Annotated in this window: 57 protein-coding genes and 1 pseudogene (1 of these 58 cut by a window edge); 27 read left to right on the top strand and 31 right to left on the bottom strand. The window is 57.0% G+C overall.

Annotated elements, in window-relative coordinates; genetic code table 11:
• The 3 genes in view from G560_RS19390 to G560_RS19385 are tightly spaced (at most 16 nt apart) and all read right to left on the bottom strand, a layout consistent with a single transcriptional unit that may run on beyond the window.
• Positions 1-551, bottom strand: the beginning of a protein-coding gene (locus G560_RS19390; protein WP_022705037.1) for a hypothetical protein. Its footprint begins 559 nt before the window's first position; the window shows 551 of its 1110 coding nt (coding positions 1-551); the start codon lies at positions 549-551; its stop codon lies beyond the left edge, outside the window.
• A 16-nt stretch (positions 552-567) separates the two neighbouring features.
• Positions 568-3144, bottom strand: a complete 2577-nt coding sequence (locus tag G560_RS0114565; protein ID WP_022705036.1) for a DUF3131 domain-containing protein — start codon at positions 3142-3144, stop codon at positions 568-570.
• Positions 3144-6110: a glycosyltransferase gene (locus tag G560_RS19385; RefSeq protein ID WP_244870043.1), complete on the bottom strand. Its 2967-nt coding sequence runs from the start codon at positions 6108-6110 to the stop codon at positions 3144-3146. The genes G560_RS0114565 and G560_RS19385 overlap by 1 nt, the downstream gene beginning before the upstream one ends.
• 1039 nt (positions 6111-7149) lie before the next feature.
• Between G560_RS19385 and G560_RS19380 the strand changes: the two genes are divergently transcribed.
• Entirely contained in the window at positions 7150-7752 is a 603-nt protein-coding gene (locus G560_RS19380; RefSeq protein ID WP_022705034.1) for a hypothetical protein, read from the top strand.
• 81 nt (positions 7753-7833) lie between these two features.
• Here the strand turns inward: G560_RS19380 and G560_RS0114550 are convergent, their stop codons facing one another.
• From G560_RS0114550 to G560_RS0114525, 7 genes are all read right to left on the bottom strand, one after another.
• Positions 7834-8724: a VOC family protein gene (locus G560_RS0114550; protein WP_022705033.1), complete on the bottom strand. Its 891-nt coding sequence runs from the start codon at positions 8722-8724 to the stop codon at positions 7834-7836.
• Positions 8721-9449, bottom strand: coding sequence for a serine acetyltransferase (locus G560_RS0114545; RefSeq protein WP_022705032.1), 729 nt, complete (start codon positions 9447-9449; stop codon positions 8721-8723). Before G560_RS0114545 ends, G560_RS0114550 begins: the two co-directional genes overlap by 4 nt.
• Positions 9450-9458: 9 nt before the next feature.
• A complete protein-coding gene (locus G560_RS0114540) occupies positions 9459-10967 on the bottom strand; it encodes an aldehyde dehydrogenase family protein (RefSeq protein ID WP_022705031.1) in 1509 nt (502 codons plus the stop codon).
• A complete protein-coding gene (locus G560_RS21665; protein WP_269430443.1) occupies positions 10960-11655 on the bottom strand; it encodes an NAD(P)-dependent oxidoreductase in 696 nt (231 codons plus the stop codon). The genes G560_RS0114540 and G560_RS21665 overlap by 8 nt, the downstream gene beginning before the upstream one ends.
• Complete coding sequence (locus G560_RS21660; protein ID WP_269430444.1) at positions 11570-11761, bottom strand: hypothetical protein; 192 nt, start codon at positions 11759-11761, stop codon at positions 11570-11572. Before G560_RS21660 ends, G560_RS21665 begins: the two co-directional genes overlap by 86 nt.
• Positions 11762-11904: 143 nt before the next feature.
• Positions 11905-12525 (bottom strand): LysR substrate-binding domain-containing protein, encoded by a 621-nt coding sequence (locus G560_RS0114530; RefSeq protein WP_022705030.1) that lies wholly within the window; start codon positions 12523-12525, stop codon positions 11905-11907.
• A 24-nt stretch (positions 12526-12549) separates the two neighbouring features.
• The gene (locus G560_RS0114525) at positions 12550-12795 is read right to left on the bottom strand and encodes a helix-turn-helix domain-containing protein (protein WP_022705029.1); all 246 of its coding nucleotides are present in this window, start codon (positions 12793-12795) and stop codon (positions 12550-12552) included.
• 35 nt (positions 12796-12830) lie between these two features.
• Between G560_RS0114525 and G560_RS0114520 the strand changes: the two genes are divergently transcribed.
• Together G560_RS0114520 and G560_RS0114515 are read left to right on the top strand one after the other, a co-directional pair.
• Entirely contained in the window at positions 12831-13064 is a 234-nt protein-coding gene (locus tag G560_RS0114520; protein WP_162140872.1) for a hypothetical protein, read from the top strand.
• A 43-nt stretch (positions 13065-13107) separates the two neighbouring features.
• Positions 13108-13809, top strand: a complete 702-nt coding sequence (locus G560_RS0114515) for a Crp/Fnr family transcriptional regulator (RefSeq protein ID WP_022705027.1) — start codon at positions 13108-13110, stop codon at positions 13807-13809.
• Positions 13810-13821: 12 nt separating this feature from the next.
• Here the strand turns inward: G560_RS0114515 and G560_RS0114510 are convergent, their stop codons facing one another.
• The 8 genes from G560_RS0114510 to G560_RS0114475 all read right to left on the bottom strand — a co-directional run bounded on the left by G560_RS0114510 (position 13822) and on the right by G560_RS0114475 (position 22240).
• Entirely contained in the window at positions 13822-14100 is a 279-nt protein-coding gene (locus G560_RS0114510) for a cytochrome C oxidase subunit IV family protein (protein ID WP_022705026.1), read from the bottom strand.
• Positions 14101-14107: 7 nt separating this feature from the next.
• Positions 14108-14665: a cytochrome c oxidase subunit 3 family protein gene (locus G560_RS0114505; protein ID WP_022705025.1), complete on the bottom strand. Its 558-nt coding sequence runs from the start codon at positions 14663-14665 to the stop codon at positions 14108-14110.
• Positions 14662-16578 carry a nitric oxide reductase activation protein NorD gene (locus G560_RS0114500; RefSeq protein ID WP_028914126.1) on the bottom strand — a complete coding sequence of 639 codons (1917 nt, stop codon included), beginning with the start codon at positions 16576-16578 and terminating at the stop codon, positions 14662-14664. Before G560_RS0114500 ends, G560_RS0114505 begins: the two co-directional genes overlap by 4 nt.
• Before the next feature lie 7 nt (positions 16579-16585).
• Complete coding sequence (locus G560_RS0114495) at positions 16586-17392, bottom strand: CbbQ/NirQ/NorQ/GpvN family protein (protein ID WP_028914125.1); 807 nt, start codon at positions 17390-17392, stop codon at positions 16586-16588.
• Between the two features lie 5 nt (positions 17393-17397).
• A complete protein-coding gene (locus G560_RS0114490; protein WP_022705022.1) occupies positions 17398-18795 on the bottom strand; it encodes a cbb3-type cytochrome c oxidase subunit I in 1398 nt (465 codons plus the stop codon).
• Positions 18796-18806: 11 nt separating this feature from the next.
• Positions 18807-19259: a c-type cytochrome gene (locus G560_RS0114485; RefSeq protein ID WP_022705021.1), complete on the bottom strand. Its 453-nt coding sequence runs from the start codon at positions 19257-19259 to the stop codon at positions 18807-18809.
• 130 nt (positions 19260-19389) lie between these two features.
• Complete coding sequence (locus G560_RS19370; RefSeq protein ID WP_033419442.1) at positions 19390-20256, bottom strand: FAD:protein FMN transferase; 867 nt, start codon at positions 20254-20256, stop codon at positions 19390-19392.
• A gap of 16 nt (positions 20257-20272) precedes the next feature.
• The gene (locus tag G560_RS0114475; RefSeq protein ID WP_244870041.1) at positions 20273-22240 is read right to left on the bottom strand and encodes a NosR/NirI family protein; all 1968 of its coding nucleotides are present in this window, start codon (positions 22238-22240) and stop codon (positions 20273-20275) included.
• A 195-nt stretch (positions 22241-22435) separates the two neighbouring features.
• On the opposite strand from G560_RS0114475, the gene G560_RS0114470 reads away from it, so the two are divergent.
• From G560_RS0114470 to G560_RS0114425, 10 genes are all read left to right on the top strand, one after another.
• Entirely contained in the window at positions 22436-24193 is a 1758-nt protein-coding gene (locus tag G560_RS0114470; protein ID WP_022705018.1) for a nitrite reductase, read from the top strand.
• Between the two features lie 67 nt (positions 24194-24260).
• Positions 24261-25064 (top strand): uroporphyrinogen-III C-methyltransferase, encoded by an 804-nt coding sequence (gene cobA, locus G560_RS0114465; protein ID WP_022705017.1) that lies wholly within the window; start codon positions 24261-24263, stop codon positions 25062-25064.
• Positions 25057-25404, top strand: a complete 348-nt coding sequence (locus G560_RS0114460; protein ID WP_231575838.1) for a c-type cytochrome — start codon at positions 25057-25059, stop codon at positions 25402-25404. The genes cobA and G560_RS0114460 overlap by 8 nt, the downstream gene beginning before the upstream one ends.
• Entirely contained in the window at positions 25401-26561 is a 1161-nt protein-coding gene (locus G560_RS0114455; protein ID WP_022705015.1) for a cytochrome D1 domain-containing protein, read from the top strand. Before G560_RS0114460 ends, G560_RS0114455 begins: the two co-directional genes overlap by 4 nt.
• On the top strand, positions 26561-27547 hold the full coding sequence (gene ahbB, locus G560_RS0114450) for a siroheme decarboxylase subunit beta (RefSeq protein WP_022705014.1): 987 nt from the start codon (positions 26561-26563) through the stop codon (positions 27545-27547). The genes G560_RS0114455 and ahbB (G560_RS0114450) overlap by 1 nt, the downstream gene beginning before the upstream one ends.
• A complete protein-coding gene (locus G560_RS0114445) occupies positions 27547-28020 on the top strand; it encodes an Lrp/AsnC family transcriptional regulator (protein ID WP_022705013.1) in 474 nt (157 codons plus the stop codon). The genes ahbB (G560_RS0114450) and G560_RS0114445 overlap by 1 nt, the downstream gene beginning before the upstream one ends.
• The gene (gene ahbB / locus G560_RS0114440; protein WP_022705012.1) at positions 28017-28499 is read left to right on the top strand and encodes a siroheme decarboxylase subunit beta; all 483 of its coding nucleotides are present in this window, start codon (positions 28017-28019) and stop codon (positions 28497-28499) included. Before G560_RS0114445 ends, ahbB (G560_RS0114440) begins: the two co-directional genes overlap by 4 nt.
• Before the next feature lie 3 nt (positions 28500-28502).
• Positions 28503-29717: a heme d1 biosynthesis radical SAM protein NirJ gene (gene nirJ, locus G560_RS0114435; protein ID WP_022705011.1), complete on the top strand. Its 1215-nt coding sequence runs from the start codon at positions 28503-28505 to the stop codon at positions 29715-29717.
• On the top strand, positions 29692-31251 hold the full coding sequence (locus G560_RS0114430) for a nitrite reductase (RefSeq protein WP_022705010.1): 1560 nt from the start codon (positions 29692-29694) through the stop codon (positions 31249-31251). The genes nirJ and G560_RS0114430 overlap by 26 nt, the downstream gene beginning before the upstream one ends.
• Before the next feature lie 25 nt (positions 31252-31276).
• The gene (locus G560_RS0114425) at positions 31277-31462 is read left to right on the top strand and encodes a hypothetical protein (RefSeq protein WP_338053565.1); all 186 of its coding nucleotides are present in this window, start codon (positions 31277-31279) and stop codon (positions 31460-31462) included.
• A 51-nt stretch (positions 31463-31513) separates the two neighbouring features.
• Here G560_RS0114425 and G560_RS0114420 read toward each other — a convergent pair whose 3' ends face one another.
• The 6 genes from G560_RS0114420 to G560_RS0114395 form a co-directional block, all read right to left on the bottom strand.
• Entirely contained in the window at positions 31514-32083 is a 570-nt protein-coding gene (locus tag G560_RS0114420; protein WP_022705008.1) for a PqiC family protein, read from the bottom strand.
• Between the two features lies 1 nt (position 32084).
• Positions 32085-34169 (bottom strand): PqiB family protein, encoded by a 2085-nt coding sequence (locus tag G560_RS0114415; protein WP_022705007.1) that lies wholly within the window; start codon positions 34167-34169, stop codon positions 32085-32087.
• On the bottom strand, positions 34166-34801 hold the full coding sequence (locus G560_RS0114410) for a paraquat-inducible protein A (RefSeq protein ID WP_022705006.1): 636 nt from the start codon (positions 34799-34801) through the stop codon (positions 34166-34168). The genes G560_RS0114415 and G560_RS0114410 overlap by 4 nt, the downstream gene beginning before the upstream one ends.
• A complete protein-coding gene (locus G560_RS0114405; RefSeq protein ID WP_022705005.1) occupies positions 34768-35424 on the bottom strand; it encodes a paraquat-inducible protein A in 657 nt (218 codons plus the stop codon). The genes G560_RS0114410 and G560_RS0114405 overlap by 34 nt, the downstream gene beginning before the upstream one ends.
• A 167-nt stretch (positions 35425-35591) precedes the next feature.
• On the bottom strand, positions 35592-35849 hold the full coding sequence (locus G560_RS0114400; protein WP_022705004.1) for a DUF6522 family protein: 258 nt from the start codon (positions 35847-35849) through the stop codon (positions 35592-35594).
• A complete protein-coding gene (locus G560_RS0114395) occupies positions 35846-36079 on the bottom strand; it encodes a hexameric tyrosine-coordinated heme protein (RefSeq protein ID WP_028914123.1) in 234 nt (77 codons plus the stop codon). Before G560_RS0114395 ends, G560_RS0114400 begins: the two co-directional genes overlap by 4 nt.
• Before the next feature lie 348 nt (positions 36080-36427).
• Between G560_RS0114395 and G560_RS0114385 the strand changes: the two genes are divergently transcribed.
• The 4 genes from G560_RS0114385 to G560_RS0114370 all read left to right on the top strand — a co-directional run bounded on the left by G560_RS0114385 (position 36428) and on the right by G560_RS0114370 (position 40313).
• On the top strand, positions 36428-37624 hold the full coding sequence (locus G560_RS0114385; RefSeq protein WP_022705001.1) for an NnrS family protein: 1197 nt from the start codon (positions 36428-36430) through the stop codon (positions 37622-37624).
• 3 nt (positions 37625-37627) lie between these two features.
• On the top strand, positions 37628-38287 hold the full coding sequence (locus tag G560_RS0114380) for an NnrU family protein (protein ID WP_022705000.1): 660 nt from the start codon (positions 37628-37630) through the stop codon (positions 38285-38287).
• Positions 38280-38795, top strand: a complete 516-nt coding sequence (locus G560_RS0114375; protein ID WP_155947303.1) for a YbaN family protein — start codon at positions 38280-38282, stop codon at positions 38793-38795. Before G560_RS0114380 ends, G560_RS0114375 begins: the two co-directional genes overlap by 8 nt.
• Before the next feature lie 474 nt (positions 38796-39269).
• Positions 39270-40313, top strand: coding sequence for a tyrosine-type recombinase/integrase (locus G560_RS0114370; protein ID WP_022704998.1), 1044 nt, complete (start codon positions 39270-39272; stop codon positions 40311-40313).
• 21 nt (positions 40314-40334) lie between these two features.
• Here the strand turns inward: G560_RS0114370 and G560_RS0114365 are convergent, their stop codons facing one another.
• A complete protein-coding gene (locus G560_RS0114365; protein WP_022704997.1) occupies positions 40335-41423 on the bottom strand; it encodes a ParB/RepB/Spo0J family partition protein in 1089 nt (362 codons plus the stop codon).
• Positions 41416-42804 carry an AAA family ATPase gene (locus G560_RS0114360; RefSeq protein ID WP_022704996.1) on the bottom strand — a complete coding sequence of 463 codons (1389 nt, stop codon included), beginning with the start codon at positions 42802-42804 and terminating at the stop codon, positions 41416-41418. The genes G560_RS0114365 and G560_RS0114360 overlap by 8 nt, the downstream gene beginning before the upstream one ends.
• 648 nt (positions 42805-43452) lie before the next feature.
• Here G560_RS0114360 and G560_RS0114350 point away from each other — a divergent pair.
• Positions 43453-44706, top strand: coding sequence for a replication initiation protein (locus tag G560_RS0114350; RefSeq protein WP_022704994.1), 1254 nt, complete (start codon positions 43453-43455; stop codon positions 44704-44706).
• A 361-nt stretch (positions 44707-45067) separates the two neighbouring features.
• On the opposite strand, the gene G560_RS0114340 is transcribed toward G560_RS0114350, so the two are convergent.
• The 3 genes from G560_RS0114340 to G560_RS0114325 form a co-directional block, all read right to left on the bottom strand.
• Positions 45068-45925: a hypothetical protein gene (locus tag G560_RS0114340; RefSeq protein WP_022704992.1), complete on the bottom strand. Its 858-nt coding sequence runs from the start codon at positions 45923-45925 to the stop codon at positions 45068-45070.
• Between the two features lie 490 nt (positions 45926-46415).
• On the bottom strand, positions 46416-47210 hold the full coding sequence (locus tag G560_RS0114330) for a PRC-barrel domain-containing protein (protein ID WP_022704990.1): 795 nt from the start codon (positions 47208-47210) through the stop codon (positions 46416-46418).
• Between the two features lie 259 nt (positions 47211-47469).
• Positions 47470-47766, bottom strand: a complete 297-nt coding sequence (locus G560_RS0114325; protein WP_022704989.1) for a PRC-barrel domain-containing protein — start codon at positions 47764-47766, stop codon at positions 47470-47472.
• 229 nt (positions 47767-47995) lie between these two features.
• Here G560_RS0114325 and G560_RS19365 point away from each other — a divergent pair, with 229 nt between their 5' ends.
• From G560_RS19365 to G560_RS21230, 7 genes are all read left to right on the top strand, one after another.
• Positions 47996-48739: an endonuclease/exonuclease/phosphatase family protein gene (locus G560_RS19365; protein WP_162140871.1), complete on the top strand. Its 744-nt coding sequence runs from the start codon at positions 47996-47998 to the stop codon at positions 48737-48739.
• Positions 48740-48748: 9 nt separating this feature from the next.
• Positions 48749-50293, top strand: coding sequence for a phospholipase D family protein (locus tag G560_RS0114315; protein WP_022704987.1), 1545 nt, complete (start codon positions 48749-48751; stop codon positions 50291-50293).
• A gap of 148 nt (positions 50294-50441) precedes the next feature.
• Entirely contained in the window at positions 50442-51545 is a 1104-nt protein-coding gene (locus G560_RS0114310) for an alkene reductase (RefSeq protein ID WP_028914120.1), read from the top strand.
• A 45-nt stretch (positions 51546-51590) separates the two neighbouring features.
• A complete protein-coding gene (locus tag G560_RS21070) occupies positions 51591-51767 on the top strand; it encodes a hypothetical protein (RefSeq protein ID WP_022704985.1) in 177 nt (58 codons plus the stop codon).
• A 115-nt stretch (positions 51768-51882) separates the two neighbouring features.
• Entirely contained in the window at positions 51883-52080 is a 198-nt protein-coding gene (locus G560_RS19360) for a hypothetical protein (RefSeq protein WP_022704984.1), read from the top strand.
• Between the two features lie 3 nt (positions 52081-52083).
• Entirely contained in the window at positions 52084-52542 is a 459-nt protein-coding gene (locus G560_RS0114295; RefSeq protein ID WP_022704983.1) for a baeRF12 domain-containing protein, read from the top strand.
• A 56-nt stretch (positions 52543-52598) separates the two neighbouring features.
• Positions 52599-52757, top strand: coding sequence for a hypothetical protein (locus G560_RS21230; RefSeq protein ID WP_022704982.1), 159 nt, complete (start codon positions 52599-52601; stop codon positions 52755-52757).
• Positions 52758-52831: 74 nt separating this feature from the next.
• Here G560_RS21230 and G560_RS0114285 read toward each other — a convergent pair whose 3' ends face one another.
• Positions 52832-53308 carry a hemerythrin domain-containing protein gene (locus G560_RS0114285; protein WP_022704981.1) on the bottom strand — a complete coding sequence of 159 codons (477 nt, stop codon included), beginning with the start codon at positions 53306-53308 and terminating at the stop codon, positions 52832-52834.
• A gap of 371 nt (positions 53309-53679) precedes the next feature.
• On the opposite strand from G560_RS0114285, the gene G560_RS21380 reads away from it, so the two are divergent.
• A complete protein-coding gene (locus G560_RS21380; protein WP_197082849.1) occupies positions 53680-54042 on the top strand; it encodes a hypothetical protein in 363 nt (120 codons plus the stop codon).
• A 288-nt stretch (positions 54043-54330) separates the two neighbouring features.
• Here the strand turns inward: G560_RS21380 and G560_RS21780 are convergent.
• Positions 54331-54684: pseudogene (locus tag G560_RS21780) on the bottom strand (IS3 family transposase); the annotation flags it as partial.
• A gap of 692 nt (positions 54685-55376) precedes the next feature.
• Between G560_RS21780 and G560_RS20380 the strand changes: the two are divergent.
• A partial coding sequence (locus G560_RS20380) for a hypothetical protein (RefSeq protein ID WP_211215448.1) occupies positions 55377-55819 on the top strand: 443 nt, incomplete at its 3' end.

The following is a 55819-nucleotide window of genomic DNA, read 5'->3' as shown; positions in this document are numbered from 1 at the left end:
GCCAAATCAAATTCGGCCCCTTTCGGGCGCGGGCTTAGGGTTTCTGGCAGGTCCGACAGGCCCACATCATGCAGACCCAAGAACGCGCGCATGGCCGGCAAAGGGCCGGGGCGTGCCAGCAGGCGGCGATAGGCCCAAGCGGATTGTGTAAGGTCACCACGCGCATCGCAAGCCCCCCCCGCACCGCAAAGATAGGCCGCGATCTGTTCACGGCGAAGGCGCGTGCCTTGTGCCCAAAGCATTGCTTCGACCTCTATCAAGGCCAATCGTTCCCCTGCACCTGGCCCAAGCTGGCGACAATGTTCATCCAAAGTGGCCAAAGCGGCTGCAGCGCGGGCAAGTTGCGGGGCAAGGGTGCTTTCAGCCTTTTGCCAATGGCTGGGGTCAATCAACAGGCGTTGGTCGGGGGCCTTAAACGGCGTGCCGAAATCATCGTCACTTGGGCCAGGCAGGAACCATAGATCTTCGTCGGGGGTCTGCACCTCATACGGCGAGGCATAAAGATCATCCGGATCGATGCTGTCTTGTTTTATGATGGGTTGGCGTGCCATGTCCGCAGAATAGAGGCTATTTCCTGGCGCGACCAGCCCCGAGCCTGTAGGCAATGCTTTGCAAGATTATCCCATTGGTATTTATGTCGGTGTAGTCGGTGCTTGCGATGCCCGTATCAACAAAGATGCAGGACGCGAAACCAACCTTGTCACGGGCTTTTTCGCGGACTGTTCGCAGCAGCAATTCTGCAAACGGATGGTCAAAAATCATGGCCCAAAGGTAAGCGGATTTGCAGCTGATTGCCATAAAGCTATCGGCAACGGCTGTCGCGGTAATCTTGTCTTTTTCGACGATGCTGACCTTCCATGGGGCCGCGCCTTCACCCACCTGATACCCTTGATACACAAACCACGGCGACCGGTTCAGGGGCGTTTCCGAAGGGCAAAGAATGCGCCCTGAGGTGCGGTATTCGGAAGCCATTGCGGTGAACAAAACCTCAGAAAGATAGGTGACAGAGGGGCTGAAGCCATTGTCCAACGCATCAAGCAAAAGCGGCTCTGTTCCAACCGGTCCCAATAGTTGTAGACGCTCAAGAAACTGGATTTTCTGATCTGTCGAGGTGATATCGGTAAAACCGGCATAAGGGCTTTTCGCATCAAAGCCCCAGCGTTTTAGGCCCATTGCCGAATAATGCGCATATTGCGAAAAGTCGGCGGCCACCAAATTTTTGCCAGAAATTGCATGCAGGCGCCCGTCTAATATAACATCTTTGATGGCCCAGCCATTGACCACTTTCTGAACCAAACCTGCATCAATCGCGGGGTGGTTGGCCAGATTAGCCAAAGAGGCCAGCAGGCGGCATGTATCGGACGCATTGAAATTGCGGGTCGTGCTGCCGGTTGCGACGTTGATCTCTTCGGGTGGAAGGTTGAGGCCCTTGATATTCCGGCCCGAGATGCGCTTGAGAATGCGTTTGGTTTGGTTTTGAAAGCTGTCTTGCGACAAAAGACCAAGATCAACGCCCGCGATCAGGGCATTGAGATGGCTGCCAATATCCCACATCGTTACCCGATCATATCGGCTGCCGGTACTGGCGGAAAAATCATTGGATGCGGTACAAAGCCCTGTGTTTTTATTGGTCAGCTTTTCGAAATAACCCCATGCGGCGCGTGCATCTTGCATAAGGGCGTCGTGGTCGGTGTCGGGCGCGTGTGTATGGCGAAGCACGGCAGGCGCTCCAGCCTCGGTTTGGCGGTAAAGCGGCAGCAACGTGTCGGGGGGGACGGACAGGTCGATCAGGCATTTCAGATCGACGATCTCGGTGACCGCATCATCGCGAAACCCGTTCAATGCGCGAAGGATCGCCATGCGGTTTGCGGGGCTGGTCAGGGCGAGAGAATGCAGCACAACCAAACTGTCGGATAAGGGGTTCAGGGCATTGGGCAAGGCGGCAATGGCGGCTGTATCGGTCACTTCAAAGGCTAGGGGCTGATGGTAGCGGCCTTTTGCATCCATGCCCTGCCATGCCGACTGTTCGGTGCGCAATATGATTTCTTGCCCGGGCGACTGGCGTAAGGGGTCTGGAAATGGCGTATTGCGGAGTGTTGAAAATGACGCCCAGACGGGTGGTTCAAGCTGTACTTTACGCCCCAGTGCCTTGCCGGTTGAAGGGACAAGAGGCATCCAAAAGGCCAGTCCGTCCAGCGTGACGCGCTTGGGCAATGGCGGCGCGCTGACACTAAAGCCGATATTGTGCTGCGCCAGCAGGGATTTCATCAATTCGACCCCTGTTTGAAACGCGAGGTCGGGTCCTGTTGCATCCAAAATATGCAAGGCAATGTGGCGCGCAAAGCTGTTGCCATCTCGGATCATGATATCGCGCGGCAGCACGGGGCCGCCTTGGCCTGTGATATCCATTTGGCGCAGCACAGTCGTTTCAGCATCAAGGGATTGGATCGCCGAAGCAGCCTTTAGGCTGCCAAAGTTTTGGGCTGAGACGCTGAAAATGCCTGTATTTTGAGTAACGCTTTGCGAAAACCGAGTGATATCCGTTTCTGCAAAGTTCAGTTTTTGGCCTCCAATTAGGTGCAGTATTCCGTTTTCGGATTGGCGGTTGCTGGTGGCTTGGCGATCATCGCGGGGCAGGGCCAAGACGGTACGGACCCCCGCCGCGCGCAAACCCGTAAGAAGTTGGGGATTTGGGGTTGAGTGGCAGCTGACAGTGCTAATGGAGCGGGGCAAAGCATCAACCACATCAAGCCCAAGCGTTTCGCAAAGCTGGGCGATTGCAAGGCTTGCCAGCCTTGCCTGAAAGTAGGGGCGATGCTGTTCAAGGTCGGGGATTAGGGGCGCGAGTTCCATAATGCCGGGATTGCCCAGAAAGAAGCGTTGCAATAGCTGCGCTACGGGACTGTCTGGCATTAAGGCTGTTGTATGGTTGGCCGAAGGGTCAATCGCGCAGGCAAAGGGAATGTTGCGTTTTGCCAAGACGGTCATGGCTGTGGCCAAGCCGTCCAAATCGGTTTCAGAAGTGATATCGGTCAAAACGATGATCCGCGGCGGGATATTTTTGGGGGAAAGGCTGGCGGCCTGCAATCGGCTGGCAGAGACACCTAGGGCTGCCCCGATTTTAAGGAACGATCGCCGCTTCATCAGCTTGCCCTGCGTCGATGAACCGCCATGCCAAAGCGCCGCAGTTTGTCCCAGCGTGCCAAGCGGCCTGTTAGCGAGGCAAACACCGCGCGACAAACGGAAATATAAAGGATCTGACGGAAAAAGAGGTTCTGGAACGGCACGACCCAAAGCAAGGTCAGTTTCTCGCGCCGGTCAAACCGGAAGGCCGCAAGCGTTGTAACCAAATCTACGAGCGGCAAAATGACATAGCCCATAACAATCGCTGTTGTCAGACCCGAGAAATCGGGCATAGCGCCAGAAATTTGTGCGATGATGACATTGGCCAAAATGGCCAGGATCATCAGATCAACAAGGGGTGCCAGCAACGGTAAGGCAAAGCCGAAAAAGGCGAGGTCCAAGACCGAGATCAGGCGAAGGGACCGCTTTTCCGCGAAGGCATAGCGATGCTTCCACAGGGATTGCAGAATGCCAACATTCCAGCGCAAGCGTTGTTTTAGCAGGGAACGGACATCGGAGGGTGCCTCGGTATAGGCCGTCGCCTCGTCGGCATAGGCGACTTGATACCCGCCCCGCAGCATCCACATTGTCAGGTCGGTATCTTCGGTCAGGGTTTCATTCGACAACAGGCCAAGGTCGCGAACCGCCTCGACCCGCCACGCGCCCAAAGCACCGGGAACGACGACGATGCCATTGATATATTCTTGCGCGCGGCGGCCGATATTTTGCATTGTAAAATATTCAAGCGCTTGCAGTTTGGTTAGTAAATTGCGCTTGTTCCCAACGAGTATTGTCCCAGCCACGGCCCCAATGCGGGGGTTGGCAAAAGGCGCCACCAGATGCCGAATGGCGTCAGCGCAGATTTGCGTATCGGCATCAATACAAACCGCAATTTCCGTGTCTATCCGTTCATAGGCAGTGTTAAGGGCCTGCCACTTGCCTTGGTTCGCTTGTGTCAAAATGGTGACTTGGGGATGCCCTTGATAGGCCGCTTGCAGAACACCAAGCGTATCATCGGTTGACCCATCATCGACAACAATGACGCGCAAATCGGGGTAGTTCGCGGCCAGCGCTTTTTGGACGCAATTCTCAATGACCAAGGATTCATTATAGGCCGGAATAACCACGGTCACGCTTGGCAGGCTGCGCATGTGGGTCGGCGATTGCGGCACGCGTTTATGGGCCAGCACCAGATAGGTTATCGCCCGCGCAACACCTGCCAGAATAAAGACCCAAAAGAGCACGAAAAGGGCCTGCAAGACTGTGGTTATGGCCCCGAACGAGACCGAACTGAACGCAGCACCTGTTTTTCCTGCAACGGGCATCAACGCTTCGGACGTGCTGCCCAACAGATCCGCCAGTGAGACGATTTGATACCCTTCGGACCTTAGCGTAGCGATCAAGAGCGGGATGGCGGCGACCGTATGCATACCTTCGGCGCGCCCGTCATGTAGCAACATGATGTTGCCGTGCCCGTTTCTTAGCCCGTTCATGGCGTAATCAACGATGCCTTGTGCGGACAGACCGGACCAATCGGGCGGCACAATACTGCTGCCTGCAACGACATATCCTTGGTCTGCAAGCATCGGGAAAAGCGAAGCCTCTTGGGCCGTCATAGGGCCGGACCCGCGAATATAGGGCGGGCGAAAGAGCCTGACGTTTCGGCCGGTTTGCCCCTCGATCAGTTTCTGCGTGGCGTTAAGTTCGAGGTTGATTTGCCAAGGCTGAACGCGTTCCAAATGTGGGTGCAAGAAGGTGTGTGAGCCGATTAGATGGCCTTCATCGACCATTCTGCGCAAAAGGTCTGGGGATTTCAGGGCCGCACTTCCGACGATAAAAAACGTTGCTGGAACCTCGGCGTCTTGTAGCGCATCCAGTACGGCGGTTGTCGCGGTTTCATTTGGTCCATCATCAAATGTGAGGGCAATTCGCAGATCTGACGTAGCGCCGTGGCGTTCCATAACCGTTGGACGTGGCATCCGAACAAGGGCTTGCGACGTGACCTTGCCTGTTTCAAGCGCTTGCCCAAGTTGGCGCAAACCCGTTTGGGCACCTTGTCGCCAACGATAGAATGGGCCAGCGCCTTCATAGGTGATAAAATCGTCAAGCTTGATCCGCTCAAGCGCCTCTATCGCCTCACGACTTTTGGGGTTGGCAACGTCTAGAACCTGCCAAGTGGCGGGGTCTTCCAAGCCAAGATTGGCGATGGCAATATTCGTGATCCCAGCGGTGGCCAAATCCAGCATTTGATTATGTGTCGATACGGCATCCAGCATCCATATCTGGTGACGCTTGCCATCGTCATCGACGAAACTACTGTAATTATTGAGCGATGGCTCCGCAAACTCTAGCGCAGCGTTTGCATCGGCTATTCTTTTGTAAGCCGTCGGAATAGCCAGCGTTTCAGGGAGGGCCTGCCCTGAAATCCAATCGACGGCATGACTGCCAAGCGCCATGACAAGTTTGGTATTGCCGACACTAGCAACAATGTCTTGCGCGACCGCCGCGAATTTATGGTCCGGCGCAAGGGCAGCAGGCTTGGACCCTGCCCAGACTGTGCGAAACATCTGGACGATGACGACATCAGATGCGGCAACGATTTTCTGGTTGTGCCAAAGCATCCCGTCTTCAGCGACCACAATGCAGGTGGCAAAACCGGCCTCGGAAAACCGGGCCTTCATTTCGTGCAAAAGGGAGGTAAGACCGCGTAGATCTACGCTGGCGCCAAAATCCATGCTGACGCACAGCCCTTGGGCTTTGCGCCGCTGCACGGCGGCAAGCATTTGATCGACCAGAGTCTTGCGGGCATCAGCATCCAGCAATCGTGTTAAAAAGTCGCCGAGATTGGCATTAAACGCAATCGCGATAGACGGCATGAGGACTGGGCGTTTGGATGGATCACGGAGGATGGGTTCGATAATCTGAACCATTTCGTCGTCAATCTTCAAAGGCTTGACGACGAAATCCTTGGCCGTGATTTCAAACATTTCGGGCACCAGAACGTTGACCCTGTGGCAATTGCGCGCGAACGAAAGATAGCCATTCAGGTCATCAGCCGGGAGCAGTGCAAAGACCGTTGTTCGTCCAGCATTTGCAGCGCTTGCGATTGCAGTTGCGGAAAAGTTGGGCTGTGCCGCGCACCCGTCGCTCTGGGGTGGGCCAACGGGTCTGTGATCGTTAAATTGACCGGATTGCCGTGCATAGGCCGCCCTTTGCACCTTTACGCGGTGTGTGTCAGGGGCGGCGGCATTTGCCGTTTGGCGGCCCACTGTTGCTACGGTATTGGTTTGCCCGTGGCTGTTCATACGGGGTGGCTCTAGAAGAGCTTGCACAAAGAGCACACACCAGATTGTCAGGGCAATCGCTGCCAACGCAAGCAGTCTGCCAAGCATCCGGGAACGCCCCCCGAGGGGGTCATGAAACACAGCATCCTTTTGCTGTGGCGTTGGGTCAATCAGGCGTTTCCTAGGCGTCATGAATCATAACGCGTTCGGTTTTTGATCATGGGGCAAAATACAATCTTGGATTGCATTTTGGTTCGGTGGTGTTGGCACGGCGAACATGGGTCCTCACTTTGAGGGCATGCCATCCATTGCAGTATCTAATAATAGTTATAAATCTTTATTAATTAAATCACTAAAACACGACAGACAGTTAGACCCACAATAATTTGGCAACCGACTCTGTACACAGCAATTGTCACTAAGTGTTGTGCTAAGCTATACGCATTTCAAGGAAAATTTTGGGAAACCGCAGGATGACGACGATTCTAGGTCTGCCTTAAAGATCAGCATATCTTGCGCGAGGCGTTATCAGCTGAGGTTCGATATTTCGAATGACTCTTGTGTGGAAACCTGTCTGTTGATGCAATTCAATCTAAAGGAGACTAGTATTTAAATTATAAGCTTGAAATATTATAAAAATTAAAATCCACGAGTGGTCTATGCCGTTCACTTTATAGTAACGGATTTGCCTGAAAACCCTTGGTGTGAACACTCAAGTAACACAACCAAGGGGATAATCGACATGCTCGCAGTATACGCCGGTTTCAGCTTTGCCTTGCTTTGTGCGGGTTCGGTCCTTGCAGGTGATAGGGTCGCAGATGTAAGGGCTGTTCCGCTGGCTGACAGCGCCATCGACGAACCCGTCCTTGCCAGCTTTAGAGAAGTGTCCTTCACGGCCTATCTGACCGGTTACAGCTATTGGGACAATACGCCCCCAGGATCTGCGGCAATTGCGCGCCCCGTTTTGCACGGCTCGGCCGCTGGAACCGGTACGTACCATGACCCCATCACCATTGCAGTTGGTTACCGCCTTGTTGGCGGGCGCGCGCAGCTTGACTATCCTGCCGGCACAAGGTTCTACATCCCAAGTTTGCGTCGTTATGCAATCGTGGAAGACATTTGTGGTGACGGGCCGCAACCACATCTGACAGGCTGCCATCGTGGTAAGAACGGCCTTCCTTGGTTGGATATCTATGTTGATGGGCAGCGCGCGGGCGCGGGTGCCGCAAATGCCTGCATGTATTCCATTACCGGTACACGCAAGATTATTATGAACCCGCGGCCAAACTATCGCGTCACCGTCGGCGCCCTAACGGAAAGCGGGTGTGGCGGCGCAAATAGCTAAGGCAAAGCGCGGCACCTCGTTGCCTTTTTGTAGGTCCATGACGCGTGCCTTTTTGGCGACTGGATTTGGTGGAGGCAACCTTTATGCAGTATCAGGATGAAAGAAACGAAGAACGGTATTTGCTGTCAGAGCAGGGTCGAGCAGGGTCAGGCAACCGCCGCGCTCGTTAAACTTTAGCCCTGACGAGAGCGCAAAGGTTCGAAACACCGTTGGGTCTGATAGGGTGAAATCCATACCGGCAATAAATGGCAATTTATCACAAGTGATAGAGAAGGGTAGGCTGCCGACAGTATCCGTAAATGTCTGCGGTTCGAGAATTCGCACTATGCCATTGGCGGTTTTGAAGGCCATGCCACCCGCAATATCCGCGCCACCGCCATAGAGACCGCCAAAACGAGATTTCAATACAGCATGGTGGCCGCCATGTGCGACGATAGTGATGCCGGCAATGCCGTTCACGGTATTGGGGTGTTGCAGCCACTCCGGCACATAGATCAGGTCTGGCCTATGTTGCTGGCACAAAAAGAATGAAAGCCGCAGAAAGGTCGGATCTGGCAGCAAGGCAAGCGTTGTTTTGGTCCGCCCAGTGCATCCATCTGGCAAAATGACATTGCGGCCAAATTCAAGATGACCCGCAACATAAAAACCAGCCTGCGCCGCACGGTCCGCGTCCCTTTGGGAATCTGTGCTGTGTAGGGCTGTCAGTGCCACGCCTTCGCGCTGTTGCAGGTGTTCATAGATATGTCGTCCAAAGTGGAAATTGCCTGCGGGGATTTCGTCGATCAAGCTGTCGTCATAAATGCCCATGATCTCCAGCAAACAGCCTTCGAACATCGCAAGGCTGGTACTGGTGCCCCAAGGATGTTTACCGATCGCGGTCATACTAAAACCGAGCGCGATAAGACGTTGGCGCAATTCGACGATATCATGGGTGGCCAGAAGCGGGTGGTCGATGCCAAAAACTGCATTCATTTTGTCAGGTCCGGTTTGGTAAAGCTGATGCGTGCCGGGCCACGTGCCTGCGCTTTGTGTCCGACGATCAGGCTGCCATCGGCGACATCTGCCACCACGATTGCACCTGCGCCGATATTGACCCCCACCCCGATTTTTATACCCCCCAGCAAAACCGCCCCAGCCCCGATCACTGCATCGCGCCCGACATGTGGGTACCGAAAGGGGCCCTTGTCGTTCAATGTGCTGCCCAATGTAACATTGTGCCAGATCGAAACATCCTCATCGATCACACTGGTTTCGCCCACCACGAACCCCAAACCGTGGTCCAACCACAGCCCTGCACCAATCCGCGCTGCCCGGTGAATGTCAGTGCCAAAGGCGCGCCCGCAACATGCTTTGATCGCGAGGGCAAGGTTTTGGTTCCCATCGAGCCAGAGCTTGTGCGCGATACGGTGCGCCATTATGGCTTGCACCCCGCGCGAAAACAGCAAGGTTGCAGGCGCCCCTCCGGGTTCAAAATTCCTGCGGGTGGTTTCAGCAATGTCATAGGTTGAAATCTCGACCAAGGCAGGATTGGCTGCGTAAACCGACGCGACGATCCGGCCAAGCGCCGCATTGCCTGTCACGCTGGAAAATAAGGCCCCCGCCAAGGTGTCAAAACTGTCAAACGGGGCAAACGCCATCAGCGCCCTGACATCCGGCGACGCGATCAATAGATCCTGCACATCGCGCACAAGCTGCATCCAACCCTCCTACGACACATACCCAAAGGCTATGCGCGGTGTGACCGCACTATCCAGCCAAATGCTCTTGGCGGCAGTGTATTCCAACAATGCATCTGTCCCGCTGGAACGCCCGAACCCCGAGTTGAGCGAGCCGCCAAACGGTGAGGATACATGAATAGCCTTGTAGCTGTTAATCCAAAACGTACCCGCGCGGACCTCATCCGCCATTCGGTGGGCGCGACCAACATCGGCGGTCCACACCGCACCGGCCAGTCCGAACCGGCTGTCATTTGCAAGTGCGATCGCTTCGGACTCATCCTCAAACGGGATGACCGTGACGACGGGGCCAAAAATTTCATGCTGCGCGCAGTTTGCAGAATTGTTTAACCCGTCCAAGATCGTTGGTCGCACAAAGTAGCCTTGACGCGGCGTTGTGTCACGCGACATGACGTTAGCCCCTGCTGCATTCGCCTGTGCAATCATTCCGGTCACATGGGCGAATTGCCTTGCGTTGCTGATCGGGCCAATTTCGGTTGCGTCATCCAACGGGTCTCCAAGGCGAATAGAGTTCATGCCTTTTGAAAGCATGTCCACAAGTGCGGCATGCGCCGATTTTTGAACCAACAGGCGTGACCCTGCCACACAGCTTTGCCCCGCGCCGGAAAAGATGGCCGCTTGCGCCCCAAGACAGGCATGTTCAAGTTTGGCATCATTGAAAACGATATTGGCCGATTTTCCACCCAACTCCAACACCACAGGCTTTAGCGCCGCGGCCGCTGACATTGCAACCTTGCGGCCCGTCTCGGGCGAGCCGACAAAGATCACCTTGCGCACGGCGGCATGTTCAATTGCCGCTTGCCCGGATGTCGGGCCAAGGCCGCATAAAACATTGACAAGGCCGCGAGGTAGGCCAGCATCCTCGGCCAGTTTCGCCAGCGCGACTGTGGTCAGCGGGGTCAGCTCGCTTGGTTTGATAACCACACAATTGCCGGTGGCAATTGCGGGTGCGATTTGCCAGCCCCCGGTAAAGATAGGCGCATTCCACGGGGTAATCTGAAATACTACGCCCAAGGGTTCACGCAACGTGTAGTTCAGATGGCCCGATGGCACAGGGATCACCTCGCCATGCAGTTTGTCGGCCCAGCCCGCGTAATAGGCGAACATTTCGGCCACCTTGGCCACTTCGATCCGGCAATCGCGGATCGGCTTGCCTGCGATGATTGCTTCGATTGTTGCAAGCGGGGCAGCATGGGCCAAAACGGCGCGTGAAATGGCCTGCATGATTTGGCCACGCGCGGCCCCTGACATGCCCTTGGCCCAAGCGGTTTGCGCGCTCTGGGCTGCGGCGCAGGCCCGTTGCGCCAGTACCGCGCCCGCATCCGGGTAGGTCAACGCCGGCAGTTCGGTAAAGGGATCAACGAGTATAATCTCTGCGCCGTCGCCGTCGCACAGTAGGCCATTCACCAAACTTTGGGGCCTTTCCCCCAAACCAACAGCCACCATCGCCGCGCGCAACATGTTGACGCGTTCAGACATCCTTTACCCCTTTTCCATCGTAATTTACAATTTCGTTAAAATCAGCGCTGTCGGCGATATGCCCAGAGCCATCCCGCCAAATCGCAGCAATATTGGCAAAGCCGTGCAGATCAACGCCCGACGATTTCGCCAGGTCTAATGCGAGGCCCACATCCTTGCGCATAAGACCCATTGTAAAACCGGAGTTGAATGCCCCATTCAAAACCCATTTCGGGAAATTGACCTCGCTTACACCGCTACGCCCTGACCCTGCATTGATGCCTTGCAGCAAGTCTTTGGGTGCCACACCGGCAGCTTCGCCCAATCGCAAAGCCTCAGCCACCAGCACAAGATTTGCCGCGCATAGCATGTTATTGACTATTTTGGCCGCATGTCCGGCACCTGATCCGCCGACAACGACAGTCTTGGCGTTCAAAACAGCCAAAACCGGACGAAGGGTGTTTATCGCATCAACTGCGCCCCCAAGCAGCATGGTCATGGTCATGGTTCCGGCATTCGCGGCTGCAGGGCCCCCGCTTACGGGCCCATCTACAAAAGAAAACCCATTGTCCTTTCCCAACCCCGCCATTTTCCGAGATGTCGCGGGGTCAGATGTTGAGGTGTCAAGGACGATGGTATCGGGTTGAATATGAGGGCAAATCTCTGCCATGGCGGCTTTGGGAAGTGACAGAATTATGATCTGTGACATGCCCGCAAGCGCAGATGCCGTTACCGCAGTTTCTGCGCACAAGCGCTTGTGCATTTGAATCAAAGCAAACGGGTGCGAACCCTGCGGCCACAAGTTGACGGACCATGCCGCCGCCCATGTTGCCGCATCCAATCAAACCTATTTGCATCGCTGGCTCCCATAAACTTTTGCCTGCTCGATAATATCACGCTCAAATGTCTAGAATGCTGTTACGTGGCAAAGATCGTTGCAATTGGCGCAACACCAAATTCAACGAAATGCGGCCATCTTTGACATTTGGCGCAGGAACAATTGCGCAGCAATGGGCAGTCGCCGGCCTTCCCTGCGGATCAATGACGCAACGCCGCCTGGAAAGGCGTCGGGTGCAATTGGATAGGCTGCGAACAGCCCATCCGACAATTCGGCCTCGACAACAAATCGCGGCAAGATGGTATAACCCATGTCATTGCGCACAAAGGCTTTGAGCGCAGCAATAGACCCGGCTTCAACAAGCGCGCGCATACGGATGCCCTGTTTGGCCTCAGTGGCCGCAATCATCGCGCCTATGCCAAACGACTTGGGTGGAACTGCGCAGGGCAGTTTTGCCAGCGTTTTCAGATCCAATGCGGTACTGTGGTCAAACCTGCCGCCTTTTCGAAACAGCGCAACAAGCGGCTGATGCGCCGACAGTTCGACACGCAAAAGCGGATCACTGGAAACGTTATAGGCTAGCCCGATATGAGCCTGTTCCGACGCGACGTGTTCGGTCGATCCAACCGTCAAGCCAAAGGAAATATCGGGATATTGGGTATTGAAGGCGCACATCGTCTGATCAAACAGATCACCAACAAACCCTTCGCCTACCGCAATCAGCACGGTTCCGCGCTTCATATTCCCAAGCGCATCAAACTCAGATTACAAGACTTCCAGACCCATAACCTGTTTTTGAAGGTAGTCCAAAAGAAGCGCCCCCGCCTCGGTTGGGCGCACGCCATGTCTGCCGCGTTCCAGCAATGTCATAGCGGTCGCCATCTCTAAGGCTGAAATATTCCGGCTGACGGTCGAGGGTTCCAAACCAAGCTGCTCTGCCGCCGCGCGGATCGCGCCAGTTTGGCTGGCAGCAATAAAACAGTCGGTTTGGCGTGGATCAAGGGCGTTCATGTGTTGAGATTGGCGCAACGAATGCCGCCAATGCAATGCGATTCGCGCGTCCGCTTGTGGGACGGTCGGACATGTCGCGCAAATCTGAATGCGGCAGGCTCACGGTGCTGCGCAATGGCGTGGCGGTGGATGGGGTTGTGGTCCGTGCTGAATTTAGTCAGGCCGAACCCTATTTTCCCGGTTTGTTTTGTCGGTTTAAACCAAGTAACCAGCCCAAATTCATCTGCCGCATTCACAGCAGATCGGATTCGCCCGATTGGCATCTTTGACCAGATATGCGACAAGATGTCGTAGCTTTGAGAAGGGCCGAACATGACACCGGAACATCGGACAATTGCGGCAAAATCCATTCTGTTGTCTGGAGCCTCGCCCGAGGCGCTGGAAGTTTTGCTGAAAAACTCTCGGTTAAGGCCGTTTGATCGCGGCGCTTGCATTTTTTTGCAGGGCGAAAAGGCAACGGCGATTTATATTGTGGTTGAAGGCTGGGTAAAGCTGTACCGCGTGGCGCCAAATGGGGCCGAGGCCGTGGTCGGTGTGTTCACCAAAGGCCGCAGTTTTGGTGAAGCGGTTGCCTTTCGCAGTGATGTTTATCCGGTCGCGGCAGAGGCGGTGACGGATTGCAAGGTCATCAGGATCGAGGCAGAGGCCTATTTGCGCCAGATTCGCGAGAACCCTGATTTTGCCGTGTCTATGTTGTCTGCAACGTTTGTCCATTTACAATCTTTGGTCAGCCAAGTGGAGGCTTTGAAGGCACAAACCGGGGCACAGCGCGTTGCCGAGTTTTTGTTGGAGCTGTCGTCCTGCGAAAGTGGCGAATGCGAGGTGACTCTGCCCTATGACAAAGTGCTGATCGCAGGTCGATTGGGAATGAAGCCAGAAAGCCTGAGCCGGGCTTTTGGCAAGTTGCGGGAGCATGGTGTGAAAATTCAGCAAAACCATGCATTGATTTCGGATATCGCCGCGCTGCGAGACTTTTCTTTGGAAGATCCAGCAACGTCTTGGAATAAGCTTTAAGTGGTTGGTCGCTTAGCCGGAAAAGGGCGTTGCGGCCACATACAAGCCCAACAAGGTTAGCATAAACAGTGCCAAGACAAGGCTGAAGCCACGCAAATAGGCCGGGGCTTGGGCCAGTTCGAGGTAGCGAGCGGCGATGATGCGCGCCTTTGCCCATGCCAATAGCAAGATGATTATACCTCCGAGCAAGGGAATTTGCGCGGGGAGCTGTAGTGTGACGTTAAAGGATACGGCAGTTGAGGCGGCGGAAAGTGCCAGCAGGATCAGCCATGCCCGTGTGATGGTTTGCATGTCGGATCTATCGCAGCAAGTAAATGACGGGGAATAGCAGTACCCAAACCAGATCAACCATGTGCCAAAAGGCGGCCCCAACTTGAAGGTTGCGGGGTGTCGGTCGCAGGGCGAGCAAAGCGAATATCACAAGACCCGCGATCACATGGGCGGCGTGAAACCCGGTCAACAGGTAATAGAACGTATAGAAGGGGTGGGTTTCGGGGCGAATGCCAAGGGCGGCTTTTTCGGCGTATTCGGTGAATTTAATCCCTAAAAACACCATGCCCAACCCGCCCGCCGCCAGCAGCGCCCAGCGGGTGGCGGCAATGCGGCCAGCATTGGCATAGCCCACAGCGCGGGCCGCAAGATAGCCCGAGGTGACGAGGACAACAGTGTTAATGCCCGCCGCACTGCGGTGCAATTGGTCTTGGGCCAAGGCAAAGCCCGCGGGATCGGTGACGCGGACGGCCATAAACGCCAAAAGCCCCGCGCCAAAGACCAACAGCTCGGACACGATCAGGATCCACATCATCAAATCGCCGGGCAATTGGTCAAACGGCTGGTCGGTTTGCGTCTGGGTCATGCGCCAACCAATTGGCGGTAAATTTCGGGTAAAGCCTGAGTCAGTTTATCAGGGTCCGAAATTACCGAAAACCCGCCGGGGCCGAACATGCGCGGGAACCACGCTTTGCCGTCACGATCGACGGTTATGCCATAGACGGCGTGGCCTGCGCGGCGCGCCTCTTGGATGGCCATACGGCTGTCTTCGATACCGTGGCGGCCCTCATAGTGGTCAAGATCGTTGGGTTTGCCATCGGTGATGACCAGCAAAAGCCGCCGTTTGCGGGCCTGACTTTCCAGACCTTTGGACACATGGCGAATGGCTGCACCAAGGCGGGTATAATGGCCAGGGACCAGTGATGCGATGCGGCGGATGACGGTTTCATCCATCGGTTCGGCAAAGCCTTTGCATTCCTGCACAAACACGCGGTTGCGTTTGAGCGACGAAAACGCGTGGATCGCGAAATCATCGCCGCAGGCGTTCAGGCCCCATGCAAGGGCGGCCAAGGCCTCGCGTTCCACACCGATCACGGTGCGGCCGTTATGGCCGTGTCCCGGAACCGCACTTTCGGTGGACCGTGACACATCCAGCAAAATGGACACCGCAAGGTTGCGTGCTTGCGGGCGGGTTTGGCGCCAGATGCGGTCATCGCCCTGACCGGTTGCATAAAAATCGACCCGCGCGCGCACAGCTCGGTCCGTATCAAGTTCATCGCCGTCAAGGTGGCCAGAGGTCGAAATTCGGCTGGGACGCAGAGCCTCGAACTGGCGCTTGACGGCGCGGATACGGGCCAGCGCGCGGGGGTCGTCCTGAAACGGGGAAAGGTCAGTGGGCGTGGCCTGCGACGACAAAATGCGTGTGTGAGCAGGCAGGTAAGACCCCGTGCGACAATCCCATTCAGGATAGGTAGAAATGCCGGAAAGCAATTCGCGATCGACATCTTCGGGCGACAAATCGAGATGCAGTTTCAGGCGGGTGGCGGGGGCCTTGGAAATTTGTCCAAGGCCAATTTCATCGGTATCGTCGGCGGCCTTTTTGGCGCTGTCATCATCATCATCCTCAACCCGGCGGTTCAGGTTGATGAATTCGGCCCAAGACAGGATTGCCTCGAATTTATGCAGGATAAAGCTGTCGTTGCGTTCGGCCTGATCGGCGCGTTTGCGTTTGGCGCGGTGGGTCTTTGCGCCTTCGGATTCTTCGGCCTGACCATCTGTGCTGCGGGTTTCAACTTGGGTTTCGGCCGAAAACGACACATGGCGCAGATCGGGCCACAAGGCGACGGGGCGAAACGGTTTGTAGCGGCGCGGAGATGTTGCGGGCAAATCAGGCAGGTGGGTATCATCGCCAAGCGCATGCCGGATACGGGCCTCGATGGCGCTCTCGGCGGCGGGCAGGGCGGGGCGGGGGCGCAAGGCAAGGGTTGCCGCACACAGATCGCGGTATAGGGCGGCAAAGCCGGGGGCATGCAACAGGGTGTTGCGGACCATAGTTTCGGCGGCGGCGATAGCGGCAAGATCAGCGCGCATCGGGTCATCGGTGCTGGGCATCTTTGTCAAATCGGCATGGGCGGCGCAGGCCGTCAGCCACAGGTAGAGGGCTGCGTTCGCCTCGCGCGCCGGAAATACCGCAAGGCTTTCGGGCAAACGCAGGCTTTCACCATCAAATGAGGCGCGGGGCGTGCGTTCTTCGGCGGTACCGAGTTTGCGCAGGAAGGACAGACGGTGGCGGGACATCTCCTCGCCCACCGCTTTGATCTCGATGGCGGGGTTGCCACCGAGACCCCGAAAAAGCACTGCCAACCGTCCGCCAACCTCACTCAGGTTGACACGGGCTCCGTCGTGGCTGCTTGGTGCATCCAGACGGCTGGCGAGTTCGTGCCACAGTTTGCCGATTGTTTCTTCGGGTTCCCATGGCTCGATTTCGATTTTTGTCATGCTGGCCTCACCCGAAAACAGCAGTGACAAGATCGAGGAGCCCGCGTTTGGTGTCGCGGTCGTCGGTCAGGGGTTCGATCATCGCGGCCAAAATGGCACGTTCAACCGGCATCCCCTGACGGATCAGGGTCGCGGCATAGACGACAAGGCGGGTTGAAACGCCTTCTTCAAGATCCTGCCCTTTGAGGTCGCGCAGCTTGTTGGCAAGCCGAACCAGCGGTTTCACCCGCGCCTCATCCAGACCGGATTCGCGTACCACGACCGGGATTTCATGTTCCGGTTTCGGGAAGGTGAATTCCATCGACACAAATCGCTGACGTGTCGAAGGTTTCAGGGTTTTCAGGATGTTCTGATAACCGGGGTTATAGGACGCCACGAGCATGAAGCCGGGGGTCGCCTCCAGCTCCTCGCCCGTGCGGTCGATGGGCAGGATACGCCGATCATCAGTCAGCGGGTGCAGTACGACGGTCACGTCTTTGCGCGCCTCGACCACTTCATCCAGATAGCAAATCGCCCCTTCGCGCACGGCGCGGGTCAAGGGGCCATCAACCCATAGGGTTTCGCCGCCTTTCAGCAAATAGCGGCCGATCAGGTCAGCGGCGGACAGGTCATCATGGCAAGCCACGGTATACAGCGGGCGGCCAAGTTTTGCGGCCATATGGGCGACAAAGCGGGTTTTGCCGCAGCCTGTGGGGCCTTTGAGCAAGACGGGCAGTTGGTTGTCATAGGCTGCCTGAAACACCGAAATTTCATCGGCTTGGGGCAGGTAGAAGGGGGCATTTGCCGCCCCCTTCAGGTTCAGGGATCCATCCATCTGCATCACTCCGCTACTACGTGGTCTGCGTCGCGTGTCAGACGGTCACGCTCAACCGGGCCAGGCTTCACGATTTCGCCACGTGGGACCAGGATGGAGTAGATGAACAGAAGAGCACCAAGCACAACCGCAACACCCGAGCCAAAGCGCATGGCATAGAAGATCCAAAGCTGGTCTTGTACCTCCATAAAGCCCATGCCCATCACGCGTTGCAGGTGGGTTTGCACCGTACCGGCAAAGGTCAGCGTAAAGGTCATGAACACCATGCCGCCCGACATCAGCCAGAACGAGGCCATGTTCAGCACTTGGTTATAGGGGTCACGCCCCAACAGCACCGGCATGGCATAGCTGATGATGGCAAGGTTGATGCAGACATAGGCACCGTAGAAAGCAAGGTGACCATGCGCTGCCGTGATTTGCGTGCCGTGGGTATAGTAGTTTACCCCGTGCAGCGTGTGCAAAAAGCCCCAAACACCTGCGCCAAAGAATGCCAGCACCGCACAGCCAAGCGCCCACAGCAAGGCGGCCTTGTTCGGGTGGTCACGACGGCCTTTCCAGACCATGATAAAGGCGAACGCCATCATCGCAAAGAACGGCACAATCTCAAGTGTCGAGAACACGGAACCGATCCACTGCCAGTAACCCGGGGTGCCGATCCACAAGAAGTGGTGGCCAGTGCCCAAGATGCCGGAAAACAGCGCTGTGGCGACGATGACGTAAAGCCACTTTTCAACGACCTCGCGGTCCACACCCGTCAGCTTCAGCATCAGGAAGGCCAGAATGGCGGCCAAAACCAATTCCCAAACACCTTCAACCCACAGGTGGATCACGAACCACCAGTACATCTTGTCAAGCGCAAGGTTTGCCGGGTTGACGAAGGCAAAGAGGAACAGCAGCGCCAGTAACCAAAGCCCGAGCAAAAGGATATTCGAGATTGCTGTTTTCTTGCCTGCCAGCACAGTCATGCTGATATTGTAAAGAAAGATGAGCGCTGCAACAACGATACCGGCCTTAACCCAGCGGGGTTGTTCCAAAAACTCGCGGCCTTCTTTTCCCAGAAAGAAGTTTCCTTCAAACAGGTTGAACGTATAGGTCACAACCACACCCGCTGTCCCCAGCACCAGAATAGCGAGCTGGAGATAGGCCAGTTTGGTTGAGTGGATCTCACGTTCGGATTCTTCGGGGATCAGGTAATAGGCAGCCCCGAAAAAGCCCAAAAGCAACCAGACAATAAGGCTGTTTGTGTGCAGCATCCGCAAGATATTGAAGGGCATGAGGTCGACAAGGAAATTGCCGTCCACATAGACATAGCCCATAAGCAGGCCAAGTGAGACTTGTACGGCAAACAAAGCCATTGCCACGACGAAATAGACCAGAGCGATCTTTTGAGTTTGATATTTCATGTCAGATCTCCTTAACCCGCATCATTGGGCGGCCAGCCCTGGGTGTTGATCGTATTGGTCCACTGCAAGAAATCGGACAATTCGCGGTATTCATCATCCGTAAGGTTGAAGTTCGGCATTTGACGGCGGCCTTCGATGCCTGTGGGCATGGCATCCATCCAGCCTTTCAACATGTCAAATCCGCCCTCGGCATCACCATTGACGCCCCAGCGGGTCATGACATTGCCCAGTTCCGGCGCGAAATACGCACCTTCGCCCAAAATCGTGTGGCAGTTGATGCAGCCGTGTTTTTCCCACAGGTGTTTGCCCGCCACCACCGAAGGTGTCAGCGTTTCCTTATTGGTGGATTCATTGACGATGTATCGGTGGCTGTCCCATGACAGGCCGACAAAGATAAGAATAAAGAACAGTGACCCGCCATAAAAGATATTGCGGGCCATGCTCTTGGTCATGACTTCGCGCATTGCGCATTCCCCTTTTCGGAGCTGTGCCCGACCAATGCGCGGGGCATGTTCGGGGCCGTTGATGGTAACTGATCTGTGAACGGCGGCGGCGGGCGGCGCCTTAACCAAAGTCAACTGCCAAGCGCATTGGTCAGGAAATATGTTCGAGCCGGGTGTTGGGGAAATGGGTCAGCGCTGCATCAATCGCCGCGCGGTCCATCAGGCAAAACGCGGTGGACAAAGCATCGGCAACGGCGGCGGATGGACCCGAGACCGCCACAGTCGCCCAAAGCGGCGCGCTGCCATTGGGGCTCAGAATATGCGGTGCATCGGCGCCAATAATTGTGCCACGCGGGGACGAGGTGGCAAGCGCACGGTTTTGCAGCGATGCCTCGGCCAGTAGTGTGCCATCAGGGCCTGCAATGCCTGCGCGCCACGGGTCGGTGCCGCTATGGCCAAGGGCCATCACCTCGCCCATATCGACCAAGACGTTTTGAAACCCTTTGCCATATAGGTATTCGGCGACGACATCAGCTGCAAAACCCTGCGCAACGCCGTTAAAGGTAAGCGCCATATCGGTTTCAAGTTTAATGTCTGTTTCGGACCATTGCACCCGTGGCCAGCCGATATTCTGGCGCGCGGCGGTCAGGTCGCCGCCTTGGGCGGTTGCCAGCCACACTGGCTGGATCGACGGATCAAACACGCCGCCCGTCGCCTTGTGCACGCGGTCACTGACCGCCATCATGTTTTGCAACGCGCGGGTCGGGTTGGCGATAAACCCCGTCTGGTTCAGGCGCGTCAAGGTTGAGGTGCGGTAAAGCGAAAAATCAGCCTCGATCTGTTCGATCAACGCCTCGATCTTTGGCCATAAAAGGGCCGCGCGTTTGTCGGGCAGGCCAGCAATCGCAATGCTTGCATCGGCCCCAAGGGCGCGGCCTGCCCATGTGGCGGGGTTGGCCGCAGCAGGGGTTGCGCACAAAGCGGCGGCGGTGATGGTCAGGAAACGGCGGCGGTTCATAAAATAGGCTCCTTGGTCATGCGGCATCCCCTGTCCGGCTTCGGCGTTTCAGGACGGGGCAGGTGTGGGGGTCGTTCATGATGATCTGGCAGCGCAGGCACAAAACGCATTCATTGGCATTGATACGGCCCAATGGATCAATCGCGCCAACCGTGCATTTGGTTTCGCACAGCCTGCATTCGCGGCCGCATTGGGGGCGGCGTTTCAGCCAGTCGAATACCTTAAGCTTGGCCGGAATCGCCATCCCTGCGCCCAAAGGGCAAAGGTAGCGGCAATAGAACCGCTCGATGAACAACCCTGCAAACAGGATGGCACCAACGAACACAAGAAACGGCCAAGCGCGGATCATGCGCAGGGAAATTGCGGTTTTGAACGGCTCGAACTCGGCCGCGATCAACGCGTCATGCATGGAATAGAACGACAGGGCGATGATACCGACAAAGGCGGTGTATTTGATCGCCCAAAGCCGTTCATGCAACGCCTGCGGCACGGCTATTTGGCGGATGCCAAGCGCTTGGGCTGCGGTGTTTGTCAGCTCTTGCAGCGCACCAAAGGGGCAAAGCCAGCCGCAATAAACCCCCCGCCCCCAAAACAAAAGACCAAGCGCGGTAAAGCTCCAAAGCAGGAAAATCACGGGGTCAATCAAAAAGGTTTCCCAGCGAAACCCGTTCAAAAGTGAGTGGAGAAAGGCCACAACCTGCACCACCGAAAGCTGGCCGTTCAGGCCCCAGCCCAGAACAAAAAGCGTTGTGGCAAGGAACGTGATCCGGCCGATACGCCACAGTTTTGGCCGCTTGGTAATCCATTCCTGCGCGAACAGGATCAGGGTTAGGACCGACAGCATCACAATCACGATGCCCGTTTCCACCTTTTTTGCCGCCCAGATGCTTTGCCATAGCGGCACGTCCAAAGGGGGCGGCGCAAGGCGATAAGCATCGGGCAAACGGTAATCAACGGGGATGGTCAGGGTAACTGGCGTGGTTGCCGTTGGACGGGTTGCCGTAACGGTAATCTGAAACGGCGCAAGCGGATCTATGGTGTTGGGCAGGCGAAACAGGCTGATTTCTTTTACATCCGGCGCGCCATCAATGCGCAAGCGTTTTACCATTTGATAGCTGTCAGCGCCCGGTTGGATGATGGTGTCGTTTTGGGTGATCGTAAGTCGGTCAAACACCCCCGTTTTGCGCCAATCGGTGCCGCGATGCGACCACAGCCCAGACGAGATGACCAGCAAAGCCGTCTCACCTGGACCAAGATTGCCGACTGCGGCGGTATAGGTTTGTTGGCCCAAAAGTGATTGGCCAATGCTGGGTGGATCAGCCAGACCAACCCACATCCGCAAAAAATCACCCTCGCCCGGTGTGATTGACGGGGTGGAACCGCTGAGGGCTGTGGCGGCGCTGGTCATGGAGACCCGCGTTTCGACCAAGGCACCCGTCGCAAGAAGGTCGGGCCATGTTTGCGGGGCAAAGCTGATCCGGTCAATGCCGCCCGCTGCGGTGATCAAGCCGCGACCAATGGCAAGGGTGCGCGCACTGCGCATGATGCCGTCACGGATCACCCCTGTGGATACGGTCGCGCGGGAAATAACATCGGGCAGGTCTTGGCGGGTTTGCACAGACGCGCCAAGGTCTTGGCCCGCAAAACCACTGACATAGTCCGCGATATCGCTGTCAGAAATCCCAAGAGTCAGCACAGGTTCATTATGCTGGACCAATTGCGCACCACGGATCACCGCGTCAGGTGACAAGGCTACCAGCACGTCCAAGGGGCGGCCCGAATACCCGACAGAGCCCGCAATTTCCCAAGTAGAGCCGATATAGCCAACAATGCGCCCATCGCCCCGAATGGTCCACCCCGGCACACCGCCATCTTGGCGGGCAATCTGAACCGGACCGCCAACACCCAAAAGTCGGGCAGCCAAGGCACTATCAGGTGCGGTCGGGCGCAACGATTCGGGGCCAAGCGGTTCTGCCAAAGCCAAGTGTCCAAAACTTGCCAAGAGCAGCCCAAAGGCAGCTAGGGAACCGAAGAAAAATCGCATGGAGACGCCTTTGCACCGTGATTGCGCGACCCTGCCAAAGCTGTCGCCGCATTGCCTTAACGAAAGTCAAGGAAGCAGGGCGGGTCGCACGGCATGTTCACATCAGCCTCACCAGCGGATACGGAGAAACAGCCGATGAAACACCAACGCTCGCACGCCACGCATGTTTTGCTGAGCAGTGCTGCACTGGCGCTGGCCCTGCTTGCAGGCCCTGCATTAGCGCAAGACAAACCCAAAGATCATACCGACGGACCTGCGGCTGCCTACGAGCCGTCGATGACCACGCTTGGCCAGATCAAAGTCGAAATTCCGGGCCGCAAAGAGGGCGACCCTGTGATGACGCAGGAAGAATTCCAGCGCGGCACCACGATTTACTTTGAACGCTGCGCCGGGTGCCACGGTGTGCTGCGCAAAGGGGCCACGGGCAAGCCGTTGACCACCGATATTACGCGTGAAAACGGCTATGATTATTTGCACAGCTTTATCACCTACGGCTCGCCGGCCGGTATGCCGAACTGGGGCACGTCGGGCGATATGACCGAGGATGACGTGGACCTGATGGCCCGCTATCTGCTGTTGGAACCACCGGTGCCGCCAGAATTTGGCATGCCGGAAATGCTGGCAAGCTGGAAAGTGATCGTCAAACCCGAGGATCGCCCAAAAGAAAAGATGAACGATATTGATATCGACAATCTCTTCTCGACCACGCTGCGCGATTCCGGTGAAATTGCCCTGATCGACGGCGCAACCTATGAAATCAAGACGATTATCAACACCGGCTATGCGGTGCATATCAGCCGCATTTCGGCCTCTGGTCGTTATCTGTTCGTGATTGGCCGTGATGCCCGGATCGTTATGATCGACCTGTGGATGGAAACCCCCGGCCCGGTTGCTGAAATCAAGATCGGCGCCGAAGCACGCTCGATCGAAACCTCAAAATTTGAGGGTTTTGAAGATAAGTATGCCATCGCAGGGGCCTACTGGCCGCCGCAATTTGTAATCATGGATGGCGACACGCTGGAGCCGAAAAAAATCGTCTCCACCCGTGGCAATATCTATGACGAACAGGTTTACCACCCCGAACCCCGCGTTGCCGCGATTCTGGCCAGCCACTTCAAACCGGAATTTATCGTCAACGTCAAAGAAACCGGCAAGATTCTGATGGTCGATTATACCGATCTGAAGAACCTGAAAACCACCGAAATCGAGGCAGAACGCTTCCTGCACGATGGTGGTTTGGACGGTTCGCACCGCTACTTTATCACGGCGGCAAACGCGCGCAACAAGCTGGTTGTGATCGACACCAAGGAATCCAAACTGGTGGCGATTACAGATACGGGCGGGGCGACACCCCACCCAGGCCGTGGCGCGAACTTTATCCACCCCGAATTCGGGCCGGTTTGGGCGACATCGCACCTTGGAGACGAGTCGGTTGCCTTGATCGGGACAGACCCGGAAGGGCACCCGGATCAGGCATGGCAGATTGTGGACAGCTTCAGCGCGCTTGGCGGTGGATCGTTGTTTATCAAGACGCACCCCAATTCGGACCACCTTTATGCTGACGCAACCTTGAACCCGGATGCCGAAACATCGGCCTCGGTCGCGGTGTTCAAGATCAGCGAAATGACAGCCGGTGCAGATCCCGAATTTGTCACGCTGCCAATCGGTGAATGGGCCGGCATTACAGACGGGCAGCCGCGCGTGGTGCAGCCAGAGTTCAACAAGGAAGGCACGGAAGTGTGGTTCTCGGTCTGGAATGCCAAAGACAAGGAAAGCGCGATTGTTATCGTTGATGACAAGACGCTGGAATTGAAGAAGGTCATTAAGGATCCAAGGCTGATCACCCCAACCGGCAAGTTCAACGTCTACAACACCCGTTCGGACGTTTACTAAGCCAACGGTTTCGGGGCCGCGCCTTTGCGGCCCCGACCACCCCCACCCCAAGCAGATGAGAGACGCCATGAAAGACACTTTACGCAAAGCGCTTGTCGGCAAAGTCTTTTTGATCGGGGCAGGGCCGGGGGATCCGGATTTGCTGACCGTCAAGGCGTTGCGTTTGATCCAGACCGCCGATGTGGTGGTGTTTGACCGCCTTGTCAGCCCCGAGATTATGGCGCTTATCCCCGCAGGCACCCGCTGCATTGATGTGGGCAAATTGCCCCAATGCCACAAGCTGACACAAGACGAGATTAACGCTTTGCTGGTCGATCTGGCAGGGCAAGGGATAACGGTGGCCCGCCTGAAGGGGGGCGATCCGTTAATTTTCGGGCGTGGGTCCGAAGAAGCGGCAGAGCTGCGCGAGGCCGGAATTGCCGTCGAATATGTGCCCGGCATTACTGCGGCACAGGGCGCTGCGGCCAGTACGGGTGTGCCACTGACCCATCGCGGGCTGGCCACGGGTGTGCGCTATGTCACCGGTCACCGTGCGCGGGATGCGTCGCTAGATCTGGACTGGGCCAGCCTTGCCAATGAACAGACCACCCTTGTTGTCTATATGGGCGTGGCCAATATCGCCGAAATTTCCAGCCGATTGATCGCACATGGCATGTCCGCCGACCTGCCGGTGCTGGCGATTGCCAGTGCGACCACCCCGCAGGAATTGCGCGTGATCGGGCAGCTGGATGACATCGTGCACAAAGCCGCGTGTTTGCCCAAACATGTGCCGGTGTTGTTCATCATCGGCCATGTCGTGTCGCTGTATGTCCCTGCGTTGCTGCAAGCCGCCTTGACCTGCCAAGGCGCGGGAATGGATGCTTATGCGTAATCTCGCGGTCATTGGCATGGCCCTGCTGGCCGCTCTGGGCACCGCTGTGGTGCTGGCCATTGCAATCGCCTTGCCTGCCACGGCCGAGGTCGCGGCAGAGCGCGCCAAAGCATTGGAACATATGGTCATCCAAGATTGCGGGTCGTGCCACGGCCTGACATTGAAGGGCGGTTTGGGCAAGCCGTTGACGGCCACAGCCCTTGACGGTGCTGCCCCCGAGGCGCTGTCCCAGATCATTCTTGACGGTGTTCCCGGTACCGCGATGCCACCTTGGCGCCCGCTGCTGACCGAAGAAGAGGCAGGCTGGATTGCCCATTACCTTTTGAAGGATAAGAAATGAAAACTCTTGCTTTGTGCCTGTCCTTGATGGCTGCGCCCCTGCTGACCGCACCCGCAATGGCGCAAACACCGTGCTGTGCAACGGGTGATCTGGGGGTGGTTGTCGAACGTGCCACGGGGTCGCTGCTGTTGGTGGATCGGTCGGACCATGCGGCAATCGGGCGGGTCGAAGGGCTTGGTGATCTGTCGCACGCATCGGTTACGTTCAGCCCCGATGAACGCTTTGCCTATGTCTTTGGCCGCGATGGCGGGCTGACAAAGGTGGATATGCTGACGCAGACCATTGCCGCGCGCATCATTCAGGCGGGCAATTCCATTGGCGGGGCAATCTCGGATGATGGCAAACTGATCGCGGTGTCGAACTATGAACCCGGCGGGGTCAAGGTGTTTGATGCCGACACCCTGGCGCTGGTTGGCGATATCCCCGGCACGTCGAAAACCATCGGATTGGTTGATGTGCCCGGCCGCCGTTTTGCCTGGTCCACATGGGACAGCGGCGAGGCGTTTATGGCCGATTTTTCGGGCGCGGACATGAAAGTGACCAAGCTGGGCGATGTGGGCAAGAACCCGTTTGATGCTGTGCTGACCGATGATGCCCATACCTATTTGATCGGGTTGTTTGGCGAAAAGGGCGTGACGGCGATTGACCTGTGGGATGACGTGCCTGCGCCTGTGCGGTTCTTGCAGGACTATGGCAAAACCGAGGATGACTTGCCGGTTTACAAGATGCCGCACCTGCAAGGCTGGGCCTTTACCGAAGGCCAGTTTGTACTGCCCGCCGTGGGCCAGCATGAACTGTTGTGGGTGAACCGCGAAACGCTGGAGGAGGTGGACCGCACCCCAACCCATGGCCAGCCCGTGTTCATTATTGCGCAGCCCGCGTCGCCCTTTGTCTGGGTGAACTTTGCCACGCCGTTGAATGACACCGTGCAAATCGTTGACAGCCGCAACCATCAAGTTGTGGCCACCCTGACCCCCGGCAAGGCCGTGTTGCACATGGAATTTGCGCCACGCGGGGCCGAGGTTTGGATTTCGTCGCGCGATGATGAAAAGATCCTGATCTATGACACGCATACCCGCGAAAAGATTGCCGAGATTCCGGCACAAAGCCCGTCAGGCATATTCTTTACGGCGCGCGCACACAGGACGGGGTTGTGATGACCCATCGGCTGGATAAGATCGATCAGCATTTACTGGATGATTTCCAGCGCGATTTTCCACTGGTGCCGCGCCCCTTTGCCCAGCTTGGGCAAGCGCTTGGCTTGACCGAAGCCGAGGTGATCTTGCGGCTGGCAGCGTTGCAAAGCCGGGGGCAGATTTCTAGGGTTGGGGGCACGGTACGGCCCAATACCGCGGGGGCATCGACCCTTGCCGCGATGGCCGTGCCCGAGGACCGAATTGACGAGGTCGCCCAGCTGGTCAACGCAGAAGCAGGCGTGAACCATTCCTATTTGCGCGAAAATGTTTGGAACCTTTGGTTCGTGGCGACTGCGCCAAACACCGATGCCTTGGCCGCGCAACTTGCGCGGTTAGAGGCGGCAACGGGGTTGCAGATTTTGGACCTGAGGTTGCTGCGTGCATTCAACATTGATCTGGGCTTTGCGTTGCAAGGTCCGCGTGCGCAAATGACCCCGCGCGCTGCCCCTGATATGACCGTTTTGCAACCAGATGACCGGCCAATTTTGCAGGCCTTGTCGTCGGGCTTGGCGCTGGATCCGCAAGCCTATTTACGGCTGGCCCAATCGCTTGGCCAAACCGAGGCGCAGGTGATCGCGCGGATCAAGGCGCTTGCCGCTGCCGAGATTTTAACCCGCATCGGAGTCATCGTGCGCCACCGCACGATTGGCTGGACATCGAATGCAATGGTGGTCTGGAATATCCCCGAGGCCCAGATCGAGGCGGCGGGTCTTGCCCTTGCAGCGTTGCCGGGGATCAGCCTGTGTTACCGCCGCGTGACGGTGCCGGGGGTTTGGCCCTATGCCCTCTATTCGATGATCCACGCCCGCAGCCGTGCCGAGGCGCTGACAGTGCTGGAAGCCGCCAAGGCCTTGCCCGAATTGGCAGGGCTGGAGCATTCCGTTCTATTTTCAACGCGCTGTTTTAAACAAACCAGCGCGCAATTGATGCAGGAAAGGGCCGCCTGATGCGCCGCACAACCTTGCCCGATGATGCCTTGGACGCGACAGACCGCGCGATTTTGAACGCACTACAAGACGGGTTTCCAATCTCAAAACACCCGTTTGCCGAGGCGGGTGCTGCGCTTGGCGTTACCGAGGATGACCTGATCGAGCGTATTCGGAATATGCGAGAAATAGGCGCCATTACCCGCTTTGGCCCGTTCTATGACGCGGCGGCGATGGGGGGGGCGTTCTGTTTGTGCGCGATGGCCGTGCCCCAGGCTGATTTTGACGCGACCGTGACTTTGGTCAATGCGCACGCCGAGGTCGCGCATAATTATGAACGGACACATCCGCTGAACATGTGGTTCGTGCTGGCCTGTGAAACCGAAAAAGGAATTGGCCGCGTGGCGGATGAGATAGAGGCAGAAACAGGTCTGGCCGTGCTGCGCTTTCCCAAGCTGCGCGAATTTTTTGTGGGATTTCGGGTGCAGGCATGACGATAGATGCCACAGAACGCCGTATTATTGCGGCCACCCAAAGCGGGTTGTCGTTGACCGCGTCACCCTATGCGATTGTTGCGGGGCAGCTGGGGTTGACCGAGGATGAGGTGATCGCGCGGATGGCCGATATGCAGGCCCGCGGTATCATTCGCCGCATTGCGCTTGCGCCCAATCACTATGCTTTGGGGATGCTTGCAAACGGGATGAGCGTTTGGGATGTGGATGATACGAAGGCCGAGACTTTGGGCGACAAAGTCGGCGCTTTGCCCTTTGTCTCGCACAGTTATTTGCGGCCACGCGCGCCGGGTTGGCCCTATTGCCTGTTTGCCATGATCCACGGCAACACCCGCGCCGAAGTTGAAGAAAAACGCAAGCTGATAGCCGAGATTTTGGGTGATGCCTGCCGTTCCAATGACATTTTATATTCCACGCGCATCCTGAAAAAGACCGGAATGCGGATTAGCGGAGGAAGCTGAGATATGTTTCGACTGACCCAATATATGCGCGAGTTGGTGACACCAACGCCTGTACGCAAACGCGTCAGTGCCGGCGGTGTGAAACCCGTTGTAATCTGGAACCTGACACGCACCTGCAACCTGAAATGCCGCCACTGCTATACCACCTCGGCCGATGTGCCCTTTCCGGGGGAGCTTTCGACCGAACAGGCGCTTGGCGTGTTGGATGACCTGAAAGCCTTTGGCATTCCCGCGCTGATCCTGTCGGGCGGCGAACCGTTAAGCCGGTTTGACTTTTTCACTCTGGCCGAACGGGCGAAGGCGCTGAACTTTCGGCATTTGTCGCTGTCAACCAATGGCACGCGGATTGCGGAAAACATCGACCGGATTGTTGATCTGGGCTTTGATTATGTCGGCATTTCCATTGACGGGATCGGTGCCACGAACGACTGGTTTCGCGGGGTCGAGGGCGCGTTTGACGAGGCGATGGCCGGTGTGCGCGCCTGCAAATCGCGCGGCGTCAAGGTTGGTTTGCGCTATACCATCACCGAACAAAACGGCCATCACTTGGGCGAAATGCTGGATCTATGCGAGGCCGAGGGGGTGGATAAATTCTACCTGTCGCATCTGGTTTATGCGGGACGGGGCGACAAGCATCGCGGCGAAGATACCGAACATTCCCATACCCGCCGCGCGATGGATGTGCTGATTGCCCGCGCTTGGGAGGCCATTCAAAACGGCAAGGATTTAGAAGTGGTGACGGGCAATAATGATGCCGATGCTGTCTATTTTCTGCAATGGGTGACAGAGTATTTCTCACCTGAACAAACCGCCCATGTGCGCGCGCATCTGGAATCTTGGGGGGGCAATTCGTCGGGCCTTGGCGTGGCCAATATTGACCCGCAAGGCAAGGTTCATCCCGATACCTATTGGTCCGACTACACTGTGGGGTCGGTGAAAACGGACAGGTTTTCATCCCTATGGACAGGGTCTGATGCGATGCTTGCCACCTTGCGCCAGCGCCCGCGGCCCTTGAAAGGTCGCTGTGGCGATTGTGCGTTCAAGGCGGTTTGCGGCGGCAATACCCGCATTCGCGCCTTGCAAGTGACGGGTGATCCCTGGGCCGAAGACCCCGCCTGCTATCTGTCGAATGCCGAGATTGGCATCGACGATGCCGCCCGCCTAACCGTGACCCCTTTCCGAGGCAAAAGCCATGATCCGGCCCATCGTTTTCTATAGCCTGCTTGCCACCAGCGCCCTGACTGGCCCCGCCCATGCGGGACCGGATGGCGCGATGATCTATGCAGATCAATGCGCATCGTGCCATGCCGAAACCCGTTTGGGCGGCACTGGCCCCGCGCTGATCCCTGAAAGCCTTGGGCGACTAAAGGGCGAGGGGCTGGAGGCGATTATTGCGGGCGGGCGTGTTGCCACGCAGATGCCCGCGTTCAAGGGTACTTTGAGCGCTGAAGATATCACCGCAGTGGCCGCGTTTATTGCGACGCCGCTGGCCGAGGCGCCAAGCTGGACTGTCACGGATATCGAATCCACCCGCAGTTTGGATACAGGTTACACCCCCGCCCCTGCGCCGGTTTTTACCGCCGATCCGATGAATATCACCTTGGTGGTGGAAACCGGCGATCATCATGTGTCAGTGCTGGATGGCGATACGTTCGCCGTCCTCGACCGCTTTAAAACCCCCTTTGCCGTACATGGCGGGCCAAAGTTCAGCCCCGATGGGCGCTATGTGTTCATCATGTCGCGTGATGGTTGGGTGCAGAAATATGACATCTGGTCGCTGCAACAGGTGGGCCGCGTGCGGGCCGGCCTCAATTCGCGCAACATCGCGATGAGCAATGATGGCAAATGGCTGGCCGTTGCCAATTACCTGCCGCGCACTCTGACCATCCTGTCCACCGACGATTTGCGCGTGGCCCGCGTGATGGATGTGGCAGGCCATGATGGCACCGAAAGTCGCGTGTCGGCGGTGTACCAAGCACCACAGCGCAGCAGTTTTGTGCTGGCCCTAAAGGATGTGCCCGAAATTTGGGAAGTGGCAACCGACCCCGATGCAGGCCCGTTCTATGACGGGTTCGTCCATAGCCATGAGACGGGTATGGAGGAAAAGCTGGTCTCGGAAAGCGGTCTGTTTGCCCGCCGCCGGATCAAAATCAACGCCCCTTTGGATGACTTCTTTTTCACCCCAGATTATCGCAACCTGATTGGCACCAACCGCGAAGGTGACAAAGGCGTGGTCGTGAACCTTGATGTTGGCCGCGAGATTGCCGAACTGCCGCTGCCCGGTATGCCGCATCTGGGGTCAGGGATTACATGGACCAGTCAGGGCCGCCGCGTGATGGCGACCCCGCATTTACAAGACGGTGTGCTGTCGGTCATAGACCTTGAAACCTTCAAGCTGATCAAAACCATTCAGATGGAAGGACCGGGATTTTTTCTGCGCAGCCATGAAAATTCCGGCTACGTCTGGGCCGATGTGTTCTTTGGCCCGAACAAGGGCAAGATGCATATCATCGACAAAGAAACCTTGGAAATCGTCCGCACGCTTGACCCTGCACCGGGGAAAACGGTGGCGCATACCGAATTTACCAAGGATGGCCACTATGCACTTGTGTCGATTTGGGAAAATAATGGCGCGGTGATCGTCTATGATGCCGCGACCTTTGAAGAGGTCAAACGCCTGCCCATGCGCAAACCTTCGGGAAAGTATAATGTCTGGAATAAAATCACCTTCAGCGACGGCACCAGCCACTAAAAACCTGTGGAAATTAGGGCTGCTGTTGTGGCCCTTTGCCACTGGCGCCGTCGCCATCAATCTGTTTTTGCTGGGCCTTTTGGGCCAAGCCATAGGCCTGCCCGCATTATCCCCGATTGCTGCTTTGTGGTGGTGCCTGCCCTTGGGCCTTCCTGCGACCTATGCGTCGGCAAGATGGGTGCGGTCATTGATTGCACAGGCCGAAGCGTGACAGCCTGCGTCCCGGCACAGGCCAACAGAACCGGCCTTGCTGCAAACGCTTTTACCGTTTCAGCTTTGTCACGATCACATCCGCCAAACTATCAATCGCAGCGCCCGTGGCCCTCGCGACCGTTGCAGGTTCGCTATCCGCCATCGGTGCGGTGACAGCAAAGCGTTCCACCGACTCGCGCACCATGCCATCGGGCGATGCGATTGCAAACTGACCGCTAAGTTCAAACAAACCGTCGGTTTTGGCGATCATGCGGTCAATCCGAACCTCGACGCGCACGTCGGCGGGTTCGGCCAAGGGCCACGGTTCAGATGCCACCGAGGCCGTCGATCGTACATCAAGGCTGCGCGACAAGGCCCCCGTAACAGCACGCACAGGATCATCGGCCCAGATCGATTTTGGCACGACAAAAAGCGCGCCGCCGTCTTGTTCCACCACAATTTCAGACGCAGCAGCATAGGCTGGCAATGACACGTCGCGCACCTCGATGGTGCGCACAGAAACCCGTACTTTTGACGCTTGGGCCGCATCAGACATAATCGGAAAGCGGGCGTTTGTGTCGCCACAGGCAATCAATGGCAATGCGGCTGCAAGCGAGAGGGCAGCGATACGTAGGGTCATATCAACGTCCTAAAATAAGGGAATTTGGGTTGCGTTCAATCGTGCGGGCCAGTTTGGCAACGGATTGTGCCGCCGTTTTCAGCTCGCGCAACAAATCAAGCGTTTCGGAATTAAAGGTGGATTTCGCGCCATAGGCTGACACAAGCGCATCAGCTTTTGAAATCACACTCTCCAGCTGCGCGGTTACATCCGGAAAGGTCTTGGCAGCCTCGGCAACCGCATCCGCGGCTTCGCGCGCCGAGGCCAGCGTTGCATTGGTGTTTTCAATCGCGCCACCATTCCGCAAGTCGCGCAATGCGGCCTGAACTTCGGTCAACGCAGATGCAAGCGCGGGCGGTATGCTTTTGGCGCCGTCGGTGCTGATCAAGGCATCCGCGCTGTCCATCACCCGCGTCACAGCGGCAATCAGCTCTTCTGCTTTCAGATCATTAACCTTGGTTGCAATCGCACGGAGATCTTCGACCAGCTTTGGCAGGTCACCAGAGGCGGTTGCAATATCGCCTGCGGCCACATCCAGACTTGTCAAAGCGCTGGACAATTGGTCCACCAATCCACGGTCTTTCAACTCGGCAACGATACTGCGCAAATCGGCGATGACGCCCAGCAATTCACCCGGAATGGCTTGGGTATCCTCTTTGCCGATCAGCCCGCGCGCATCTTCGATCAGCCCCAAAATGGCATCAGGCGCAAGTTGCGTGCCCTTGGCCGACGCAATCGCCTCGATTGAGGCCATAAGCGAAATCGCTTGGTTCATTACGTCTTCGATCGGAAGCTTGTTCACGCGTTCCAGTACGCCTTCGGCCGTTGCAGTGAAATCGGGCAGGTCAGAGGCAACGCTTGGAATAATGGGCGTGCCATCGGCATCGTCACGTAAAGTTGCAGCTGTGGCATCCGGCACATCAGCAAGCTCGATCTTAAGGGCGGCGCTGAAAATACTGGTTGTCGCCAGACGCGCGCGCAGACCCTCAGACACCAAGCCGTCGATAAACGACCGTGTTGCCTCGGCGCTTGTGTCGGCCTCCAGCCCAAGCGACTGCGGATCAATCGAAACCAGCGCCCGCATGTTGACCGTCCGGCCCACCGGCGTTTTTACGATAAACGCACCAATACTTGAAACCTGACCCACCCTAAGGCCCCGAAATTCAACCGGAGCGCCGGATGCCAATCCGCTGACGGATTCGTTGAAAATCACTGACATCGTCACAGAATTTGCACTAAGCTGAGTGAAAATACTATCGCGCGCAGCGGATTCATCTGCAAACAGCCGGAACATGGTGTCATTGGTCACGGGCGCGCCACCCGAAACGATGTTTTCAAAGGCCACACCCCCCGTCAGCAACGACCCGAGGCTTGCAACATTCAGGTTAAGACCCGCCGGCCCAAGCGTGACCGAGAACCCCGACACGTTCCAAAACCGCGAGTCGGTGGTTAGGAATTTGTCAAACGGTGCGTTGATAAAGGCCTCGACATCCGTGCTGTCCCCTGTATCGGACAGGCGCGGTGTATCAAGCCGACCAACTTCCATACCGCGAAAGAACACAGGCGCGCCGGGTGTCAGGCTGGACCCGTTCTTGGACCGGATCTTGACGCGTGTCCCTTCATGGCCAGGCCGGATCAGGGGCGTTTCGGACAGGCCATCGAACGCATCTATGCTTGAATCTTCGACGGGTGTCCAAGCGCTGTCGATATAGACACCGGACAAAACCGTCGAAAGCCCGCTGATACCACGCGCGCTTACTTCGGGGCGAACGACCCAAAACAGGGTGTCCACATTAAAGGTTGCCGCGACATCCTTATTGATGCGTGCCAAAACTTCGACACGCGACATATCTTTGGAAAAATTCACATCCTCGACCGCACCGATGATAACATCTTTGAACCGGATGGTGGTATCCTTGGGTGTAATGCCGGCTGCGTCCTTAAAGGTGATCGTGATCAGGGTGCCTTTGTTGCTATAGCTTTGCCAAGCGACGCCCATCGACACGATCAACGCAAGGATCGGCACCAGCCAAACCAGTGACAAATTGCGCCAAGGCGACCGTTTGGCCGGACGTACGTCCATTTCAGGAATATCGGGAAGTGTCATATGGCGTGGTCCTTGTCAGCGTCCCAGATCAGCCTTGCATCAAAACTTTGGGCCGAGAGCATTGTAAAAGCGACGGAAAGGGCAAAACTGACTGCCGCAATTCCAGGATGGATGCTCGCCGCCGACCCCAGCTGGACCAAGGCCGTCAGAATAGCAACGACAAACACGTCGATCATGGACCAGCGGCCGACAAATTCGACCACCTCATAAATCTGGTGTCGACGATGCGTGGTGATGCGGCTTTGTTTGCCGATACCCAAAGCAAGATAGGCAATCGCCAGAAATTTGCTGGCGGGGATAACAATGCTGGCAAAGAAAACAATGGCCGCAATCCCGAAAGACCCGTGATGGATCAGCTCTAATATCCCGCCCAACAGCGTGCTTTCGCTTTCGCTGCCCAGCGTGGCGGTCTTTAGCATCGGGTAGACATTTGCAGGCACAAAGGCGATGACGCCCGCAACCCACCACGCCCAAACCTTTTGCAGGCTTTTTGTGTCTCGGCTGGCAAGGGTCGCCCCGCAGCGGACGCATAGCGGCACGCCAGCCGGATTGACCCTGCCGCATGTCGTGCAATTGACCAAACCCACATCACGGGCGGTCAGATACTGCCGCGCGCTTCCAGCGTTTTCCATATGATCAAGCTACTCATGAGGTTGTCGTTAACAACAGTGATAAGAACGAGGGCCGCAAAAGCCCAAAAGGCAGGGCCTATTGTCAGGGTTGCCAGTCCGCCAACTTTGACAAGCGCGACCGCGACCCCGACGATAAACACTTCGGCCATTGCCCAAGGCTTTAGGGTTTCGGCCAATCGAAACGCCTGCGTGGCCCCGCGGATCGGGTGATGCCCCAATGCCATCGGCGCAACCGTGTACAAAATGGCCACAAGGCGCATTAACGGCAGGACCACGATAAGCGCCGCCATTGCCAGCGAAAGCGGCACCATAAGCCCATCTGAATAGGCCAAAATTGTATCCAGCACCGATGCTTGTTGGCGCAAACCATGGGTTTCAATCGTCAGAAAGGGAAAGCTGACGGCACCAACCATAAGGATCGCACCCGTCACCGCCAACATCACGATCCGCGTCATGGCATTGCTGCGCGGCATGGCCAAAACATGGTGGCACCGCTTGCACCGGCCTTGCCCCCCCAGCGGCACCGACGAAAGTCGGGCCAGTGTGTCACACACAGGGCACGCCACCAAATCCCGAAGATCAGCAAAGGGGGCAGCGTGTTTAAGACGGTCTTGTTTGGTCATCGCGACTGTCTATCGCAAGGAAACAGGCATGAAAAGTCTGCCCCGATGACGTGATGTTACTGTCCTGTCACTTTGGCGTCATGTATGCCAGTCGGCGCCACAACCACGCTTAAGGCCGCGAAGGCGGTCAACGCGGCGCGAAACGCATAGCCCTGCGGGGGGGCTGTTTAGCGGCGGGCAACGTCAAACCGCGCTTGGCCAACGATCTGCGACGCACCGTCAACCGTCAGGCGAAAGGCGCGGTTGTTGTAATAAAACGTCAACCGCCAACGCCCTTCATCCTCGCCCACACCCTTTTCACAGCGCGACGTGATCGCATTGGACTGCATCAAACCTTGAACAGCCGATGCCGCAAGTCCGAATGCGTCAGCGATACTTTCGGCGGCAACCACAAAGCCGTTTTCGCCAAGTTCAACCGGCGTCATGACACATGTTTCCAATGGTCATTTGCTGCGGCCACGGTGGCGAAATGGGTAGCGACGACCTGGCTTACAGCGATCAGGGCGGCGGCATCGTCGGCATATTCAGGGCGCATACGGTCGCGCGCCACGGCATCGGGCTGGGTCAGCTTTATCGCCATGCGCGACAGCTTTACAGCAAGGTTATAACCCTCTTCGGGCGTCTTGGTGATCAAAGTCGGAAGCCAGCTTGTCATGATCATATCCTGTGGTTTGATCTTGGTGAAAATTATTCATTTTTTACAGGGCTAGGGTTAAGCACAACATCCGCAATCCAAAATCTGTAAAAAGGTCAGGCTTGCGTGCGGTCTCATCCCTTAAATAGGTATTTACAATACCAATTAACAGGTTTAGATTTCGATGCAATGAAAATTGTCGCAGAGCGCCAAAATGGCAAGGACACTGACCCCCAAACCGCCCATATCCTTGGCCCTGCGGGGCATGATCCGGTGGATCGTGAAGGGCAGTAGGACTGGGCGCGACCCTGACCGACGCCAGTATCAACAAAACTCGAACACACCCGCAAAAGCATCCTTAGAGGCCCTATGACCACGACAGCTGAGCAAATGCGCGCATGGCGCGGCCCCGCAATTTTAACTTACGGGTTTCGCCCGTTCTTTCTGGGCGCGGCCCTCTGGGCCTTTGTGGCAATGGTGCTTTGGGTGCCGATGCTGGCGGGTGGCCTGACGCTGCCAACGGCCTTTGACCCTGTATCCTGGCACGCGCATGAATTTTTGTTTGGCTATGTGTCGGCCGTTGTCGGGGGGTTCTTGCTGACGGCTGTGCCGAATTGGTCAGGGCGGTTGCCCGTTGTTGGCTGGCCCTTGGCCGGGCTGGTCGGGCTTTGGCTGATGGGCCGGGGGGCTGTGATGTTTTCGGCAGGGTGGCCGCCTATGGTGATTGCCATTTTGGACCTTGCGGCGATGGTCACACTCTGGGGCTATCTTGCGCGCGAAATCATCTTGGGGCGCAATTGGAAAAACTTGGTGGTTCTGGCCATCCTGTCAGTCTTGATCCTTGGCAATGCGGTGTTTCATTGGGAGGCCGCGCAGGGGATTTATGCGGCATCGGGGGCCGGGCTGAGAATTGGTTTGGGCGCTGGACTCATGTTGATCGTGCTGATCGGCGGGCGGATCGTACCCTCTTTTACCCGCAACTGGCTGGTTAAGGCGCAATTGCCCGCGCGCCCCGCGCCGATGGGGGCCGTGGACAAGGCCGCAGTGCTTGTCACGCTCGTAGCGATTGGGCTGTGGGTTGTGGCTCCGGCCCTGCCTGCGACAGGTTTGCTGCTGATTTTATGTGCCGGTTTACAAGCGGTACGGCTGTGGCGGTGGCGCGGCTGGCATGCGCGGCGCGAACCGTTGGTTTGGATCTTGCATCTGGCCTACAGCTTTGTCCCTTTGGGCGCGCTGGCGATTGGCGTGGCGATCCTGTGGCCCGACCAATTTGGCACAATTGCAGCCCAGCATCTTTGGATGGCCGGCGCGATTGGCACCATGACCGTTGCGGTGATGACACGCGCCACTTTGGGCCATACCGGACAAGCCCTTACGGCAGGCAAAGGCACGCTGCTGATTTATGCCGCCATTCTTGGTTCTGTTGTGGCGCGGTTTCTGGCGGGGGTTTTTCCGGCGCAGGCATCGGGCTTTTATGATTTGGCGGGGGGGCTGTGGTGCCTTGGCTTTTTGGGCCTGTCGGTCATTTACGGTCCGGCATTGCTGCGCCCTCGGGCCAAAGGTTAAACAATGGGCTGGTCAGAGTATATCCTTGCAGCGGTGGCCTTTCTTGCCACGCATTCCATTCCGCTGCGGCCTGCGATGCGCCAACCGATAGAGCTGCGGATTGGCATGCCGATGTTTTTGATGCTTTATTCGGCGCTGTCGATTGCCGCATTGGGTTGGTTGATCATCGCTGCCGGGCGCGCACCCTATATCGCGCTGTGGGCGTGGGCGCCGTGGCAATTATGGGTGCCACAAGTCGGTATGGCGTTGGTCTGTTTGATCGCCGCCCTTACGCTGGGCAGGCCAAACCCGTTTTCCTTTGGGGGCGCGCGGAACGCTGAATTTAATCCCGCACAACCGGGGCTCATCGGTTGGATGCGACATCCGCTTTTGGTGGTTTTGGCCCTTTGGGCAGGTGTACATATTGTCCCAAACGGCGATCTGGCTCATGTGTTGATGTTTGGCAGTTTTTGCCTGTTTGCGCTATTGGGGATCGTGATGATTGATCGACGCCGCAAGCGCAATATGGGGGCGGCGTGGGTCACGATGCGTGCGCAGACCACCCCTTGGCCCCGCCCCCGACTTTCAACCAACGCCATAATGCGCACAGCTATTGGGGCTGCAATTTATATCGTTTTGATCTGGGCACATCCGGCTTTATTCGGCGTTTACCCCTTTGGCTAACGCCGTTTTCGGTGTCAAAATCAACATCCGTTCCGCCACCGCTGCATCGTTATGGCTTTTCTTGCGTGTCGGACAGACCCGCCATAGAACGGGTGCACACGCATTGAAAGGGCTATTCTTGACGAAATGGGACATCAAAAACAGCCCGATGCGGGTCTTGTGGTTTCTGGTCGGGGCTGTGGCGTTATTACTCGGCGCAGCGGGCGTTATTTTGCCGCTTTTGCCGACCACGCCTTTCGTCATCCTCGCGGCTTTCGCCTTTGGGAAAAGCAGCCCAGTCTTGCAGACAAGGTTGGAACAAAGCCGTCTTTTCGGTCCTGCCATTCGCGACTGGCGGGTATCAGGCGCTATCTCTGCGCGCTACAAAGTGCTGGCTGTGACGATGATGGCCGCGGCGCTGGCGTTTGGCCTGTTCTCCGCCATGCCTTTTGCGGCAAAACTGGTTCAGGTGGCGGCCATTGCGGCCGCTGCGACCTTCGTGCTCAGCCGGCCCGGTTCGGCCAAATAAAACCCCTCAAAAGCCCCGAACTAATCATAAAAACCACGGTTTTGACTGTTGTAGCAACACTTAACGCTTTCCCCGTGTGCGCCTGAACGCCACAGACCGCCCTGCCCAGGCTGGTTTTAAACTGACGGGGCCATTTGGTACGGCTGTGCTGAACATTCGGACAACCCGACCGGACAAGATGATCACCACGACCCCAGCCTTTCCCACGCATCACCCGACCCAATAAAGACCTTGCTGAAAAACAGAGGGTAATCATCAGCGGCCAAACATCAGTATATCCTTGCAGAAGCTATGTTTGGAATTTGCATATATACAAAGATTTTGGCACGTTTGTCCGCAAATTTTCTTATATTTGCGGATTACTGAAGCGCATTGTCTTGCGCTCCTTTACTCACGATAAGTCCGCCTTATCGTGACTCTTGTTTCATGCGCTCATTGCAGGCAACATGGTCTTGAAAATACGCTGGAATCGCCATGAAATCCCCTGCCCTACCCCTTTCCTTTGCCCTAACCCCAGAGGATGAAGCCGCGCTAAGTGACCTTTATCGGCGGGGTACGCCAGACAACACTTTGCGCGCTTGGGAACGCGACTTGGCCTATATTGCCGCGTGGAAGGCCGCAGTGTTTGACCAGCCATTGCACTGGCCCGAAGATGAACGCGTCGCCCTGCGCTTTGTGCTGGACCACGCGATTGATCTGACAGACAGGTTCGGCACATCGGCCCATGATGCCGCAAGCCGGTTAATAACCCTTGGCCTGCGCCGCACGCTGGCCTGCCCTGCCCCCGCAACCTTGGACCGCAAGATCGCAAGCTGGCGGGCCTTTCACCGGATGAAAAACCTCGCCTCGCCCTTTGCGGCGCCTTTGGTTGCCCAAGCACGGGTCAAAGCGCGGCGCGCCAATGCCAAACCCCGCGTGCCGAAATCGCCCCGCCCTATCACCCGCGAGGTGTTGGAAAAGCTGGTGGCGACCTGTGACGACAGCTTGCGCGGCCTGCGCGACCGCGCGGTTTTGATGCTGGCTTTCGGGTCTGGCGGGCGGCGGCGCAGCGAGGTTACGGCGCTTTACCGTGACGATATCGGGACAAAGGATTTCGCCGCGAAAGGCCTGCTTTGGGTCCGCCTGTTAGAAACCAAAACCACCAAGCGCGATGATGCACCGAAATTGCCGCTAAAAGGGCGCGCGGCACGGGCGGTTATGGGATGGATTATTGGGGCAGGCATCACCGATGGGCCGCTGTTTCGTCCCGTATCCAAATCCGACCGCGCCCTGCCCCGCCGTCTGGCCCCCGATGCGATCCGCGTGATTTTGCGGCATCGTTTGGTGTTGGCGGACCTGCCGGTGGATTATGCCACCCCGCACGGGCTGCGCGCGGGGTTTTTGACGCAGGCCGCACTGGATGGCGCACCGCTGGCAGCGGCGATGAAACTGTCGCTCCACCGCTCGGCGATACAAGCCCAAAAATACTATGCCGATGTAGAAATCGAGGATAACCCCGCGACCGATTTGCTGGGCTAACTCCGGTTTCGCGGCGAAACCCTAGGGCAGCTTACCCAGCCAGCGGTTCAATTCATCCATCATCAGATCGGCCAGTTCTCGATCAACATGGGGGCCGCGCAGACGCACCGAAAACCCGTCTTCATGGCGCAGCATTTCCATCGTCACGCCATTGGCAAGCGGCCTTGGCTTGGCTGCGGAATAGGCAAATTTCGGCGCTTTGGGGCGGCCCCCGCGTTCAGGTTCCCGCTCCATCGCCTCGGCCGCGGCGACAAAGGGTTCGATCAGTGCCCATTCGGCGGCAGGCCCCCTGCCCTGATCGCGGATCAAGGCGGTGCGGATGTCTGACACCATGCCCTGACGCAAAGCATGGGCAAGGCGCAAACCGTTGCGTTCAGACATCTCGGTCGGGTGTTTCAGCATATCGCCAAGCTCTTCATGGATCTGGGCAAAGCTGCGGATTTTGGAACGCTTGGATTTAGACGCCGCCGCAAAAATCGTGTCAATCGCGTGGTCGGCAGAGCTGAACGCACCCTGATCGGCAGAAACCACAGCAATGCGGCCGCGTTCATAAGGGGTAAGCTGGGCGCGCAATTCGTTTTCTTCGACCATCGCGGTATAGACAGCGCCCATCTGATCGGGGCTACGCAAAAGCGCCTTGGTGGTCGAAAAGGCTGCCCCGTCTTCGGCAGAAAGTTCGCCCAGAACCGTCATCCGCCGCCAACCCGAAATCAGGCCGTACCGCCCTGCCCCAAGGTCTGCGACCTCAATCGGGGCGCGCATGCCATTGCTGCGGATCGAGGATTTGAGTTCGTCCAACTCTTCTCGGCTCACGACCATGCGGTCGCGGATCAGGTGCGACATGTCGATCGCATCCAAGGGCAGGTCCAAAAGCACCCGACCCTCCTCTAACGCCTTGCGCCAAGCGCTTGCATCGCGGCCATCCTTGGCCATCGTGATGCGGGTTTCGGTGTCCAGCGGGGTCGCGGCGCGGGCGGCATCACCCGCGACCTGCGTGATGGGGGCCGAGGACAGGCCCAGCCGGTCAGGGATAGGTTTCGCCGCGAAACCTGCCTCCATTTCCGCCAATGCGTTCGGGTCAGGGGCTTCGAGCTTTTTACGTTTAGCCATCTGCATTTTCCTTTTCTGCCTGTACATCACGCCACCATGCGCCAATCAAAAGCTGTTTGAATTCGGCATAGGTCCGGTCAAACGCCTCACGGCCGCGCAGATAGGTGTCACGGTTGAAATCGCGGTAATCCGCCTCATAGATGCCATTCACCTGTTCGCCCGCCTGCCCCACCAATGCGGTAAATTCCTGCCGGTATGGTGTCATAAAATCACCAAAATAGGCTTGAATCACATTGGCCAGATCGGTTTGCTGGGCGGCATCAAAGCGGGTGATGATGGCGCGCACCACGTCCCATTCAAACTTTACCTCTGTCAGGCCCAAGGCGCGGCGCTGCGCGTTTTCGCCTTCCTCGATACTGGCAAAGGTAGAATAGAGCATGTCGAAAAACCGGCCTGTGGAGTCAAATTCAAGAAAGGACGCGCCGAGCGGCACCAGCAGAATATCGGCGGCAGCCAGTGAATTAATCGTCAAATAACCGAGCGCGGGCGGGGTATCGAGGAAGACGATGTCGTAGTCGTCAAGAATGCCTTCGTTGGTCAGGAAGTTCCCCAGCGCATCCCACAGCGACCAAGAGCGCAGGCCCATGCGCCAGACGGGGATTTGAAATTCGGCCCAATAGAGGTTCAGTTGCGCGCCGATCAGGTCGATATTTGACCAGTGGGTTTTCTGGATGAGGTTTCGCGGCGAAACCGTCAACGCCTCGGTCAGGGTTTCGTCAAGGGGCAGGGGCGGCAGATCGCCCGCCTCGCGGATCCGGTTTTCGGCCTGCACGGCAAGGGCGTAATCCTTGGCGATGAGGGGGAAGACGGTTTTCCATTCATCCTCGACCTGCCCCCCAAGGATCGACGTCATCGAGGCCTGACTGTCGAGGTCGATCACCAGCACCTTGTACCCATCGAGGGCCGCGGCCATCGCCAGATGGGCGCAGGTGGTGGTTTTGCCCGACCCGCCCTTGAAGTTGGCCACGGCGCAGATTTTGGCCGGTTGGCCTTTGGGGCGGTAGGGTTTGTATTCCTTGGCAGCGGACCCTTCGGCGGCAAAATGGTCACGCAGAGTTAGCACCTCGTCCAATGTGAACCATTTTGCGCCTGCGGTGCCCTCACCCTGGGGCAGGTTTTCATTGGCCTTAAGGACGCGGCGGAAATGGGCAGGGGCGACCGGGATCAGGTATTTCGTAATCTCCCATATCGAGAACTGGCGCAGGCGCTTTTTACCATCTGGCGCATAGCCGCGTTTTGCCAGATCATCGCGGCCACGGGCGCAAAAGGCGGCGGCTTTGGCGAATCGGGTCGTATCAACCGAGGGCCCCAGTTTTTCGGCGGCCTTTGCCGGATCAAGGTTTTGATAGGCGTTGAGGGAGATTTCTGGCTTCTTGCTCATGTCTCATACTTTCTGGTCATGTGCGGCTTTTTGGCTTCTATGCGCGAAACTATGGCACATCCAGTTAAAAGGGGGAACTGGAGAAAACAAGCCGCGGTGAAAGGGCCGAGGAGGTTTCGCGGCGAAACCTATGGGCCGCCTTAACCCTATAAATCTGTCAAAATAACATCCACAAAGGTATGAATCTCTTTCAGAGTCTTTAAGAACTTTGCGTCGAAAAAACAATTTTTTTTCAATGGGTTATGTGTGGTTGGGGACCTGAAAACAGGTCGAACGGTACCAGTATACGGGGGTATAGGTACCCGTTTGCGGGGCCAAGGGAACCCGAATCCGTGGGGAGGGGAACCCGTGTGCAGGGGGGCAAAAAGCCCTGTTTTGACCCGATTACACCCCAAATATAGCGCAAAACCGTAGGGGGCACAGCCGATTAGGGGCGGGTTGGACGGGATTGTTAACGGGCCGAACGGTGAGGGACCCGTCTACGGGATGGGGTGGTCTTGGGGGTGGGGCGTGCCAAAGGTGCCAAGTGGGGGCTTGTCTTTGGGTTCCTAATGGGCAATGGTTTTGGCAAGAGTCGCAAAGCCGGACCTAACCGGCAAGACCATGTGGCAAGAGCAAAAGGCGGCCGTGTGCGGCTGGCAGGGGTAGATGCAGACACAGGCGCTGAAAGGGTCGCTGCGGCGGGCCGAGGTTAAGAAAAATGTCGCGGCCATTCACGTCAGTGGCAAGCTGACGTTGTTGCAGCGCAAGCTGTCGAATGTGTTGTTGCTGAACGCCTATGACACGCTGATCAGCCAGACCAAACATCAGATTGACGCACGAACGCTGTGCCTGATGATCGGCTATAATTCTAATGACATGGAGACGCTGCGGGCGGCCTTGCGCGGGCTGGCCGAGACGGTGGCCGAATGGGATATGCTGGACGAAAAGGGCAAGCAGGAGTGGGGGGTGTCCAGCCTGCTGTCCTATGCCAAGCTGAAATCGGGGGTGTGCGAATATGCCTATTCGCCTGCGCTGGCGGAAAAGCTGCATGACCCCAAGGTGTTTGCGCTGATCAATCTGAACATCCAGAAACGGTTTACCTCGGGGCATGGGCTTGCGCTTTATGAAAATTGCTATCGGTTTGTGCGCACGGGCAGCACGGGATGGTGGCCGATCGAGGTGTTTCGCCGGTTGATGGGGGTAGAGGACAGCGCCTATTACGAAAGTTTCAAGCATCTGAATGCCAAGATCATCAAACCCGCAGTGGATGAGGTGAACCGCACGTCGAACATCGAGATTACGCCCGAGTTTCAAAAGCAGGGCAGGGCGGTGACGGAATTGCGGTTCTTGATCCGCGAGAACAAGCAGCTTGCGATGTTTGATATTGATGATGGGGATGCGGTGCGGGCGAGTGAGACGTACAAGCGGCTGATCGGGCTGGGGGTGTCAGACCGTTTGGCGCGGCAGTGGATACAGGAGCATGGCGAGGAGGCGGTGACGCAAAAGCTGACCTTTGTCAGCGGGCAAAAGAATGTGAAAAGCCCGGTCGGGTATTTGCGCGCTGCGTTGGAAGGCGGGTTCGAGGTGGCAGCACCGGCCCCCCAGATACCGCCTTCGACCGAGGCGTTGGAGGCCGCGCGCAAACGGGCCGAGGCGCAGGCCCGCAAGGATGCCGAGGAAGACGCCCGTTTCGCCGCGCGCGACGAACGCAAGCGGCGGTTTGTGGTGGTCGAAGCGGCGGTCATGCAGCGAAACCCCACGCAGCGCGACGCTGACAAGCGGCTGTTCATGGGGCGGTTGACCAATGATCTGGACCGCGAGGATTTCCGCCGCAATGGCTGGGCCAGCGCGTTGAACGCCGCCGCGATCTTTGACTTTTGGGAAGAGATGACACCGGGCTTGTTTGACACTGCCGGTTAGGTTCGGGTCGTCGGCATCTAGGCTGGGCTTGGCCGGCCAAACGATGGTCGACTTGCACTATAGGCCCGTTGCCCGCACAGGCGGGGAGGAACCGGACGAATGCAATCTGCGAAATACCGGCCAAGGATGACATGAGGATGGACTGCCCTAGGGGATGTTGCGGATTTGGCTGCCTTGGGTATCCTTTGATAGAGCGGATGCCCTGACCGTCGAAAGCAGGGCGCAACGCGAAACCCCCGCCGCGTGATGCGCCGGGGGTCGGGCTTTGGCAGTTCAGGTCAACAGCAAGATGATAATCAGGACTGACAAAGGTGCGCCGAGCAACCAAGCGATAATGACAGGTACTCCTTGTACGAGGAAATTACCGCCCGAAACGGCGAAAACCATTGTTGGCGTCGCGGTGCGTTCCGCCGGTGACAGAGGCGAAATAGGCGGCCGCAGCGCTGACGAGCATTGTTGCAGCAAGACCAAAGGCAGCAATCATCCCGGCAATGCGGGTCTGCTCGATCGCTTTGATCGTCGCTGCCCGTGCTTCAAGCCCGCTTGCTATTGCTGTGTCGACGCGCGCTGTGGCGGCTTCGGTGCTGAGTTGGGTTTCGGCAACAACCACATTTGTCAGGTATTGACGGTCTGCGTCCGGCACTTGGCCCGCAGCGATCCCGTTGGCTAGGATGGCTGCGACCTCTGCTTTTGCTTCGGCGGATCCTTGTGTTGCGTCGCCGCGCAGCAAGGCGGAGCTTGTATAGCTGGTCGCATCGGCAAGGCCAGCGTTTGCAGCGTCAAGGGCCGCACCGGCACTGTCGCCGACGGCCGACAAAGTGCCCGTCACGCCACTTACCGCCAGAAAGCCGCCCATCACGGCACCGACAGCCCAAACAACAACGCCGTGCGCGCCATCGCGGGCCTCTATTTCATCGCTATTGGCATCACCCAAACGGCGGCGCAAACGGCCCGTCAGATACCCACCCGCCGCAAAGCTGCTAACGGCTGTCCAGACCATCCAGATACCACCTGTAATCGTGATCCAGCGGAGCGAAACACCATCGCCAGACACGGGGCTGGCCATCGATAACCCGAGCGCGGCGCCAAAGGACAAAAGTACGATTGTTAGCGCCGTTGCAAGAAATGCGCCCGCAAAGATAGCCGGCCAATCCACATGCCGCAGGTCGCTTTCAATCACTGAAACGGGTGCCCTTGCGGGCGTTTTCACGTAGTCCATGTGTTTGGTTCCTTTCCGGGAAACGCCTTAGGCCAGACCGACAAATGACAAAACGGCCATAACAACGACAATAAGACCGACCAGATAAATAACGCTGTGCATTGGATATCCCTTTCAAACATATGAGGATGGCGGAGGTTAGCGCCAGCATGTCAGATCAACGCGACGTGGCGGGGTTGGTTCCAAGTGGGGCGGGAATTCGAGAGTTTTTTGCGCAAGAGATGTGTGTGAAACCTGTCGGCGCGGTCTTTGGGCAGGCGCGTCAAGCATACGTATTTTTCCGGTCCTTGATGCGCATTTTGACACCTGAGCGGGCTGCATATGTGTCGCGGCGATCCTATCCAGCCTGCGTGACGCTTTCAGGAATTTTTTCCTGCCCGGCCAAATATGGCGCAATCAAGCGCATGGTGCCGATAGGGTTAGGCGGCACATATGGCAAGGCCCGCACTTTACGCGCGGGCCTTTAGGGTCTGTGATGAAAAACCAGACGTTAGTTGGAGTAGGTCGGCATCGCCTCAAGCGCTTCTTTGGTTGCGGTGACATAGACCCGCAAATCAGACCCGTCCGCGTTGCGCAGGACGTTCAGCTCGGACATTTTTACCATGACCGGCTTTTCACCCATACCGAGGAAGCCCCCGACGTCGACAATCACACCGTCAATTTTGCCATCTGTGGACAAGATCAGGTTTGACACCTCGCCGATATCTTTATCGGTTGAATCGTAGACATTTGCCCCTGTCAGTGCCTCGGAGGTAATTTCGGCTGCGGGGACCAAGACATACCCGTCACGCTCGGCATTTGAGGCAGGCGTGCCATCGGCGGCCATTGGCGCGGTGGTTGTGGCCATGCCTGTGCCATACATTGCGGTCCGGGTCCATTCGGGTGCCGTTTCAATCATTGCGCGATTGGCGTTCATCACAACAAACCAATCTTCAGGATTGTCGGCGGTCGCGTCATCGTAAACGAACCGCAGCGCGGTCATATCGACAGCCGTTTGACGCTCTCCCATACCCAGAAAGCCACCAATATCGACAAGAACGGATTCAACACGGCCGTCCTTGGATACGACGACATCATTGATTTCGCCGATATCTTCCCAGCCTTGCTGAATGCCGTTGTAGGAATTGGCATCAACGGCACCTTCCGATGCATAGACACGGGCGCCAATCAGATCGGAGGCATGAACGGCACCTTCGGTCGGCTCTGAGCGAAACATCGAATCCTGCGCCAGAGCAGGCACTGCGAAAACGGCCGCCACAGCGGTTGAAAGCAAAATCTTATGCATGGTTTTCTCCTTGGTTTACAATCTATTGGGGCGTTGCGCCCTCATATTATCAACACAACAGATGCAGGGTCGGTTCCTAAGAAATCTGACAAATTGCAGGACCAGAGGTCGTTTTTTCGAGGCTGCGGGATGGATAGGTTCAATCGTTTCATTGGTGTTTGGGAGGATGACGCGCCCGCGGCTTGTGTGGCGCAAGCACAATCCGGACCGCGCTTGCGATCCGGATGTGCTGGTTTGACAGATTTCAAATCGACCGGGGTCAATGATGGTGCTCGGGGAGCGTTTCGACTTCGTCCCGGGTCAACTGCGTGACCGCGTGAATTGCGCCGACTTCATCCCGCATCACATCCAATTGCGCCAGAGAAAGGGCAACCGGTTTTGCCCCGATCCCAAGGAAACCGCCAACGTCTATGATGGCTTGTGCATTCTGGCCAATGCCGTGCACGTGCGAGATTGTGCCGACGGTGTCGTCATTGCGGTCATAGACCTTGATGCCATCAAGATTGGCGCCGTTCAATTCGGCGGGGTCAAGCCGAGGGTGTTGCGAATGGTCCATATCAGCCTCCTGTGGTTTGGGTTGCCCCTGTCAACGTGGCACGCTGCAAACAGTTCCGGCGGTGCAGTGACGGACTGCGATAAACTTGGCGCGGATGGTGCAGCGCGGGGAACCTTATGGTGATGTGCGCACTTTGAGATGTGTGTCCTTTGCTTTGGGCAAAGCATTGTGCCACCTTGGGTTATTGACGGTGCGCAGGTCCTGCCGCACCAAAAAGGGGCAGCACACCGTGGTGGAATTAAAGCTTGTCAGTTGGAATATTCGCGCGGGCCTTGGCCGGGATTTTCGGCGCCGACCATTGCGCACGATTGACACGATTTCGGCGTTTGATGCGGATGTCGTGGTGCTGCAAGAGGCCGATTTCCGCATGCACCCGCGCCCTGCCGCGTTGCCAAGCGCGCATGGCCGTGTCGGGCCGTTTGAGGTGGTTGACCTGACCCCGACCGGTGTAGGGCTTGGCTGGCACGGGATTGCGGTGCTGAAACGCCCCGGCATTCAAGTTGATGCGATCTATCGCTATGACCTTCCGGCACTTGAACCGCGCGGGGCGGTTGTCGTGGATTTGACCCTTTCGGGCAAGCAGGTGCGGATCGTCGGAGTTCATCTTGGCCTGTTACGGGGCAACCGGCGCAAGCAAATCGCCTTTATCGCGGAACAGCTGCTGAAATTTGACCGCAGGCCCGTCATCATCGCAGGCGATTATAATGAATGGCGCGACCGCTTTGGGTTTGAGACGATGCCGGCCTGGTTACATGTTCATAGCCCCGGCCCCAGTTTCCCGGCGGGGCGGCCAATTCTGCATTTGGACAGGTTGGCGTTCAGCAACGAATTCGAATTGTTGGAAAGCGGGGTGATTGGCGACCGACATGCCGCGATGGCGTCAGATCATCGGCCTGTGCGGGCGCTGTTTCACCTTTTGGAGGGCAAGGGGGCTGGGCTGCAAAAGACCACCCCTAACGGAGCGAAAGGATAAGGGTACAGAATGCTGGTCTTGCTTGCATATGTGATCGGGTTGGTCGTTGCTTGTGCGGCTGCGGTCATGCTTGCCCGCAGGGCCTTTCCGCCGCCGGTCGCAAAACAGCGCGATAACAGCGCGGCCTTGCCACCATCAGCCACCGGTACTTTGGCCCGTGCGGCCGGTCAGGCAATGGATCACCCGACGCAAGGCAAAACAGGGGTGGCCCAGTTGCAGCATGGGAAATCCGCCTTTGCGGCGCGCATCGTTCTGGCCAATGTGGCAGTCTCTTCCATTGATGTGCAGTATTATGCGTGGCGCGCGGATTTGACCGGCTACTTGCTGCTTGATGCGTTGCAGCGTGCGGCAAACCGAGGGGTGCGTGTGCGCTTGCTTTTGGATGATAGTGGCACAACGGGGCTCGACCCGGAACTGGCCGCGCTTAATGCCCATCCCAATATCGAGGTACGGCTTTACAACCCTTTTAACCTGCGCCGGTTCAAGCGTCTGTCGCATCTGTTTGATTTCTTTCGGTTGAACCGGCGGATGCACAATAAATCCTTTACCGTTGACGGCCATGCAACCATCATGGGGGGGCGTAATGTTGGGAATGAATATTATGGCACTGGCAATAGTGTGTTGTTCTTTGATCTTGACGTGTTGGCGATCGGCGCGATTGTTAGTGAAGTTTCGGCCGATTTCGACAAATATTGGGCCGCGCCTTGTGTCCATTTGGCCAGCCTTGTTCTGGGTCAAAACCATAGCGCTGATCCAATCGCCAAAGGGCTCGCGCGGTTTGAAGGCGATCCACAATATGCCGATTATTGCAATCTGACAGAGAGTGCAGAGTTTGAATCCGCATTGGCCAAAGGTGATCTGGGGTTGGAATGGGCGCATGTGCTGCTGATCAGTGATGACCCTGTGAAAGGGGAAGGTGCCGTTCCGCGTGAAGACCTGCTTGCCGTGCGCCTGATGAAAGCTGTGGGGAAGATCGAGACGAAATTTGACGGCATTTCACCCTATCTTGTGCCGGGGCGGGCGGGGGTCAATGCCTTTGCCAAACTTACGGCCAAAGGGGTTTCGGTGCGTATGTTGACGAACTCGCTTGATGCCACGGATATGCTGCCCGTCCATGCCGGTTATGCCAAGCGGCGGATGCAGATGCTGCGCAGGGGTGTCGGCCTTTTTGAATTACACGCCCAACCCGGCACCAAAATTCCAAAAGCCAAGATCGGCCCGTTTGGATCATCCGGGTCCAGCTTGCACGCCAAGACCTTTGCGGTTGATGGCAAGCGCATCTTTATCGGCTCGTTCAATTTCGACCCGCGCTCTACCACGTTGAATACAGAAATGGGGCTGCTGATCCAAAGCGAAGACATGGCCAATGGTTTGCACAGCGCATTTGATCAAGGTTTGGCCGGAATTGCATGGCGCGTTGAAAAACGCGGGCTGAGGCTGGTTTGGATCGCGCCTGAAAGCGGCGAAGTTTGTAAGCATGAACCTGGAACCACCCTTGTCAGGCGCATCGCCATAGCGCTTATCGGTTGGCTGCCGGTTGAGTGGCTGTTGTGATGTCCGGTTATAAGATGCTTTTGCAAACGGTTTGGCGGTCAGCGCACCAATGCGTCGCGGCTTTGGTGTCTTGTGTGATCGCGAATTGGAATGGAACTGCTCTGCGCCTTATCGGTTAACCCATGACCCTAATGGAACGGAGCGCGATATGACCAAGACACAGATTTTATTTGATCCTGTTCAGATGGGGATTCACAGCCTGCCCAACCGAGTGCTGATGGCGCCATTGACCCGCAACCGCGCGGGGGCGGACGGCGTGCCAAAGGACATGGCGCAAACCTATTATGCACAGCGCGCTTCGGCGGGGTTGATTGTGTCAGAGGCGACCCAGATCTCGGCTATGGGCAAGGGCTATCTGGACACGCCTGGGATTTACAACGAAGCGCAAGCCGAGGCTTGGCACAAGATCACTGACGCCGTTCACGCAAAGGGGGGGCGCATCTTTTGCCAGCTTTGGCATGTTGGCCGGATCAGCCACACGTCTTTGCTGCCGGATGGGGCGGGGCCTGTATCATCGTCGGATCGTGCGGCGCACACCCAGACCTTTACAGCCGAGGGTTTTGAAGATTGTTCCAAACCCCGCGCGTTGAGTGTCGAAGAAATTGCCCGTACGGTGCAGGATTACCGCAGTGCCGCGGAATGGGCCAGAAAAGCGAATTTCGACGGGATCGAGGTTCACGGTGCCAATGGTTATTTGCTTGACCAGTTTTTGCAAGACGGCGTGAACGACCGGACGGATGATTATGGCGGCGCGGCCAAGAGCCGAATGCGGTTTTTAGATGAAGTGCTGGATGCGGTAAAGCTGGTTTGGCCCAGCAGCCGCGTTGGCGTGCGCCTGTCGCCCTTGGGGCAGGCCAATGATATTTCCGACAGCGACCCCGAGGCCCTGTTTGGTGCCGTATACAAGATGCTGAGCGGCCATAATCTGGCCTATCTGCATGTCGTGGAATCTTTTCCGGGCAGCAAGGATGTAGAGGATGGCAAAGCCTTGCTGGGCCGGCTTCGCAAGGAATGGGGCGGATTTTACATTGCGAATGGCGGCTATGATGCGCAGTCAGCCGCAGCAGCGATTGGCGAAGGCGCGTCCGATGCTGTGGCTTTTGGTCGGCCTTTCCTTGCCAATCCCGACCTACCTGAACGGTTCCGGCTGGGCGCAACGTTGAACACGCCGGATCAGGATACCTTCTATGGCGGTGATGAACACGGCTATACGGATTACCCGTTTCTGGGCGCGAAAGACGGCGCGCAATAAGGCCGGCACCGCCCCTTTTTTTGCCAAGGCCGAAAGGAATATATCATGACAACGCCCCAAAAACCCGACCCTTATCAGCCTGACGCGCCCGTCGAGGTGCCGGATGACGCGCCACCTGACTTGCCTGTGAATGCGCCGTCGGAACGCCCTGTCGACCCGCCGGTCGAAGCCCCTGATTTGCCGCCGATCGAGTTGCCAGACCCTCCGCCGCTACCGGCTTAGAAAACTGCATTTTCGTGCGAAACCCCACGCCCGCCGGTGGGGCAGGGGGTGAATTTTCGGAACCTTGGTCGTGCCGAGGCGTTAGTATCATAGCCACTCAAACAGGAGAATTACCATGGCCAGCGAAAAAACACCTAAAAAAGACAGCCCCAACGGCGCGTTTGGCGCGACTGGAACGGTTTCACAAGGCGGGCGCGATGGCGGGCGTTTGGCCCGTGACATCGGCACGCAAGATGAGTTGAAGCGCGCGACCGAGCGACCTGCGGGTGCGACGCGTGTCAACAAATCCGATGAAAAAGAAAAGGGGTCATAGGCGATGGCCAAGCTGAAAAACGGCGCTTGGGTATTGGTGGCGGATGGCGAAAAGGCCCTGTTTCTTGTCAATGACGGGGATGAGACCAACCTTGACCTGCGCGTCATTCGTAAGGATGAACAAGACAACCCCCCGACCCGAGAGCAGGCCGCGAACCGCCCCGGTCGGGTGCAGGAAAGCGTAGGTCACGGTGTGTCGGCGATGGCGGATACCGATTGGCATGAGCTGGCCAAAGAACGCTTTGCCATTGATTTGGCGGACCTGCTTTACCACCGCGCCCATGCCGGGCGGTTTGAGCAGTTGGTGATCGTCGCCGCACCGCAAATTCTGGGGGTGCTCCGCGCATCGATCCATTCGACTGTCGCGGATAAATTGGTGATCGAAATTCCAAAACACCTGACCAATCAACCGATCGACAAGATTGAACATCAGGTTGCGGCGGCGGTGTCCCAAGCTGACTGAGAGAACGAAAAGACCTTACTCATGGATAGATTAAGCTTGTTTGTTGCTATGATGACATGGACTTTGGTTTCGGGCTTGGGCTGCCGCTTGCAAAAATGATTTCGGCGCGGATCAAGCGCCAAGACCCCGACTGGGATGAAAAGCGCAACCGCGCCGATCCGACACCGGACGCACAGGTCGATGTTGGTAACGGTGAACCGCGCAGGCGGATTTAAGACGGCGTGGCATCCTTGCCAAACCGCGCCCCCTTGCATGGCCATGCGGCGGTGCAAGGGGCGGGTCTATTGCGTCAGTCTTCCAGCTTGTCGGCCTTTTTCTTGTCGATCAGACCGGCCTCTTCCTCTTTCCGCTTCAAGAAACGGCTGCCATAGCCTTCGAGTTCGTCCGTTGAAATCACGTCGCGCGCGCGGGTAAAGACCTCATCTTCTTCTTCGTCGATATGGTGGTTGTAATCGTGGTGCAGCGTGTTGAATTTATCCAACCAACCGTCGGCATCAATTGCCGTTTTGTTCAGGTCTTCCATCAAATCATCAAGCTGTTGATGCTCGTGAACCGAATGGCGCGCGGTGTCTTGACCCCAAGTTTTTGAAATCAGTTTGGAATAGAATGTCTCTTCCTCGGCGGCGGCATGGGCTTTGACATCGTGATAAAAGTCTTCCCACGCTTTTTTGCGCGCGGCCTTGGTTTTGGAACCGTCCGCAATCGTGGCAAGAAGATCGCGGTGGGCATCGTGGTCGTTTTTTATCGCGTCATAAATCGTTGGCATAATTTTCTCCGATTGATTTGGGTTTGCGGGGGCAAACGTGGACGTTGGGCGGATGGTTCCCAAAACTGCGGGAACGCCATCGCACGCCCTGCGAATAAAACGGCGTTTTCATGGTGATCCATAGATGTGACGTTGCAATCATCGGTGCAGGCACTGCCGGGCTTTTGGTCGAACGCGCGGCCCGGTCGGAAGGGGCCAAAACCCTACTTATGGATGATAAATTTGCCGGAACAGTCTGTGCCACTGCGGGCAGAGCGGGACAGGTTTGTCGCAGGGACGCTGCAAGGGATTGCCGGTTTGTCCGGCTTTATGCCGCCAAACCTGATGGGCAGCTGATCGGGGCAGAGCTGTTTTGCCCCGGTGGCGATCACATGGCGCATCTGTTGGCATGGGCGAAACAGCGCGGCGAAACAGCTTCCAGCCTGCTGGAGATGCCTTTTTACTACCCGACTTTGGAAGCAGGTTTAAAACCCGCCTTGCGGGCCATTTGCCAAGCGAGCACCGGCGGCTTTCCGGTAAATCAGGATGATAGTGACCCGCCGGGGTCATGGGCGCCTGCGCGTGGCATTGAGCGACGGCGTTTTCGTCGCACATCAAGGACCGCGCGGGTTAAGGGCTGCGGTTCGCGTGACAAGACCGGAAAAAGGACAGCCGCAACAAAACACGTGCCCCGCATCCTGATGGTCAAGATGCGGGGTGTTGTGCAAAGATACGGGACAGGTTCTTTGCAATAAGTAGGCCATAACGCCGAGGGAACAACGTGGGAGAGAGATGGCCTGCTTGTGGTTCTAACACCTGACATCCCATTCGGTTCCCGTGACATTTGGATTTCATTAGCCAGCCACCAGCAGTTGCCTTTGATGCAGCAGAGTTGCGCCACTGGCCCGCAGAACCAGCCACAAAGCGTTTGACCCTTGGCGCACGTTCCTTAAACATGGAAAATGTTGTTGGGATTGGGCGGTGTTGGACAAGGTTTCAGACACTGGATTTACCGTCTGTGCGGACAAAAACTTGGACTGTTTTCACGGCATAAGGCCGAGGCTTTTACGGTATTCGATTGGGCTTCGACCAAGGGGTATATTGATGCGTGTTTCGTTATACCAGCGGGTGTAGGCGTCAGCCTCGTCAATAAACTGGGCCGCGGTGAAGGGCTGCCAATCACGAGAATAGAAGAGCTTGGTCTTCAGGCGACCGAAGACGCCTTCAGATGCGGCATTGTCTTGCGAGCTCGCCTTTCGTTGCATCGAACGAACGAGCTTTGCTGCCTTTATACGTTCCAGCCAGACGCGCCAGCGATAGTGGCTTGCGCGATCCCTGTGGATTATGGGTAGCACTTCGCGGTCTGCGATGGTCTCAACCGCTACATCAAGCATAGAGCGTCGGCCTGCTAACTCCGACCTTTTTTGCCAAAGCCTGCGCACTTTCTTGACGGCTATAAAGTCCAACCACAGCAGCTTGTCTCAAGGCGTCAGAGTGATTTCCTGCTCCATTTGCCCCGGTGGAAACCGTCCCGGCCTCAGGAAAGGCCTCGCGCCGCCCGGCCGTCAGCCTAGCCCGGCCAGTAAGCCTAAGGCACGCGGTGTCCATGAAATGCAGCGCCCTTGGCTGGCAAAATACTCTACCGGCACCCGCCTTTGTGCTGCCGAGAATTTAGGCGGGCGCGGCACTGAACGGACCTGCAAATCCTGCCGACGCTCATAGTCTCGATGCCAGCCCTTCGGGGTATTCTTCAATGGATACACAACCTCACGGATGGTGGCCCGCACGCGCTTGATATAAAGCTCAAACGCGCGCATTCGCTCTTCGTAGCGAGACGTGAACTATCTCCAAGATAGTCCAAGTTTTCGCCCGCACCCCCGTTTTTTGCCTGTGCAATTCCAAGTGTGTGGAACTGATCGGGGGGATCTGGGTTGATGCTATGGTATAGCGACTATTTTTGGCTGGATTGCTATCGCATAACAAAGCGGTTTGGTGGACTTTGGCTGTAGAGCCAACCCAAGCCGCCCCGAGTCGTTCTGCATCCGATGGCGTGGTACGGAGTGGCGCGTTGATCTTGAAAGGGTCCTTGATGAAACGAGTGTTGAATTCTACGGCGGCAATTTCTGTGGCATTGATGAACGTGCATCCTTGGCCGTTGATGGCACAAACCCTGACGGATGTTGGCACGATTATCGCGGCAGATGGGACCGTATTGTGCGAGCCGACGGCGGATTTGGTGTGTGATCCGTTGAACGCCGATGTGATCGCGCAAGCCCAAAAGATCCAAGAAGATATGGATGCGGCGGCAGCAGCCCTCGCAGCAGAAGCGCAAGCCAAAGCGGATGCCGAAGCTGCGGTAGCTGCTGAGGCGGAGGCACAAGCCAAGGCAGATGGAGAGGCTGCGGTGGCCGCTGAAGCTGAGGCGCAGGCTAAAGCGGATGCCGAAGCTGCGGTGGCCGCTGAGGCCGAGGCGCAAGCCAAGGCAGATGCCGAAGCTGCGGTGGCCGCTGAAGCTGAGGCGCAAGCCAAGGC

The organism is Pseudorhodobacter ferrugineus DSM 5888, from assembly GCF_000420745.1.
Lineage (GTDB): Bacteria > Pseudomonadota > Alphaproteobacteria > Rhodobacterales > Rhodobacteraceae > Pseudorhodobacter > Pseudorhodobacter ferrugineus.
Note: the sequence above shows the minus strand (reverse complement) of the source record. Positions and strands in the feature narration are given on the sequence as shown.

What these genes read in the sequence shown, in the direction of transcription:
- G560_RS0114565 (WP_022705036.1), bottom strand. Translation starts at nt 3,144, where the DNA reads ATGAAGCGGCGATCGTTCCTTAAAATCGGGGCAGCCCTAGGTGTCTCT.
- G560_RS19385 (WP_244870043.1), bottom strand. Translation starts at nt 6,110, where the DNA reads ATGTTTGAAATCACGGCCAAGGATTTCGTCGTCAAGCCTTTGAAGATT.
- G560_RS19380 (WP_022705034.1), top strand. Translation starts at nt 7,150, where the DNA reads ATGCTCGCAGTATACGCCGGTTTCAGCTTTGCCTTGCTTTGTGCGGGT.
- G560_RS0114550 (WP_022705033.1), bottom strand. Translation starts at nt 8,724, where the DNA reads ATGAATGCAGTTTTTGGCATCGACCACCCGCTTCTGGCCACCCATGAT.
- G560_RS0114545 (WP_022705032.1), bottom strand. Translation starts at nt 9,449, where the DNA reads ATGCAGCTTGTGCGCGATGTGCAGGATCTATTGATCGCGTCGCCGGAT.
- G560_RS0114540 (WP_022705031.1), bottom strand. Translation starts at nt 10,967, where the DNA reads ATGTCTGAACGCGTCAACATGTTGCGCGCGGCGATGGTGGCTGTTGGT.
- G560_RS21665 (WP_269430443.1), bottom strand. Translation starts at nt 11,655, where the DNA reads ATGTCACAGATCATAATTCTGTCACTTCCCAAAGCCGCCATGGCAGAG.
- G560_RS21660 (WP_269430444.1), bottom strand. Translation starts at nt 11,761, where the DNA reads ATGGTCCGTCAACTTGTGGCCGCAGGGTTCGCACCCGTTTGCTTTGAT.
- G560_RS0114530 (WP_022705030.1), bottom strand. Translation starts at nt 12,525, where the DNA reads ATGAAGCGCGGAACCGTGCTGATTGCGGTAGGCGAAGGGTTTGTTGGT.
- G560_RS0114525 (WP_022705029.1), bottom strand. Translation starts at nt 12,795, where the DNA reads ATGAACGCCCTTGATCCACGCCAAACCGACTGTTTTATTGCTGCCAGC.
- G560_RS0114520 (WP_162140872.1), top strand. Translation starts at nt 12,831, where the DNA reads ATGCGATTCGCGCGTCCGCTTGTGGGACGGTCGGACATGTCGCGCAAA.
- G560_RS0114515 (WP_022705027.1), top strand. Translation starts at nt 13,108, where the DNA reads ATGACACCGGAACATCGGACAATTGCGGCAAAATCCATTCTGTTGTCT.
- G560_RS0114510 (WP_022705026.1), bottom strand. Translation starts at nt 14,100, where the DNA reads ATGCAAACCATCACACGGGCATGGCTGATCCTGCTGGCACTTTCCGCC.
- G560_RS0114505 (WP_022705025.1), bottom strand. Translation starts at nt 14,665, where the DNA reads ATGACCCAGACGCAAACCGACCAGCCGTTTGACCAATTGCCCGGCGAT.
- G560_RS0114500 (WP_028914126.1), bottom strand. Translation starts at nt 16,578, where the DNA reads ATGACAAAAATCGAAATCGAGCCATGGGAACCCGAAGAAACAATCGGC.
- G560_RS0114495 (WP_028914125.1), bottom strand. Translation starts at nt 17,392, where the DNA reads ATGGATGGATCCCTGAACCTGAAGGGGGCGGCAAATGCCCCCTTCTAC.
- G560_RS0114490 (WP_022705022.1), bottom strand. Translation starts at nt 18,795, where the DNA reads ATGAAATATCAAACTCAAAAGATCGCTCTGGTCTATTTCGTCGTGGCA.
- G560_RS0114485 (WP_022705021.1), bottom strand. Translation starts at nt 19,259, where the DNA reads ATGCGCGAAGTCATGACCAAGAGCATGGCCCGCAATATCTTTTATGGC.
- G560_RS19370 (WP_033419442.1), bottom strand. Translation starts at nt 20,256, where the DNA reads ATGAACCGCCGCCGTTTCCTGACCATCACCGCCGCCGCTTTGTGCGCA.
- G560_RS0114470 (WP_022705018.1), top strand. Translation starts at nt 22,436, where the DNA reads ATGAAACACCAACGCTCGCACGCCACGCATGTTTTGCTGAGCAGTGCT.
- cobA (WP_022705017.1), top strand. Translation starts at nt 24,261, where the DNA reads ATGAAAGACACTTTACGCAAAGCGCTTGTCGGCAAAGTCTTTTTGATC.
- G560_RS0114460 (WP_231575838.1), top strand. Translation starts at nt 25,057, where the DNA reads ATGCGTAATCTCGCGGTCATTGGCATGGCCCTGCTGGCCGCTCTGGGC.
- G560_RS0114455 (WP_022705015.1), top strand. Translation starts at nt 25,401, where the DNA reads ATGAAAACTCTTGCTTTGTGCCTGTCCTTGATGGCTGCGCCCCTGCTG.
- ahbB (WP_022705014.1), top strand. Translation starts at nt 26,561, where the DNA reads ATGACCCATCGGCTGGATAAGATCGATCAGCATTTACTGGATGATTTC.
- G560_RS0114445 (WP_022705013.1), top strand. Translation starts at nt 27,547, where the DNA reads ATGCGCCGCACAACCTTGCCCGATGATGCCTTGGACGCGACAGACCGC.
- ahbB (WP_022705012.1), top strand. Translation starts at nt 28,017, where the DNA reads ATGACGATAGATGCCACAGAACGCCGTATTATTGCGGCCACCCAAAGC.
- nirJ (WP_022705011.1), top strand. Translation starts at nt 28,503, where the DNA reads ATGTTTCGACTGACCCAATATATGCGCGAGTTGGTGACACCAACGCCT.
- G560_RS0114430 (WP_022705010.1), top strand. Translation starts at nt 29,692, where the DNA reads ATGATCCGGCCCATCGTTTTCTATAGCCTGCTTGCCACCAGCGCCCTG.
- G560_RS0114420 (WP_022705008.1), bottom strand. Translation starts at nt 32,083, where the DNA reads ATGACCCTACGTATCGCTGCCCTCTCGCTTGCAGCCGCATTGCCATTG.
- G560_RS0114415 (WP_022705007.1), bottom strand. Translation starts at nt 34,169, where the DNA reads ATGACACTTCCCGATATTCCTGAAATGGACGTACGTCCGGCCAAACGG.
- G560_RS0114410 (WP_022705006.1), bottom strand. Translation starts at nt 34,801, where the DNA reads ATGGAAAACGCTGGAAGCGCGCGGCAGTATCTGACCGCCCGTGATGTG.
- G560_RS0114405 (WP_022705005.1), bottom strand. Translation starts at nt 35,424, where the DNA reads ATGACCAAACAAGACCGTCTTAAACACGCTGCCCCCTTTGCTGATCTT.
- G560_RS0114400 (WP_022705004.1), bottom strand. Translation starts at nt 35,849, where the DNA reads ATGACGCCGGTTGAACTTGGCGAAAACGGCTTTGTGGTTGCCGCCGAA.
- G560_RS0114395 (WP_028914123.1), bottom strand. Translation starts at nt 36,079, where the DNA reads ATGACAAGCTGGCTTCCGACTTTGATCACCAAGACGCCCGAAGAGGGT.
- G560_RS0114385 (WP_022705001.1), top strand. Translation starts at nt 36,428, where the DNA reads ATGACCACGACAGCTGAGCAAATGCGCGCATGGCGCGGCCCCGCAATT.
- G560_RS0114380 (WP_022705000.1), top strand. Translation starts at nt 37,628, where the DNA reads ATGGGCTGGTCAGAGTATATCCTTGCAGCGGTGGCCTTTCTTGCCACG.
- G560_RS0114370 (WP_022704998.1), top strand. Translation starts at nt 39,270, where the DNA reads ATGAAATCCCCTGCCCTACCCCTTTCCTTTGCCCTAACCCCAGAGGAT.
- G560_RS0114365 (WP_022704997.1), bottom strand. Translation starts at nt 41,423, where the DNA reads ATGGCTAAACGTAAAAAGCTCGAAGCCCCTGACCCGAACGCATTGGCG.
- G560_RS0114360 (WP_022704996.1), bottom strand. Translation starts at nt 42,804, where the DNA reads ATGAGCAAGAAGCCAGAAATCTCCCTCAACGCCTATCAAAACCTTGAT.
- G560_RS0114350 (WP_022704994.1), top strand. Translation starts at nt 43,453, where the DNA reads ATGCAGACACAGGCGCTGAAAGGGTCGCTGCGGCGGGCCGAGGTTAAG.
- G560_RS0114340 (WP_022704992.1), bottom strand. Translation starts at nt 45,925, where the DNA reads ATGGACTACGTGAAAACGCCCGCAAGGGCACCCGTTTCAGTGATTGAA.
- G560_RS0114330 (WP_022704990.1), bottom strand. Translation starts at nt 47,210, where the DNA reads ATGCATAAGATTTTGCTTTCAACCGCTGTGGCGGCCGTTTTCGCAGTG.
- G560_RS0114325 (WP_022704989.1), bottom strand. Translation starts at nt 47,766, where the DNA reads ATGGACCATTCGCAACACCCTCGGCTTGACCCCGCCGAATTGAACGGC.
- G560_RS0114315 (WP_022704987.1), top strand. Translation starts at nt 48,749, where the DNA reads ATGCTGGTCTTGCTTGCATATGTGATCGGGTTGGTCGTTGCTTGTGCG.
- G560_RS0114310 (WP_028914120.1), top strand. Translation starts at nt 50,442, where the DNA reads ATGACCAAGACACAGATTTTATTTGATCCTGTTCAGATGGGGATTCAC.
- G560_RS21070 (WP_022704985.1), top strand. Translation starts at nt 51,591, where the DNA reads ATGACAACGCCCCAAAAACCCGACCCTTATCAGCCTGACGCGCCCGTC.
- G560_RS19360 (WP_022704984.1), top strand. Translation starts at nt 51,883, where the DNA reads ATGGCCAGCGAAAAAACACCTAAAAAAGACAGCCCCAACGGCGCGTTT.
- G560_RS0114295 (WP_022704983.1), top strand. Translation starts at nt 52,084, where the DNA reads ATGGCCAAGCTGAAAAACGGCGCTTGGGTATTGGTGGCGGATGGCGAA.
- G560_RS21230 (WP_022704982.1), top strand. Translation starts at nt 52,599, where the DNA reads ATGGACTTTGGTTTCGGGCTTGGGCTGCCGCTTGCAAAAATGATTTCG.
- G560_RS0114285 (WP_022704981.1), bottom strand. Translation starts at nt 53,308, where the DNA reads ATGCCAACGATTTATGACGCGATAAAAAACGACCACGATGCCCACCGC.
- G560_RS21380 (WP_197082849.1), top strand. Translation starts at nt 53,680, where the DNA reads ATGGCGCATCTGTTGGCATGGGCGAAACAGCGCGGCGAAACAGCTTCC.